Here is a 52,406-nt window from a genome sequence, read left to right as displayed (position 1 = left end):
GCGGCCTGTTCAGCGCGTACTCCGTCGCGTTCTACCGCGATATTCGGGGCGCGACGCCGAGCGTCTGAGCCGGCCGGACGGCCGTCCCGTCGCGGTGTTCTCCGCATTCGTTCGCCGTCGACGACAACCCGAAGTCAGCTTCCCCGCTCCGTCTCGACCGACCGCTCCCGCTCGGGCGCGCCGTCGCGGTCGGCACCGACGCCCTCGACTCCGCCGGCGTTCTCAAACCCGGAGTCGGACGCCGTCGATGGCTCGTCGACCGCTCCCCCCTCGTCGAGGAGCCGGTCGAGTTCGCGCTCGAACGCGGCCTCGTCGAGGTTACCGTCGACGTACCGACGCTGGAGGCGGGAGACCGCGTCGGTGTCGTGTCTGGTGAGCGGGGCGAAACGGTCCGCGAGGCGGAGGCGCTCCGCCCACCAGTGCTCGGACTCGGCCTCGACCGCGCCGAGGTAGAGTCGGTCGCCGACGGCTAAGGCCGCCCGGGAGAGGACGAGCCACACCACCGCGACACAGAGGACGACGGTCGACTGGGTGAGGAAGGCGGCCGCCACGAGCCACGGGAAGAGGTCGGTCGCGACCGCCGCGGAGGCGCCGAAGACCAGCAACGCGCCCGCGCCGACGACGCCGACCAGGAGGGAGAGCACGACCGCCAGGGCGACGACCAACAGGGAGAGGAGGTGGCGGCTGGACCAGGAGTCGGTCATGAGTACGGATGAGGCTCCGCAGGGAGTAATACCTCACGTCGGGCCGGCGGTGACCGGACCCTCGGCGTCGGGCGAGCCGACGAGCGATGGAAAGACGAAACGGCAATGGAAGGACGAGGCGGCGGCAGGAAGAGGGAACGACGGCGGAGGACGAAACGGCGGCAGGAAGAGGGAACGACGGCGGAGGACGAAACGGCGGCAGGAAGAGGGAACGACGGCGGAGGACGAAACGGCGGCAGGAAGACGAGAACGACGGCGGAACGGCGCGTCACCACGGAGTCGGCCGACGGCGCAGGGCCCGCGCGGCGGCGCGGGACCGGCCGACGACACGGTACCCGGTGGGGCCGTCGCTCGTGAATCGGGGTGCGCCGCAGAACTCCGTGCCGCTGCTCAGTCGCTCGCGACGACGATGCGACCGTTGCTCTCGACGGTGACGCGCTCTTCGGGGAGCGTGAACTCGAAGCTCCACTCCGTCTCGTCGGCCGAGCGGGACTGGAGGTCGTCCAAGGCTCCGAGGTCCACCGTCCTGCCCAGGACGGTGTCACCGGCGAGGGCGACGGGGTCGACCTCGCGGAACTCGGCGACCGCGAACGCGACCGCGGTGCTGAGCGCCTGGTCGTCGTCCGCGCGGTAGACGAGTCGGGACGGACTCGTGACCGGGTCGGCGGTGCCGTCCGGGTCGTCCGTCGTGTCTGTCGTGTGTGGTGCGGTCGCCTCGTCCTTACCGTCGATGGTGTGCCGATATTCTAGCATTCGAAGTCCCCCCTCGCTGTCGACAGCGCAGACAAACGGATGACACCTAATAAATCTTTGTCAGACGAGCTTCGTACTTAGTACTAGACGTATCGGAGTGAAACTGGTGACACAGCCCGTAGAACCGGCGAAAACGACGAGCACAACACGTTTTATCCATCGGCACGCCCTCTCTAGGGAGCGTATGACGGACGTACTCGTCGTCGGCGGCGGTCCCGCCGGCCTGAGCGCAGCACTGTTCACGGCGAAGAACGGGCTCGACACCCTCGTGCTGGACGGGGACGGAACGTGGATGCACAAGGCGCACCTGTTCAACTACCTCGGCCACCGGAGCCTCTCGGGGAGCGAGTTCATGGAGGTCGCCCGCGGGCAGGTGCGCGACCGCGGCGGCGACGTCCGGACCGACGAGCCCGCGACCGGCGTCGAGACGACCGACGACGGCTTCCGGGTGACGACCGACGAGGGGTCGTACGAGAGTCGGTACCTCGTGCTCGCGACGGGTGCCAAGCGCGACCTCGCCGAGGAGCTCGGCTGTGACTTCGACGGCGACCTCGTCGACGTGGACCTCTCGATGGAGACGAGCGTCGAGAACGCCTACGCGACCGGCGCGATGGTCCGCGCCGAGGAGTGGCAGGCCATCATCTCGGCGGGTGACGGCGGCGCCGCGGCGCTCCACATCCTGAGCAAGGAGGAGGGCGAGCACTTCCACGACTTCGACACGCCCGACGACGTGCCGGAACTGTAACGGTCGTCCGTTCCCGAGCCGTCGGTCACCGGAACAGCGTCGTTGGGCGACGGGCGACGTCCTCGACTCGTTGCTCCGTCCCGACGGCCGGGAGCCGGAGCGTCGCGACCGTCCCGGAGCCCTCGTCCGAGTCCGACGCGCGAATCTGGAACGAGCCGCCGTAGCGGGTGACCACCCAGTTCACCAGCCAGAGCCCCAACCCGTCGCCGTGTTCGAGCGGGGTCTCTCGACCCGCCTCCACGATTGCGGCCTCCATCTCCGGGAGCCCCGGACCGTCGTCGGCGACGGTGATCTCGATCGCGTCGCCGTCGTCCCGAGCCGTGACGCTCACCCGCGTGTCGGGGTCGGGGTCGTGTTCGAGCGCGTTGTCCACCAGCTCTTCGAGCGCCCGCGCCAGCTCGGCACCGGCACAGACGTCGCGGTCCGTCTCCACCACGACGTCGACGACCGCCTCTGGATGCGCCGGGAGGTGGGGTTCGAGCGCTCGGGCGAACAGCTCCGCCGGGTCCAGCCGCGTCGGGGTGCGCTCCCGTCGGGCGTACCGCTCCAGTTCGCGCGCCTTCTCGCTCAGCGCGACGAGGTCGGCGGCCGTCGACTGGACGACCCGCCCGATATCGGGCGGCTGTTGGGCCGCCGGCTCGTCGAGCAGCGCGCCGTAGCCGACGAGAACGTTCATGTCGTTACGGAGGTTGTGCCTGAGGACCCGATTGAGGAGCTGAACGAGCCGTTCCGTCCGGGTACGCTCGGTGACGTCCTCGACGAACCCGATGATGTGTGACACCGCGCCGGCGTCGTCGGTCACCGGAGACACCGACGCGCGAACCCAGAACGGCGTCTCGTCGCGCCGGTAGCCGAGCAGTTGAACGGTCTCGGGTTCGCCGGCTTTGACGGCCTCGTAGAGGGTCGTCAACGCCGACGGGTCGGTCTCTTCGCCTCGCAGGAACAGCCAGCTCTCTCCCACCACCTCCGACTCGGGGTACCCCGTCAGTCGCTGGAACGCGTCGTTCACGTCGACGATCGGATAGTCGGGCCGAGTGGCGTCCGCGATGGCGATGCCGAACTGTGCGTCCGCGAGCGCCCTGTTGCGCACTCGGAGTTCGCGGTCCTGTTGGCGCCTGGTGGTGACGTCGCGCGCCACACCCTGTGCCTCCACGACTTCCTCGTCGTCGTCGTCGTAGACGGGTCTGACGTTCGCCTCCAGAACGACGACCTCGCCGTCGCCTCCTGTGAACTCTACTTCGACCTGCTCGACCGGCTCACCGGCGAAGACACTCTGGAACGCCTCCATCGCGACCTGTGTCGACGCGGGGGTCAGGAACTCGGCGAACGACCGGCCGAGGAGTTCCTCCGGGTCGTATCCGATCAGCTGTGACGCCGCGGGGGAGACGTACGTGAACTCCGTCGCCGAGTCGATGCGGTAGATGAGGTCGAACGTCGTCTGGGTGACCCCCTCCAGCCGGCGTTTCTCCTCGAGGACCTGTTCGGTCCGGCGACGGAGCCGGTTCTCGTAGCTCCGTCGTTCGAGCGCCTGCGACGCCAGCCGAGCGACGAGTTCGACGAACAGCTCCTCGGCCTCCGAGAACGGTCGGTCGCGCTCTCTCTCCCCCAGGAAGCAGATAGTCCCGAACACCGCTCCGTCGACAACGAGCTTACAGCCGGCGTACGTCTCGAACCCGAGGTCCTCGTAGGCGGCGCGCGGAATCGACCCCGCGTCCGCCGCGCTCTCGACACAGAGTGAACCGCTCGCGTCGACAGTGTTCCGACAGTACGACCGCTCCAGCGGACAGGTGTCGCCCGCCTCGAAGCCCCGCCCACCGGCTGCCTCGAGGATACACCGGACGCCGTCCGAAACGCGGGTGAAGAGCCCGACGTCGACGTCGAATCGTTCGACACCCACTGCCAACGCCCGCTGAATAGCCGTTTCGGGGCCGACGCTCCGGTCGGCGAACGTCTCGTACACCTGCTCCCGGTGGGCGGACCGCGGGCCCTCGTCTACGTCGTCCAACATTAATCAGTATCAGAACGTACTACGTTCGAGTAGTATCACTCTCCGAGAATCTACGTGAAAAGGGTTACTATGGGGGAGACGGCCTCGTCGGTGTGGCTGACCCGGCAGGACGACCGGCCCATCGGCACCGACCGGGAGAGACGAATCGGTATCGAGGGGCCACCGGCGGCCGAACGTGGCCGACCTCCCCACGACCGACCCGAGGTGAACCCGCTCGGTGCTCCGGAGGCCGGGCGGCGGTTCGTACCCCCGCACTGACTGTCCGTCCGCGTTACACATGATAGATAGCAATGTTTTTCAGGGCACAAACGCGTGTGAACGGTACGAGGATTGATACCTGAATGTCCCCCACGACCGACGGTGAGAGCGTCATGAGCGCCATCGACGACGACGGAACGACGCGTCGGCTGATCATCGCGGACCTCGACCAGGACGACGCCTGGATCGCGATGCGACTCGACGACACGGGCGGACGCAAGCCGACGGCGCCCTGACCGGCGCGGCGGCCACGGTCCGCCACCACCCTCCACCTTCTTTCGGTTTGACGGCTCCACACCGACGTGTGGGCACACGAGTGGAGAGCGTGTGACGCGTCGCCGCGGGCCGGCTCACCGACATCCGACCGTGTCGCCGACGGACCCGACCACGACCGTGAGCGGGACCGACCGCAGCCACGAGCAGGACCGACCGCGGCCACGAGCAGGACCGACCGCGACCGTGGACGAGGTCGTCGACGGGTCAGGCGTGTCGTTCGAGGGTCGCCTCGACGTCGTCGACGAGCCGGTCGACGTCGGTCGTCGTCACCGTTAGTTCCGTGCGGGACTCGTCGGCGTCGGCTAGCTCGCTCAGCAGGCCGCCTCGGCGGTCCACCTCCGCGTAGGCTGTCAGCGCGTCGGGGCCGGGGTCGAGAACGAGCTCCACCTCGTCGAGTCGGCCGGCGAACGCGCCGCCGTCGGGGCGGTACTCGAACTCCTGGACGAACCGTCGTCCCGAGACGTAGCGGCCGTAGGGGTCGGCCTCGCAGTCGGCCGTGTGGAGCCGGAAGCCGAGTCGCTCCATCGCGTCGAACAGCGCCCGCATCCGCGGCGTCGGTCGAACGTCGAGGGAGTCCCGGTCCTCGGGGTCGACGGCACGGGCGATGTCGAGTTCCGTCTCGACCCACACGTCGACGTTCCCGAGCGTGACCGGGGTGTGAAACGGAATCTCGACGGTCGCCGGAATCGTCTTCTCGGCGCCGGCCTCGACAGTGAACCCGTCGGTCAGCGTCAGTCGCCCCACGTCGACGTCGTCGTACCCGTCCTCGGTCCGCACGCGTGTCTCGACTTCGAAGCGGACGGCGTCGACCGTCTGGTCGGCGTTCCCGCCGACCACGTGTACTTCGGCGTCGACAGTCTCCCCCGGCACGACCGAGTCGGTGGGGAGAACCGTGTCGACGGTGGCGTTACCGATACCGATGCTCGCGAGGACCTTCTTCATCGTCGTCCGCGACCACACGGCCGCGGGCCATGTAGTTTCTGTCGACCTCACGGGCGAGGGCGGCCTCGGCTCCACCGACACCCGTGCGTGACTCACTCGTCCGTGGCCAACGTTGACGTATATTTCGATGAGACGTGTCCGTAAGAAGACTTATCTACGGGGCGCATCTGTCACCGATGATGAATACTTCAGCCCTCCGCCCCCGACGACCGACTCGGGGTGGGACGACCAAAGCGGTGCTGTACTGCCCCGACTGCGGGCACGAGAGCCCGCCCGACGGCAACTGGCTGCGTCACGACGAACCGACTCGTGTGGTCTACGACTGTCCCAGTTGCGAGGCGACGCTCACGGTCCGGCCGAAGTTCTGAGGCCGTCGGTCGGGGCCGCACCGACTCCAGCCGAGCGGCGGTGTGTAGTTGAGAGGGGTCGAGTCGGGAGAAGTGCTGTTTCGGTAGTTCACGGAAACCCGCGCTCGCGGCCCCTTCTGAAGTCCCTCCCAACACCGGCTGTTCGGCCGGTTGTTGCCCGTCTCTGCTCGGTGAGTCGCTCAACTGAACACGACCAGCCGAGCGGCGACAACAGCTTAGTAGTCCCCCGTGTTACGTGGTACGTCATGTCTTCACACCCTCACGACGACGGGTCCGAGAACAGTCCCCGCTGTGGGAACTGCGGCGCCCCCTTGACCCGACGCGAGACGGGAATGCTGTCGATGTCGGTCGGTACGCGCTGTCCGGAGTGCGGCGTCTTGACCTGAAGCGGCACTTTTCGGAGTCGGCTCGCACGGGCCGGCCGACCGCGCCGCGGCCCACCCGGACCCACCCGCCGCTCAGAGCCGAGCACGAGCGCCGTGAATCAACGGCGATAGCCGGGGCGCAACCCTTTAGTAGCGAATCGGACAGGTCGGTCCATGGACTACAGCGACGCGTCCGTGGCGACGGTTCTCGCGTTCCTGGCGGTCGTCACGGTCGCCACCGGCCCGCTGCTTCCGGCCGTCGGCCTCTCGGCCGGGAGCGCCCACCCGGTCGGGAGCGGTGACGCCGCCGTCACGCTCGAGCGGCCGCCGGTCGATGGCCTCGAACTGGTGCGTGGAGACTTCGACGCCGGCACGTACCACCTCGAATCCACCCCCGGGCGTGTAGCCGTCGACGACGTGTCGGGGAACCCCGCGCTCAAGCTCACGGTGGACGTTCCCGGTATCTACTACTCGGACGTCCGGACCTACGAACTCGGGGGACGGTCGGGCGAGTCAGTCCGACTCCGATTCCCCGCAGTCGACGTGAGCCCCGAGTACGTCACCGCGAACCGCTACGACGCGACGGTCGGCGTCTGGCTCCGCACCGGCGACGAGTACGACCAGCTCTACCAGGAGACGGTGACCGTCGAGGTGCGCCGATGAGCCGGCCGCCGACCGACGAGGGGACCGAGCGGGCGGGGCGGCTCGACACGTTCGCCGCGCTCGACGACCGACTCGACGACCTCGCCCGCCGGGTCGGCCGAGCCGTGTTCGGGGACAGAGCCGGCCTCGCCCTCTTTCTGGGTGCGCTCTGCTTCTTCGCGCTGTTCTGGCGGGTCGAGACCCTCTCGAACGACAACTTCGCGAACCTCAACGCGCTGGTCGCGCTCGCGGAGGGGCAGTTCCACGTCCCCGGAATCGCCTTCGGTCCGTCGAGCGGGGAGACGCCCGGGATGCGCTACGTCGACGGCCGACGCGTCGCCGACAACTACGGCCTCGTCCTGCTCTCGCTCCCCGCGCTCCTCTTCCTGCGCGGGGCCGCGCTCGTCGTCGACCTCGGGGTCGCCTTCGCCGCGCTCTGGTCCTGTGGCCTGCTCGCGGTCGTCGTCCTCGTCGGAGGCGAGGTCGGCCGCGGCCGGGAGGCCAAGTTCGTCGGCGCGGGGGTCGCCCTCGTCGCCTTCCTCGCGAACCTCGCCGTCGCGACCCCGTTCCCGACCCGCTGGCTCCCGCTGGTCGCACTCCAGGCCACGACGGCCGTCGCCGCCGCGCTGACGGCCGTGGTCTGTTACCGACTCGGATGCGCGGTCGCCGACCGACGCGTCGGGCACTTCGCCGGGGTCGCCGCCGCCGCCGCGACGCCGGTCGGCTTCTGGGCGGTCGGTCCGAAACAGCACGCCGTCACCGCGCTGTTCGTCACGACCGCGCTGTACGCGCTCTACCGGAGCCGAGGCGCGCCGACCGTCCGCGGAGAGACCCGGTTCCGCGCGGTCGCCTACGCCTGTATCGGACTCACGGCGTGGCAACACGCCGGCGAGGCCCTCCTCCTCGCGCTCGCGCTCGTCCCGGTCGACCTCGCGACCGCGCGTCGGACCGACATCCGGGGGCTCTCCGTCGTGGCGGCCGCCCTCGCGGTCTCGGCGCTCCCGTTTCTCGCGACGAACGCCGCCGTCGCCGGCGACCCGCTCCAGCCGCTGAAGCTCCTCCCTCACTACCACGGTCAGGAACTGGCCGGGGTCGACGCCGGCGTCGGTGGCACGGGCGGAGCGGGCGAAATCGGCGGGGCGGACGGAACCGGCGGAGGGGGTGCCGACGGAGCGGGAGCGGGAGCGGGCGCGACGGACGGGTCGAACACGCCGAACGGGGATTCCGCGTCGGTGCGCTCCGCGACCGGCCCGCTCGGCGCCGCCTTCGGCGCGTTCGGGACGCTCGCCGCCGGTCTCTCGGCGGCCGTCGGTCTGGTCGACCAGGGGGTGTCGACCGTGGCGAGCCGCGGCGAGCGCTCGCTGGCGGCGATTACCGACCCCGACCAGGTCGCGGCCGTCTTCCTCCGGAGCGGCTACGTGGCGAGCCTCCGGACCGGCGAGGACGCCGCCATCAACCTCAGCGTCCTGGAGTCGATGCCGCTGTTGGCCGCGCTCGCCGCCCTCCCGGCGGCGGCGCTCCGGCGGCTCTCCCGTCGCGGCGACCGGTCGGGAGCGGCGCTCGCGAGCCGAGCGGACGGCGGCGTGGCCCGGCCGGCCGCGTCGCGAGCGGCGGTCGTCGGCGAACGGCTCCGGGCGTCGTGGCAGGGGCGCACTCGGAGACCCGCGCGTACCGCCGACGCCTTCGCGGTCGCCTACACGCTGGTCCTGTTGGCTACGACGTTCGACGGGCTCCCGATGCACCACATGCTGACGGTCCGGTACCTCCACGCGCTCTACCCGCTCGGACTGTACGGCGTGCTCCGGAGCGCCAGCGTGCGCGAGGCGGTCTCGGCCCGTCCCCGTCGGCTGACGGGGGCGTACCTCGTCGCGGTCGCCGGGGGGCTGGCGTGGTACGCGGCGGCCTTCGCGCTCCTCGGGCCGTCGCTCGGCGAGGCCGTCCAGCTACACGGGACGGTCGCGTTCGCCGTCGCCGTCGCGGCGGGCGGGTGGGCGGTGCTCGCGGGCGGCGACCGGCTCGACGCGTCGACTCGTCGGTCGGTCGGCGCGGTCGTACTCGGCGTCGCGGCCGCGTCGACGACGACCTACCTCCTCGTCGCCGGCGGGCTGTTCTCGACGACCGGGCGCTATCTGCTCCCGCTGTCGCGGCCGCTGCTCGGCACGTTGTTCTCCGTGTTCTGACCGGACCGACCGCCTTCGCTCGGTGGCGTGTCGTCGGCCGGTTCGACGGCAAAACGAGTGAAGTCGCGGCCGACCCGACGGCAGGACGAGTTCGGCTCGCGGCCGACCGGTGGGGGCCGTAGAGAGCGAGTTCGACCCCACTCGTCCCCCTCCAGTCCGCCTGGCACCGGTTCCGCGGCGACTCGCTTGTACTACTGGCTGTGCGTTCCGGAACCCCCCACACCCGGCCGGAGCCGTGGACCTTCGAACAGGTACGGCCGACGGTGTCAGGTGCGCCGCCGTTCGGCCCGCTTCGAGTCCCAGATACGTGGCCGGAGCGCGCTCTCGAACCCGTGTGCGTAGCCGAGTGCGTAGCCGGTCGCGAAGAGACCGGCCGCGGCGAGTCCCCGTCTGACTGTGTCGCTGTCCAGTGTCGTCATTGCGCACCCGGACACCTGCAGGACGGCACCTTAAGTCTCCCCCTACAAACAATATATCTTACATTTTTAGCCCGTGACTCCGACCGAGAAACGGTGGGGTCGAGTCGGACGAGTCGACCGTTCCGGGGCGCGCACGGCGACGTGTCTCCCCTATCGGGTACAATCCGCCAGGAGGGCGAAAGCGCGCGACGGAGGCGAGGGGGGGAAGGGCCTCCGGTCGCGACAGTGGACCTGTGGGCGGCAGGTCCGTTTCGTGGTAGTGTGCCGACACGTAAACGTGCTCGCGAGGTGTGCTATCACTACGCAGTGGCGGTGCCGGCGACCGTCGGCCTCACTCCCGAAGGCGTGCGACGTAGTCGGTAATCGGGCGGTCGAAGCGCCACCGACGCTCCGCTACCGCGTCCAGCGGGACCCACACCGGACGGCCCTCCCACGACCGGGTCGGCGAGGGGTCGTGACGCGGCTCGGCCGCGAAGACGACCTCGACGCCGCCGTAGGCGTTCGTCCCCTCCGCGACGCGCCGTCCCAGGTCGACGTCGACGCCGGTCTCCTCGCGCGCCTCCCGGCGGGCGGCGTCGGCGAACGTCTCCCCGTGGGCGAGGCCGCCGAGTGGGAGCATGAGGTAGTCGCCGGTGTCGACGGCGAGCACCGCCCCGTCGTGGACGACGAGCGCGCCGGCGGAGGGGCGCGGCCAAATCAGTCGACCGAACAGCGAGGCGAAGGGACGACCGCCCTTCCAGAGGTACCACGAGCGTAGACCCATCTCTCGGCCGGAGGTCCCGCCGGCGAGCGCAAGTCGGTGTCGGTTCCGGTCCCGGCCCCCGGGACCGCCGGCACGGCGGTCGCCCGCAGGCCGTCGCTCGTGTACCGACCGGCCGCGGAGCGGCCGACCCGGCGCACCGAGCCGCTTTTGTCGGGTCCCGGCGAGACTTCCCCATGCCACGACTCGGCGTCCGGGCGGTCGGCGTCGCGGTCGGCGCCGCCGTGCTCGCCGTTCACCTCCTCGCCGCGGTCCTCGTCTACCGGCTCCTCCGCGTGGTGTGGCTCGACCGCGGCGACCTGGTGACGGTGGCCGCACTCCTGTTCGGGTTCACTCTCCTCTCGGCGGTACTCGGTCACCAGTACGGGACGGGCCGTCTGCTCGACGGGCTCACGGCGGTCGAACTCCCACGGAACGCCGGGCCGGGCGTCCGCGACCGGTTCGACGACGTGGCGGCGGCGATGGGGGTCGACCCCCCGACCGTGCTCGTCGCCGCCCTCCCCGTGCCCAACGCGCTCGCGGTCGGCGGGGGAGGGGGTCGCCGCCGTGGCGGAAGCGGCGTCGTCGTCCTCGACTACCGGCTCTTCCGGCTTCTCACGGCCGCCGAACTGGAGGCCGTCTTCGCCCACGAACTGGCCCACCTCCGAGCTCGTGACGCGCTCGTCCAGACGGTCGCGTTCGGCCTCACTCGGACGCTCACCGCGGTCGGATTCGTCGTCTGTCTCCCGGCGGTGCTCCTGCTCTCCGGTCTCGCCCGCGGGTCGGCGTGGGCGGGGGGTGAGCCCGGCGAGTGGGCGCTCACCCCCTTCGGCCGGCTCCGCGTCTGGCTGGACCGGACGGTGCTCACCCTCCTGTTCGGCCTCACCCTCCTCGTGTTCGCCCACTCGCGGCGCCGGGAGTACGCCGCCGACGACCGCGCCGTCGACGCCGTCGGCGACCCGCTGGCGCTCGCTCGAGCGCTCGTGAAACTCGACCGGGCGGCGAACCCGCGACTGTCGCCGCTGTCGCCGTTGTACACACACGCCGGCGGGGAACGGGAGGGTTGGCGACGGCTCGTGGCGACCCACCCGCCGGTCGAGGCGCGGGTGGGACGGCTGGTCGAGCGCGCCGAACGGGAGGGCGTAACGCCCGCCACGACCCCGTATCGCATCCCCATCGAGTGAGCGAGCCGGAAACGGAGGTCGGCGACCGAACGGATGGACACAACGCTCGTTTCACTCAATCGAGGGTTTTTGTTCCTCCGGCGAGAACCATCGGGTGCCCGTCCCCGCCGTGCCGCCCTCCCCCCGTCGCGTCGCCCACCCACGACACCGACAGGTGTCCGCGCGACAAGCGGCGGGTCGGGCATCGACAGTGGTGTGTCAGCCGCAGGTCGGACGCCGCGACGGCCCACCCGGAACCCCGGTCAGCCGCTCGTCGGCGTCCGACCGTATCCGCGGCCGAGAACCAGCGTGAGCGTGTGAACCGCGAGAAGTTCGATGACGGTCAGGACGCCCGCCGGGAGCAGTCCGAGCAACAGCAGCGGGTACAGCGCCGGGAGGGAGACGGCCGTCCAGAACGCGACGACCCGGAGCAGCAGCAGCGTCCGACGGCCCAGACCGACGGCGGCACCGAGCGTTCGGACGCCGACCGCACCCGCCCGCGCGACGTTCGTTCGACTGGTCGTCGGCCGCATCAGCACAGCTCGTCGAGCGAGACGAGGCTGTCGCGGTCGACCGAGAGCCATCGGCCGTCGCTCCGTCCGGCGCCCTCGTGGAAGAGGACGCCGTCGGCCTCGAGTCGGACGACGATTCCGCCGTCTCTGACCCGGTCGTGGTCGTGACCCCCGCCGGAGTCGGGTTCGTACCCCCCGTCCGCACACAGCGACGACGGAGCGACCGAACCTGTCGGCGGGGTCGGGGCCGTCGGGTCGACTGCGCCGGGGAGGTCGCCTCGTCGTGGGACCTGCCCGGTGGGGTTCGCGAGACTGGCCTCCGCACTGACGCTCCGGGGGACGGTGGACTGGCCTGTGGTGGCGGTGGTGTCGTCGGACACGGGTGTTCCTCTAAAACCAAAGTTCACCTTTTCCTATTTGTAAGTAAAGTAACAGGGTCGTAATCGGTCGTCGTTACCGGCGGGTAATCGAACGGTCGGGACGGTGATGCGACCGGAGACGATGTCGCCCCTGGTAGTCGCCCGGGCGGTTAGCTCGGGCCGAGCCGGTCGAGGAGCCGGCGAGCGTGGCCCTCGGAGTAGGAGACGTCGAAGCGCCGGTCGACGTGTTCACGGACGAGCGCCGGGGTCCACGCCTCGGCGTCGAACGCCTGCTCGCTCGGCGGCGCCTGCAGGTCGCTACGGAGCTGTTCGCGCTGGCGTTCGTCCAGCTTCGGCGGGCGCCCCGGTCGGTCCTCGTCCCGGATGGCCGACTCGAGCGGTTCGGACTCGAAACGGTCGAGCCAGTAGTACACCGTCGAGCGGGGAATCCCGTAGCGCGTCGACAGCGTCGCCACCGACTCGCCGTCGAGGTACGCGAGGGCGACCATCAGCCGCTTCGCGGGCTTCGCCTCCGTCGTCGAGGCCAGCGCCTCGCGAAGGGCGTCGGGGTCGGCGTCCGCGAGCTTCGCCATCACTCCTCTCTCGGTACCGTCCGGTCAAAAAACCGCACGGTCGGGTCTCGGTCGCAGACGTCGGTCGTCGGTCGTCACCGTCGGGAGCTCGGCGGCCGACGTGTCTCGGTCCACGAACGTCCAGCCGACGCAACCAGTCGTCACACCTTTGAGCGTGCGGCTCCGAGCGGCGCTCGTGCCTACGTTCGAAGTCGAACTCTCCGACGACACGCACTTCCAGCTCCAGCGGCTCATCGACGACGAGTTCGTCACCGAGGAGCAGGCCTACGAGGAGCTCATCACCGCCGGACTGGAGGCGTACAACGTGAAGCCGATGGACGAGGGGCCCGAGGAGGGGTTCAGCGAGAGCGCCGAGGAGAACCTCTTCGACACCGACACGCGCGGCGACCCCGCGGACGAGCTCTGAGTCGCGGCGCGTCTCTTTTCTGCCCCTACAGTACGCCGCCCACCGCGAGCCCGCCGACCAGCGCTAGCGCACCCAGCGCGACACACACCGCCGGGAAGGGGAGCCGGCGTGCCGCCTTCATCAGCGCGCCGACGGTGAGGTAGCCGACGACCGCGGCGACCGCGAGCGAGACGACGGCCGCCGCCGGCGACAGCGCCGGGAGTCCGCCGGCGTCGAGGACGGCGATGGCGGCGCCGCCGAGCGCGGCAGGAACCGAGAGGAGAAAGGAGAGCCGGAAAGAGCCCTCGCCGTCGTGGCCTCGAAGGAGGAGCGCTCCCGCCGTCGTCCCCGAACGGGAGACCCCCGGGAGGATGGCGAGGCCCTGCAGGCCACCGACGAGCAGCGCGTCGAGGAGGTCCGGCCGGTCGCGGTCCCCGCCGGAGACGCCGCCGGCGACGTGCGTGAGGACGCCGGTGGCGACGAGTAGCGCGCCGATGAGCGCGACGAACGCGCCGCCAGTGAGCGCCGACACGAGCGTCTCCAGGGCGGTGTAGGCGAGGGCGCCGGTGACGCCGGAGGCGAGCGTGGCGAGGACGACGAACGAGAGCGTCGCCGACCCCGGGCCGAAGGCGTCGCCCGGACGCCACTCCTGCGCCCCTCGAAGGGTCTCGACGATGTCGTCGCGGAAGTACACCGTCGCCGAGAGACCGGTCCCGAGGTGGAGAAAGAGGGCGTACCCGACCGCCGCCTCGGGGGACTCCCCGAGGAGCGTCAGGGCGAGCGCGACGTTCCCCTCGCTGGAGATGGGTAGCCACTCGACGACGCCCTGCACCAACCCCACGACGAGCGCGACGAGCAGGTCGCGGTCCGCGACGCTTGCCATGGCTCTGCGAGGCCGGCGCCGGTACTAAACGGATTCGGAACGGCGAGCCTCGGGGAAGCCGAGAGCGCGGAGCCGCCGCTGACGGGGAACGGGGGACGGGCGGGCGTGAACCAGACGCCCACCCGCGGGGGAAAACGTGGGACCATAGAACGTGTGACGTGGCGGCCCGAGGGCCACCTGGCCCCACATTACTAGACGGCTGCAGTGAAATGAAAGTTTGGGTGGCTGTATCGCGGCCGGTGATAGCATCCCGCAGTGTCCCGCCTACGGCCGGTGAGGTCGACGATTCAACCCGTTCGGAGGCGGTCGGGTTCGACGATTCGGTCCCCTCAGAGGCGGTCGGAGGTCGACCCGCGACGGGAGGGGAGGGCCGCACGGACCGACCGAAGCAGCGGCGCCGACAGGCCGCGAATCCGAGACAGGAGGCGGGCCCGACGGGACGGACCGGAGGAGCGGGCCGACGACCGACTCGGCGTCAGCGTCCCCGAGACGAGTCCGAGGGCGCCGACCGCCCCGGCGACAGCCAGGCCGGGGCCGATGGCGGGACCGTCGACCCAGCCGAGTCGGCGGAGCATCCGATACATCGCCGGCGCGGTGACGAGCAGGTTGAACGCCAGCACGACCAGCACGTGCGACGAGACGACGGTGATGAACGCGCCGGTGAGCGCAAAGCGCACGCCGATTACGATGAGGGCGAGGTTCAACAGGTCCTGGGAGAGTCTGAGGCCGGTGCGGTAGTCGCCCGTGAACCCGGACGTCCCGCTCCGTCGAGCGAACACCGACGGGAGCGACGGGAGCGCCGCGCGGACGGAACTCAGCGAGGAGGTACCCCGTGAGTCGGCCCGGGACCGAGAGTGAGAACGAGAGCGGAGCCGTGCCATACAGCCACCTCGGTACCCATCCCCAAGAAAGGTCGTCAGACGCCCGACGGACGGTGGTTCTCGCCCGTGAATGTTCACCCGGGCGATATTATTCGTCGGGCGGGCCGCCGCCTCCGACCGAGAGGTCGTGCCCTGCTCGGCGGCCGGTGGGAGTCGAGGGGCACCGTACGCAGAGCGCGTCGGCCCCACGAACGTCACCGCGCACCGAACGCCTCGGCAGCGGCCTGCAACGAGCGTAGCTCGGCCCGGTGTGCGGCGAGCTCCGCGATTCGGTCGTCGACCCGGTCGACGGCCCGGTCGACGGCCCTCGACACCGCCGCGGCGTCCCGGTCGCCCGTCTCGAGTTCGACCCGTCGGATGTGCTTACAGCGAGTCTCCCGATACTGGAAGTCCGGACAGGTACAGGCGGGCTCGCGGCGGTCGACGCGGTAGTCGCCGCCGGAGGCGGTCCGGACGCGGTAGAGGTCCGGGGCCGCCTCGTCGAGGAACATCGTCTCGGTCAGCGCCCGGCAGTCGCGCTCGTCGAGCAGGTCGTCGAGGTACGACGGGAGCGTCGGCGTGTCGCGGGTGCGGTCGCCGTCTCGAGGTTTCCCGTTCCCCCGGTGCTGGTGAGCGTCGCGTGAGTCGTGGTCGCCGTCGGTGGAGTGCTGTGACATCGGTGTGTCGCCCTGGTGGTTTCGGTGAGGCGGTCGGATGCGGTTCGAGCGAGAGCGAGGCGGCTGTGGTTCGGGGTGCCTCGAGTCGTGTGTTACAGGGGTCGGACGTGCATAAGTGACGCGCCGGTCGAGTACGGGTCGGCCCCCACCGGGCATCGGTGGGCGCGCCGGGTGACCGACCGGCCGACGTACCCGACCCTCGGTGGTGGTTTCCGGCCCGCGTAAGCGAGTTTATGCGGCGCCCAAACTCCGCGAGAGCGGCACATCTCCGGCAGTTCGGTCCGGAAGAGCGCGAACGCGGCGAGGGTGATGACCGTCCGTCACCCGACGGTCTGAACGGTGTGAAACGGCGTCAACGGTTCTTCGGATTCATGATGGGTTGTCCAGTAGGCGGGTGCATGGTGCCAGAACGCCCCACGAGGTGGGCTCCGTGACGCCCGCCGAAGCCCGCCGCTACCTCCGCTCGTGGTGGGGCCGCGTGGACCGCGACCGACTCCGGCAGGTCGGCATCGTCTCGTACTTCGGCGCGTACGCGCTCATCCTCCTCGGTGCCAGGGATGCGGTGAACGCCGCCCTCGCCGCGCTCCCGTCGGGCCTCGACCTCGGGCCGGTGCCGCCGCTCTCGGCCGCCCTCGGACTCCCGGTCAGCGTCGCGTGGAGCCTCGCCAGCGCCGTCGTCGCCCTGATTGCCGTCGGCGCCGTGCTCGAAGCGGCGCGACCGCCGCGGAGCGTTGGCGTGGTCGACGGACCGGACGGGGTGGCGGTCGACCTCGGCTCGGCGGCCGACGCCGGCCCCCGGAGCGGTCGAGACGTGCCGGACGACGAGAGTCCGTCGGGCGACGCTTCCGAACGCGGAGCGACGAGCGACGCCACAGACGGCGCGAGTGGAGACGAGAACGATGGCGAGAGTCGGAGACGGGAGGCCGACCACGAGTCGCACGGCGAACCCGTCTCTCCTGGCGGCCGGGCCGACTGACCGGCTTCGGTTCGAGCGGCTCCGGTTCGAGCGGCTCCGGTCCGGCGCTCGCGACGACCCTCACTCCCCTCGGACGGCGAGCGCGACGAACGCCGTCCCGGCGTTCCGCGTCTCGACTCGACACGCCTCGAACCGGTCTCCGAGCGCCGCCGGGATGTCGCGGTCCGGATGCCAGTTCGTCGCCGCCCGCGACAACGGCGCGACGAGCGGGTTCAGGACGCGGAGCGGTCCCGACTGGAACGGCTGTGCGTCGAAGACGGCGAGGCGACCGCCCGGTCAGAGCACGCGCCGGAGCTCCGTGAGCGTCCCGTCGAGGTCGGGGACGGCACTCAGCGAGAGCGTCGCGTAGGCGGCGTCGACCGAGCCGTCGGGGAGCGGGAGCGTCGCCGCGTCGGCGCCGACCGGGTGGACGTTTTGCCAGCCGTCGTCGACGACCCGGTCACGGGCGCGAGAGAGCATCCCACGGCTGAGGTCGACGCCGACGACGCTCCCCTCGACGCCGACGCGCGCTCTGAGCGCCGGAAAGTTGACCCCGGGGCCACAGCCCACGTCAAGCACCGTCTCGCCTCCTCCGAGGGAGAGGGCGTCGAGGGCGGCCGTCCGGAGCCGGCGCTCCTCGCCGCCGAAGGCGAACCACGAGGCGAGCCGGAACAGCGTCTGGTGGTCGCTCCACCAGTCGTACCGACGGCGTCCGTCGTCGTACACGCGGTCGCCTTCGGTCGGCGTCGGCATCGCTCTTGTGTCCCGGAGCGGCTCACGGCGGTGCCGCGCCGCCGCGGTTGCACACGGCCCGGAGCGACGCGTCTCCTGGGCGAGTGACGACCCGGTGGTCGGAGATCAAAAACCGCGAGACGAGACGCGAACGGACCGCGGACGGTCTGGCTGCCGTCAGTGGATACCCATCGCTTCGATCTGTTCTTGATACCGGTTCCGGATGGTGACCTCCGTCACCTGTGCGACCTCGGCGACCTCGCGCTGGGTGCGCTTCTGGTTGCAGAGCAGCGAGGCGGCGTAGATGGCGGCGGCGGCGAAGCCGGTCGGGGACTTGCCCGACAGCAGGCCCTGTTCGGCCGAGACGTCGATTATCTCGTTGGCCTTTGCCTGGACCTCCTTCGACAGTTCGAGTTCGGACGCGAAGCGGGGGACGAACTGCTTGGGGTCGACGGGTTTCAGTTCGAGACCGAGTTCCTGGGAGATGTAGCGGAAGGTGCGGCCGATCTCCTTCTGGCCGACGCGGGAGACCTCGGCTACCTCGTCGAGCGAGCGAGGAATCCCCTCCTGTCGACAGGCGGCGTACAGCGCGCTGGTGGCGACGCCCTCGATGGACCGACCCCGGATGAGGTCCTCGGTGAGCGCGCGGCGGTAGATGACCGAGGCGACCTCGCGGACGCTCTTGGGGACGCCGAGCGCGGAGGCCATGCGGTCGATTTCGGAGAGCGCGAACTGGAGGTTGCGCTCGCCGGCGTCCTTCGTGCGGATGCGCTCCTGCCACTTCCGGAGGCGCTGCATCTGACTGCGCTTGTTCGAGGAGATGGAGCGCCCGTAGGCGTCCTTGTTCTTCCAGTCGATGGTGGTCGTCAGCCCGCGGTCGTGCATCGTCTCGGTGATGGGGGCCCCGACCCGGGACTTCGAGTCGCGCTCGCGCTGGTCGAAGGCGCGCCACTCCGGCCCGCGGTCGATGTTCCCCTCGTCGACGACGAGCCCGCAGTCGTCACAGATGAGCTCGCCGAGGTCGTCGCTGTTGACCAGCCGGTCGGACCCGCACTCCGGACACGTCTGCTCGCGGCCACCCTGCTCGCGTTCCCCCTCGTCGGATTCCTCCGTCTTCCCGTCGCGAGTTCGCGCCCGTTCGCGGAAGGAGTTCGTCATCGACGGTAGGACATGGATGGAGACATAACACTCTATCGGATGCTTCCGGTCGGTCGTCGTCGACAACGACCGACGGCGCCGCCTCGGCGGCCGGCGGGTGGATGCCTATCCAGGGCGGTATAACTCAGATCGGGCCGTCGACCCCCGTCACGGGCTCGCCGTCACCCGCGGCGTCACACACCGGCGTCGCGGTGTCGGCACCGGTCGGCAGTCGCGGTCGGCAGGCGACACGGTCGTGGCCGACCACGGCAATCCCTCGCTCGAGACGGCTTCCGGCACTCTCGTCCCCGGGACGGTCGCTGGCGCCCGACTCCTGTTCCCGGCCGGCGGCCGGCGAGAGCCGTCGTCGAAGTGATACACCGGATACGGGTATAGGAAATCCGACCGGTGGGCTGGTCGATGCTCGTCACGACGCACGGACCGCGGCCGGCATCGAACCCTCTGATGACGTTTCTCACCGCTCTGGACCGGTAAAACGGCTATTTAGCGTTCGGCGTCCAATAGAAGCGTATGAACGCACGGACCCTCATCCTCGGACTCGCAAGCGCCGTCACCACCTTCCTCGTAACTGGTGCCGTGACCATCGAACTGCTGAGCGGGCTGTACGGAGCGAGCCCCGGCGTCGGCATCCTCGGCGTAGGGGTGGGGGGAGCCGTCGGTCTGTTCACGGGCGTCGTCGTCGCGTTCGCGTTCTCCCGCGACCGGCTGTCGGGAGGTCCCGCGGCCGTACTCGTCGCGTACGGGGCGTTCGGAGTCGTGTTTCTGGCGATTTCCGGGCTCCGGTACGTCAACGTTCCGGGGGCCGACGAGCTGTTCACGCTCCCCGTTCATCTGCTCCTCAGCCTCGTCGTCGCCGTCACTGTCGCGACGCTGGTAGGCCGTCGGCCGAGAGCGACGAGGGCCAGTTGAACCGACGGCCGAGCCGAGGTCGCCCGACCCCGCTCGTCGAGACGAGGGTCGGTTCGAGCCGAGGGAGGCGCGTTCGGGAGGAAGAGCGGGTGGGTATCAGACCAGCAATCGGGCGTCGGCGTCGGCCGTGCACTGAAGTCCGGTGGCGGCGCCGACACAGGCGGTGACGCCGTCGTAGTCCCCTCGTGGTAGTCCATCAGCCGTGTTCGATTGTGCAGAAACTACACAAGCCTTTTTGGCTTCGGATGGGTAGTGGTGGTATGGCTGACTCGATGAGCGAACTCCTCCGTCGTGACATGGAGTGCGAGGGACTGCTGGAGTGTATGCACGGGCTCAAAGAGCTCGACAAGCGCTGTTTCGGCGCGCTGGTCGAGAGCACGGAGCCGTTGACCGTTGACGAGGTCGCGGAGCGTGTCGACCGGGAGCGTTCGACCGCCTACCGTGCCGTCCAGCGACTGATGCAGGCCGGCTTCGTCCAGAAAGAGCAGGTGAACTACGAGAACGGCGGGTACTACCACGTGTACCGCCCGACCGACCCGGACCGCATCGCCGACGACATGCAGCGGATGCTCAACGACTGGTACGCGAAGATGGGACAGCTCATCGGTGAGTTCCGCGACAAGTACGACGAGCAGCCGGCCGCCCGGGTGACCGCGGAGAACTGAACGCTCGTCGAGTCACCGACGACGGGATGCGCGGCGTGCAATCGGAATCGGCGACACCGGGGTCCGCCGACATCCCGAAAAGTGGACCGAGCAGTCCGACGAGGGGTCGACAGGGTACGACCGCGAGGAGTCGTTCGACGCGCCGAGCGAGGAGGCCCGGACGATGGGACGGTGGTTCTTCGAGGAGTCGAGTTCGCCCGGCAGGTCGATGGCGCACCTCTACCGGGGAGAGGTTCATCGGATGAAGCTGTGGCGCGGGCGCCTCGACCGCCGTTCGAACTAGGCGGTGACGCTGATGGCCGCCATCCTCACCTACGCCTCTTCCATGCGGAACGGCCCCACTACGTCGCCCTCGTCGTCGCCACGGTCGACTGTTTCTCCCTCGGCCCGCGGGAATCACCGTCCGCCCACGCGTCTGGCAGGCGACGGGCGAACTCCGGCGCAGCGGGGTCGGCGCCTGGGACGGTATCGAGTAGTCCGCCCTAGGACCTCGGTCTCGGCGACGGCAGACGGCGCTCGACTGCCGACCTGGTGTTCGGGTTCGGCCCCCTCTTCTCGGTCCCGCCCGGTCCCGACGGATGATGTTCCGTACGGTGCCATCGGATTCACCGGGCCACGGTGACGACGACCGCGTCGGACGCGCCACCGGAGCGAGTGTCCGAAACCGACCGGCGAGTCCCCTTCGAGGACGACCCCCCGGACCGAAGCTGGAGTTCTGATCCGCGTTCGAATTTACGAATCGTCGGTATTGTGCGTTGTAATGACCCATATAGAGTAAATATCTGCCTACTCTCAGAGTATCTTCCACCTACCTCCCCGAATTGACCCACTGATTCAAGTGGTTTCGTGTCGTCGTACCGGTCGTAATGAGCGTCGAGACGACCACCTCACGGCCGCAGTGGACCGACACCGAGCAGTGCCCGTTCTGCGGGGACCAGTTGACCGACGCCGGTGCGGGGTTCATCGACCACATCGACGAGGAGCCGACCTGCGAGTCCAGTTTCGAGTCCTGGCGGACGCAGGTCGCCGGCGACATGGACGGCGAGTGGTCGGGCTGACGGCTACAGGCGTGCCATAGACAGCCGTACGCACGGTTTCGGCCTGAAAGCATATGTATCGTGCGTGGGACGTTCCGGTCGTATGCGACGAGCAATCGCGACCGTGTTCGTCTGCGCCCTCCTACTGCTGGCAGGGTGTAGTGGAACGACGGACTCCGCCGGCAACGAGACCGGAAACGCCTCCGGCGCGGAGACGACGATGGACGAGACGACGATGAACGAGACGACCGAGGCGATGGACGGCGGAAACGAGACGACCACCGAGTCGAACGAGTCCGCCGAGTCGGACGCCGAGGCCAACTTCAGCTTCCGCTCGCCCGCCGAGGGGCAAGTGATGGTCGTCCACATGGGCGGCGCCTCGATTACCAACGAGACCACGAGCGAGGTCGTGGTGTCGGTCGGTGAGAACAACACGACGTGGGTCTCCGACGACGCGAACGCGAGCGCTCAGGAGTACCCCATCTCCGTCGGTAACACCATCACCGTGAACGCGTCCGCGGGTGACACGGTCGAAGTCGTCTGGGTCAGCGAGGACGGTACGACCGAGACGCTCGCGACCCACGAGGTCGAGGCGAGCAACGCGACGACCACGACGACCGCGGGTAACAACAGCTCCGCGAACTCGACGACGGGTAACGCGACCACGGCCAACACCACGACCACGACGGCCGAGAGCTAACGGACGGTCCGCGGCGATTCGACGCGAATCGAGCCGTTCGGCATTCTTCTTTGGCGTGCTACAGGGACCCACAGCCGAGAAACTTTTATCATCGATGCACATGATGTCACGACTACACAGCGTGGCATCGCGCCGCGCTCGTGAGACCACGACCATGATCCCGACTCACAACCCGACGCTCGCCTTCTATGGCAGCGCCGATTGTGGTACCCGCGAGGGAGCCGGGATGAAGGTGTCTCACGACGACACTCGGACCGTCTCCGTCGCCGCGTAACCGCTACGTACACGGCGCGGGGGCGGAAGGTTTCTCTCGACCCCCGACCGGACACGGACGGGTCCGAGTGTCCTTCTCCTGCGTCGTCACAGGCGACAGGCGAGTCCATCGACCGTCGTCCGGTGTCACCGGCGCCGCCGACGCCTCCCGAATCGCCGGCGGCGGTCGACGAGCCACGGCTCAGCCACCGACCCGGGAGAGGCATCGCTCTCCCGGACACCCCCGAGGGTTCATCCCGGTTCGAGAGGGCGCGCTCGGACCGCGGGCGTCGGACGCCCGCGGTCCACGACCGCCGACCGGGACGCCGCGTTCGACTCGCGGCGGGGGTCTCGATGTCAGTCCAGACGCAGCCCGAATGCACGGTCCGCGCCGAGATGCGCGTGTTAGTCTCGCGGAACGGCCGCGGCGACCTCCACGACGGCGTCCACCAGCGACTGCGACGCGTCGACGGCGTCCTCGAGGTCGAAGCGGTCGACGTCTCCGGCCTTCGACCCGGCCTGAACGACCTCGCGGTCGACCTGGTCGCGACGCTCCGACTCCGACCCGAGCGCCCCGACGCCGACGGCGACGCGCTCGCCGCACAGCTCCGCGACGGGTTCGGCGTCGAGCGCGCCGAGGTGTCCGTCCTCGCACGGGAGGACCGCGATGTGTGAGCGCCGCGGGGTCGGTCGAACAGTCGACACGGACGGCGGGCGCGTCGTCCTCCCGACCGAGGAGGCCGACCGGCGACGGAAACCGCCGCCAAGAGGCGGGGGGTCGGTAACGAACGCTCGATTCCGACCAAGCGTCGTCTCCGGTCCTCGCTGACCGCTCCGCCCCGTTTTCGCCTTTCGAAGGCTCGGAGCCGTCGGTTCGTCACCGTCTCCGACGCCCGCAGAAACGGGCGCCAAGTCGTTCCGTGTGGGGTCCGGCCGCCCTCGTCGAAGGCGTACCTGTCGTGTTCGGCGCGTCTCACTGCGCGACTGGCAGTCCCCTAAATCGGCGATTCACACACTCGGTTCCGAGGTCGGATAGTAAGGCATTCACCCCCCCGTCGTCTGGATTCGCGCATGAGCATCCTCGACGAGGCCGCGGCGCTCGCCGACACGGGTCCGGTGTGTGACTCGTGTCTCGGTCGCGTCTACGCCGACCGGAGCTTCGGCCTCACGAACGCAGAGCGCGGTCGGTCCCTCCGGGTCGCCCACGGACTGGAGACGGACGAGGAGCCCGAGTCCGTCGAGACGGCCGACTGCTGGGTGTGTGAGGGGGAGTGTGCCCGCTTCGACGAGTGGGCCGAGCGCTGTGCCGCGGCCGTCGAAGGCACCGAGTTCGAGACCTACCAGGTCGGCACCCGCGCCCCGCCGCTGGTCGAGGAGAACGAGGCGCTTCTCCGTGAGGAGGTCGGCCTCGACCCCGACGCCGGCGAACTGTTCAAGTCGGAGTTCAACCGCGAGGTCGGCAAGCGGGTGGGTCGCCTCACCGACACCGAGGTCGACTTCGGTCGACCGGACGTGCAGTTCCTGATCGACGTCGCCGAGGACCGCGTCGAGACCACCGTGAACTCGGCGTTCGTCTACGGGCGCTACCGGAAGCTGGAGCGAGACATCCCCCAGACGGAGTGGCCGTGCCGGGAGTGTGACGGCTCCGGCCGGCAGGGTCGAGAGCCCTGTGACCACTGCGGCGGGTCGGGCTATCTCTACGACGACAGCGTCGAGCAGTACGTCGCCCCCATCGTCATGGACCTGATGGACGGCACCGAGGCGCTGTTCCACGGTGCGGGTCGCGAGGACGTGGACGCGCTGATGCTCGGCACCGGTCGCCCGTTCGTCGTCGAGGTCAAAGAGCCCCGTCGGCGCCGCATCGACGTGGAGCGCCTGGAGGGCGACGTGAACGCCTTCGCCGACGGCGCCGTCGAGGTCGAGGGGCTCCGCCTCGCCACCTACGACATGGTCGAGCGCGTGAAGGAACTCGACGCGAGCAAGACCTACCGTGCCGAGGTCACCTTCGGCGGCGACGTGACCGCCGAGGCGCTCGCCGACGCCCTCGAAGAACTGACCGGCGCGACCATCCGGCAGTACACGCCCCAGCGCGTCGACCACCGCCGTGCCGCGCTCACCCGCGAACGCACCGTCTACGACGCGTCGGGCGAGCTCTCCGACCCCCGTCACGCCACCGTCGAGGTCCACGGCCAAGGCGGCCTCTACATCAAGGAGCTCGTCTCCGGCGACGACGGCCGGACCGAACCGAGTCTCGCGGGACTGCTCGGCGTCGACGCCGACGTGAGCGCACTCGACGTGACCGCTGTCGAGGGCGAGTCCGAGGCGTTCGAACAGTCCGAGTTCTTCCGCTGAGACCCCGGCCGGTTCACGGGTCGTCCGTTCAGCCGGTCTACGCGCACCGGTCGTCGCCACCGTCGGCCACAACGAATTTATGTCGGCGTTCGTACACCCGAACCGGGCTCGAAGTCCGATGTGTAAGGAGTTCGACGCGGAGTGGACGGCACTACGGGAGGAGCTCGACACCGAAGAACGCTCGCGGTCGACGGGGGAGGAAGCGCCGGAACCGGAGCTGGAGGCGAAGCCGGAGCCGCGGTCGGCGGCGTCCCGCGCGACCTCGAAGTAGCGGCCGACAACCCGTTTTTACGACGTCCCGTCCGTCCGAGCCGACGGACCCGCTCGACGAGTCGAAACGGCTTAGCCGCCGCTCTCCGACCCGGGAGACGAGTGACCATGACACGCGACTCCGGCGCCGACGAGGACACCGTCACGGTCGGCGTCGACGAGGCCGGGAAGGGGCCGGTGCTCGGGCCGATGGTCGCCGCCGCGGTCCGGACGGTCCCCGACCGGCTCCCCGAGGACGTCGACGACTCGAAGCGGGTCGCCCCGGCGCGCCGCGAGGAGTTGGCGGCCACCTTCGAGGCCGACTCGGAGGTCAGCGTCGGCGTCGGTGTCGTCCCGGTCTCCCGCATCGACGACCCGGCGACGGACATGAACGCCCTGACGGTCGCGGCGCAGGCGGAGGCGGCCGCGGCCGTCGCCGAGCCCGGCGACCGGCTCGTCGTCGACGCCGGCGACGTGGACGCCGACCGCTTCGGCCGCCGCGTTCGGGAGGCGGTCGCCGACGCCGGCACCGAGGTCGAAGTGACCGCCGAACACCGCGCCGACGAGTCCTACCCCGTCGTGAGCGCCGCGAGCGTCGTCGCCAAGGTCGAACGCGACGCGCGGGTGGCGACCCTCGCCGAGGCGTACGCCGAGTGGGGGCCGGTCGGGAGCGGCTATCCGAGCGACCCGACGACGCGGGCCTTTCTCCGGCGGTACGTCGCCGAGACGGGCGGACTACCGGACTGTGCGCGCCGGTCGTGGTCGACCTGCGACGACCTGCTGGCCGCGGCCGAACAGTCGTCGCTCGCGGAGTTCTGACCGGCCGAGGACGGTGGTGGGAGTCTCCCCGACGTCTACGTAATCGTCGGGAGGATGCCCATGTACACCGCCCCGAAGATGAGCCCGAAGAGGAGGGCCGCGGCGAGGACGCCGCCGAGGATGAGGTTCATCGCGCCTTCCGGACTGGAGTACCACGAGCCGTTCATACCCCCGGATTCGCTGGCGGCCGGTTTGAGCGTGACGGTCTTTTTCCGGGTTTTCTGTCGACGACGTGTCCGGAGGAGACGTGGGATTCGAAGCAGCTGCGTTCCTGCCCTCCGGAGTCCCCCGTCCGCTCGGCTCCGCTGACTCGTTGGGCGCTTCGGCTCGCTCACGCCGTTCGCTCGCCTCCGGTGCTTACTTCGTCGGTGTCGCCGAGCACCGGGAGCGCTTCGAACTCCCGAGCTCGCGGGCGCAGAGCGCCTGGACCGGCCCCTCCCGGAGCCCTACCCATCGGTGGGTGGTCGGTCGTCGACGGCGGCTATCCGGCCGAGCGGCGCGCTGGTGAGCAGAAGACTGGGAAAATCGAACCCGAGCGTCGCCTCAGCGACTCTCCGTCAGCAGGCCACGGAGGATGTCCCCGTACGCCGGCCGCGTCAGGAGGACGCCGACGATGACGCCGAGGATGGTGAAGATGGCGAACCCGCGCAGGTCGCCGAGCGAGAGGACGGCGAGCGGGCTCATCGCGATGATGGTCGTCGCGGCGGCGGCGCCGATGACCCAGAACGCCTTCCGGAAGCGCGACTGGAACACCCGGCGGGAGGAGACGTCACCCTCGCTCATCACCTCGTCGGCGATGATGATGAGGTCGTCCACCCCCGTCCCGATGACGGCGACGAACCCGGCGATGACCGCGAGGTCGATGGGGTAGCCGATGACCGACGCGAACCCGAGGAGGACGACCACCTCGGACAGCGCGGTGAGAATCATCGGCACGGCGACCTCCACCCGCCCGTATCGGAGGAAGACGACGACGCTGACCGCGAGCACGGCGATGACGCCGGTGATGAGCGAGTCGACCTTGAACGACGCACCCTGCGAGGGCGAGACGTACGAGGAGGTCCCCTCCTCTTCGAGGTCGAGCTGAGCCGGGAGCGCACCGGCGCGCAGGTCGATGGCGAGCTGCTGGGCCGCGGAGTAGTTGTCGGCCGGGAGGATGAACGTCGGGTCGTTCAGCCACTGGCCCGAGCGCATGCTCTGCGCCAGCGAGGCCTCCATCCCGGCGGCGTAGACGACTTCGCCGTCGACCTTCGTCAGCAGACACGGGTCGGTGGTGTCCGGGTTCTCCCGGTACGAACAGCTCGTCCCACCGGGCTGAGCGACGCCGGTCTCGACGACCGCTCGCTGGAACTGGGGTGCGACGTTCTCCTTGATGCTCACGCGGACGAACGGCGGCTGGTTCCCCTCTCCCTGCTGGGCCGTGCTGATGGACTGGAAGTCGCCCTGTTCGAGGACGGCCTCGCGAGTCGTGTAACCGGAGCCGTTCTCAGCTGGATGGTAGATGTCGACGCGGACGGTCCCGCGGGAGTTCACGAGGTCGATGACCGCCTGGCGCTCCTCGGGTGCCTCGATGAGGATGAAGTACTGACCCTGTGCGGTCGACACCGACTGGACCGTCCCGCCGCTGAGGCCGGCCTCGTTCACCTTCGCCTGAAGCACCTCGACGGTCTGCTGGCGGGTCGGCTCGGTGACCCCCTCGCGCACCGACTCGTACTGGTACCCAGTCGCGTCGAGCGCACTCGCGAGGTCGTCGGTCGTCACGTTCTCGGCGGTCACCTCGACGGTCGAGGCGTTCGCGCTCCGGCGGGCCGTCACGTCGGTGACGGTGATGCCGTCGAACTGGTCGGCCACGTTGCGCTCGACGGCCGTGATGTTCTCGTCGCCGAACTGGACGCCCTCGGCGGTGACGCCGACCAGCGGCGCCCTGATTCGGGTGCCGCCGGAGAGTTCGAGACCGAACCTGAGATTGGTCGGGCCGTCGCTCGCCTGTCCGGGGCCGCTCGGGCCGTCGGAGCCGGACATCGTCGGCGAGAACAGCGCGAAGGTACTGCCGAGGAGGACGAGGACGAGCAGGAACACGCGCCAGTTGTCGCGGACCGACACCATCAGCGGTTCACCCCCTCGAACTTGTACCACCGGAGGAGACTGAGGTTGAGCATGTAGGTGTTCATCAGGTCGGCGGCGAGGCCGAACACGAGGATGATGCCGATGGAGGCGAGCAGTTCGATGCCGAACAGCGTCGCCGTCACCGCCATCACCGCCATCGCCGCGAGGGAGGTGAGCGTCATGGTGACACCCGTGCGCATCGCCCGGTAGGTGGACTCGTAGAAGTCACCCGAGCGGCGCAGGATGTGGCTGTTGAGCAGGATGTCCGAGTCGACGGAGTACCCGATAATCATCAGGAGCGCGGCGACCGTCCCCAGCGACAGTTCGATGCCGAGCAGGTTCATCAGCGCCACGGGGATGACGATGTCCGAGAACGCGGAGACCACGACCGCGATGGAGGGGACGAACGTCCGGAACATGGCGAAGACGAGGAGGCTCATCCCCACGAACGCCACCGCGACGCCGGCGAGGGCGAGCCCCTGGGTCTCGCCCCCGAAGCTGGCGGAGACGGAGTCACTGGAGCGGACCTCCAGTCCGGCGTCTCTGGCCTGTTGGTCGAGCGCGGAGGTCGAGGCGGCCCCCTCTTGGAACGTCACGATGTAGGTCGCGTCCGAGGGCACCGACTGAATCGACTCGGGTTCGACGGCGAACGCCCCGCGTATCTGTTCGCGGGCCGCGTCCTCGTTCGGCGCGTCGACGGCGACGCGAAGCTCTGTGCCACCGGTGAAGTCGAGTCCGGGGTCGACTGGCGCCCCGGTGAGGGCGAACGTCGCCGCGATGACGAGGAGGGCGAGCGCGAGCACCGCCAGGGGCACCGCCGCGAGCTGCCGGTTCGAGTACCGGGTGTAGTCGACCTCGGGGAGGTCGAAGGGGAGGTTCTCCGAGGTCCCTGCCATCAGAGTCCCTCCGGTCGGTCAGCGAACTGGTCCATGTCGGCCGCTCTCGCCCCGCGCCGAATAAGCCTTCTTCTTCGGACCGAACGACGGGACCCGGGTGACGCCGGCGACGCCCACCGGCGTGAGGCCTTTGTCCCGTGACGGCCTACCGGGTGCCATGAGCGAAGCGTCCACGGCCACGTGCGTCGTCATCTCCTACCCCGAGTCGCTGGGTGACTGGAGCCGCGACCAACTCACGGGCGACCGGTTCCGGAGCTACTTCCGGCGGACGCTCGGCGACGTCGAGGTCGGCGAGGAGTTCACCGAGTTCGTCGACGTGGGCTGTTGTGGCAACTCGCCGGACATCCCGCTCAGGGTCGAGGCGGTCGAAGGCGAGGGGCCGGTCGGCGACGACACCGACATCGCGTTCACGACCCGGGAGGTCGACGTGGCGAGCGGCTGGCGGGTGCAGAGCGCGGCCGGGCCGAACCGGTGAATCCGACGAAGCGCAGGAGCAGGGGAGCCGGGGTCAGGGCACGTAGCGCACGCTGACGACGCCGTCGCCGAACCGAATCTCCACCCGGTTCACGCCCAGTCTGGCGGCCCGAGTGAGGGTCGCCTCGCGGTCCTCCGCGACCTCGCGGGCCGCGTCGGCGCCCTCGCCGTCGGGGACGGTGATGACGTGAATCTCGCCGTGGCCGGCGCGCTCGCGGCGGTCGAGTTCGCCGACGGCCTGCTCGTCGCCGACGTCGACCGAGGTCCTCGTCGGCGATTCGTCGCTCACTTCGATGGACAGCGACCAGCGGCGCTCGATTTCCACGAGCTGGTAGGTGACGTTCATCGGCGGGTCGGCGGCGACGACGCCCTCCACGGCGTCGTCGACCTCGACGCCCGGGTTCGACGACAGGGTGAGCACCTGCCCGTCGTCCACGTCCTTCAGGACGGCCGACGCCTCGTCGGCGGCGGTGACGAGAAACGTCCCCTCCTTTCGGTCGTCGCTGCCACCCTCGTCGACTGTCTCTTCGCGGGCCGCCGCGATGGCGTCGCGGACGGCCGCCTCGCGCTCGTCTGTCATGGCCGGCGGTAGGCGGTCGGACGGTTTGGGGGTTTCGTCCTCGACCGACGACGTGCCCACCGCGTCAGCGCAGGACGCGGTGGACGAGGTAGATGCCGCCGGCGGCGGCGAGCGGCGGGACGAGACCGGCGAGTGGGGGGAGGGCGTAGAGTAGTTGCACGACGCCGCCGGCATCCCCCTGCTGGAACTCCGGCGGGATGGAGACCACCAACCCCACGTACAGCGAGGCCAGGAAGGCGTACCCCGAGAGCGCGAGCGCCACGTCGTAGCCGTCGCCGTCGCTGCTCCACCCCCGTCGGTGGCGGCGGGCGACGAACAGCGTGGGGGCGAGGATGGGTCCGACCACGAGGAGTCCGACGACGATGTAGAACGCGCGACTGAGGGTGATGCTCCCGCCCGAGAAGGAGGCGGTGTTGCCCAGCAGGACGACGACGCCGGCCGCGACGAGGAGCCCGACGAGGAGGGAGGTGAGGGCACTCAGGAGGACGTAGCTACGGAAGAACCACGAGTCGCTCGCTCGGAAGGCGTAGGGGAACGCGCCGAAAAGCCCGCCGTACCCGCGATTGCTCATTACCCGCGCTTAGGCGTTGGCCGAATTAACCGTGTCGTTCCCCGAAGCGGGCGGGGTCGCCGCCGGCTCCCACTTCGGCTCCGAGGTGACGACCCGGGTCTCGCCCTCGATATCCTCGTCGGTGCCGTCCGCCACGGTCCCGTCCGCGGCGGCCCCGTCGGTCGAGGTCGCTCGCTCGTCGCCGGCGACGGGTGAGGCGTCGGGGCCCGGGACGGCGAGGCCGAGCCCCCCCGCCGCGAGGAGGACCCCGACGAGCGCCACGGTGAGGACCCCGAGACGGGTCCACCCAGTCCGATGCATACTCGGATACACTAGCTCTACTACCTTAGTTAGCCGCCGATTACCGGCCCGAAACGGTCGCGTCGAGCGGTCGCCGGACGAGGTAGTGACCCGTTATCGGCGACGTTTGGGAAAACTCGATGAGCCCCCTCGTCGCCGTCGTCTCCTTCGCCGTCACCGTCTCCCTCGTCGCCCCTGTCCTCACCATCTCCTTCGTTCCCCCTGCCCTCGCCGTCCTCCGGTCCGCGGTCGCGGTCCCGGCGGTCGTCTCCCGCGAGTCGTCGGCGGGTGGGGACTCGCTCGTACCGGCTCGATGGCCGGCGATGGCTCCCTCCGGTACCGGAACGAGAGAGACGGGCAAACCGTTTTACCGTCGCCGGTCGCGTTCCCGATATGTACGTAGACTTGGGGAACGCCCTCGGCACCCGGCCGGGCCTGGACCGCGACACCCTCGACCGCCTCGACGAACGGGTCGCGGACGCACACGGGACCATCGCCGCCGGACGCGAGGCCGAGGAGCACGGGTACGCCGCGCTGAACCTGCCGGAGACGACGGACGCCGACGCCATCCGCTCGGCCGTCTCGCGCTTCGAGAACCCTGCCGCCGTCCTCACGGTCGGCATCGGCGGGAGTGCGCTGGGCGCCGCGACGGTCGCCAACGCCCTCGACTCCGAGGTCGACGCCTACTTCCTCGACAACGTCGACCCCGAGTGGGTCACGCGAAAGCTCGACGCCCTCCCGCTCGACCGCACGGTCGTCAACGTCGTCTCGCGCTCCGGAACGACGGCCGAGACGCTCTCGAACTTCCTCGTCGTCCGCGACGCGATGGAGTCGGCGGGCGTCGACTGGACCGACCGAACGTTCGTCACAACCGGCGAGGAGGGGAACCTCCGCGAACTGGCGAACAAGCACGACCTCCCGGCGCTCGACGTTCCCGACGGGGTTCCGGGTCGGTTCTCGGCGCTCTCGACGGTCGGGCTGGCCTGCGCCGCGATTCAGGGCCACGACCTCGACGCCCTCCTCCAGGGCGGCGCCGACGCCATGGACTCCCTCTCCGGGTCGCTGTACGACTCCCCCGGCTACGCCTACGGCGCGGTCTCGTACGCGCTGGCCCGCCGCGGCGCCGGCGTCAACGCGATGATGCCCTACGCCGAGAGCCTGGAGACGTTCGCCGAGTGGTTCGCCCAGCTCTGGGCCGAGAGCCTCGGGAAGGACGGCGTCGGCCAGACGCCCGCCCGCGCCCTCGGCGCGACCGACCAGCACTCCCAGCTCCAACTCTACCGTGCCGGGCCGAACGACAAGCTCGTCACGCTCGTCCGACCCCGCGAGTACGAGGACCGGGCCATCCCCGAGACGGACCTCGACGGCCTCTCCTACCTCGGCGGGAAGAGCCTCGGCGAACTGCTCGACGCCGAGTTCGAGGCCACGGAGGCGAGCCTGAAGGCCGCCGCCGTCCCCAACGTCCGCATCGAACTGGAGCGCGTCGACGAGCGAAATCTGGGCGAGCTACTGTACGCGATGGAGGCCGCGACGGTGCTATACGGCGAGCTCGACAACGTCTCGACGTTTACCCAGCCCGCCGTGGAGTGGGGGAAGAAGGCCGCCCGCGGGCTCCTCGGCGGCGGCGACTTCGAGGAGGCCGACGCGGTGCAGGACAAGGAGACGTTGGTCGTCGAGTAAGGGTTCGTCGGCTCCACGAGTGGGGACCGACGGAGTTACGCCCGCCCCACGACTACCACCTCACCAACGAATGGCCTCGGACTCCCCGACTCGGTCCTCGACCACCGACGCGGACGGGCTCGGACGACACCTCCAGACGCTCGGCGCCGTCGTCAGCGTCGTCGCCGGCGCGTTCATCGTCGCCGCGGTGTTCGTCGCCCTCGGCGCCGGCGCCCTCCGACCGCTCGGCCTGACACAGGAGGACGCGCTCGGGCGCGTCCTCATCAGCTCGTTCCAGTTCGTCGGGTTCATCCTCACCGCCGCGGCGTACTTCTCGCTCCGAGACGACTGGGACCTGCTCGGCCTCCGCACCCCGACCGCCCGCGACCTGGGCTGGATGGCCGCCGGTCTCGTCGCGCTCGTCGGTCTCCTGTTCGCGTCGTCGTTCGTCTACGAACTCACGGCGCTCCAACCCGCGGAGAGCGCGCTGGTGCAGTTCGGCCAGGACCAACCCGCGTTCTTCCTCTACCTGGTCCCGATGACCCTCCTGCTCGTCGGGCCGGCGGAGGAACTGGTCTTCCGGGGGGTCGTCCAGGGGACGCTCCACCGGGAGTACGGCCCGTGGCCCGGACTGGTGGGGGCGAGCGCAATCTTCGCACTCATCCACTGGTCGTCGTACGTCGGCGAGGGCCGGGTCGTCACGCTGGCGACCATCTTCGTCCTCGGTGGGTTGCTCGGCTACCTCTACCTCCGGACGGAGAACATCCTCGTCCCGGCAGTCGCTCACGGGCTGTTCAACGCCGTCCAGTTCCTCTGGGAGTACGCGTCGGTGACGGGGCTGGTCTGAGGCGGCACCTGCGGGCCGTCCGCCGCGCCTCCCAATCCGGGAACCTATTACCCCCACCGCGCGAACCCGGGTACAATGCCCGTCGACTGGAGCGACATCGACCACGTGACCAAGGTCGACCCGGCCGAGGACCTGCCGGCGGACCTCTCTATCCTCGACCGCACCGACCTCGTCATCGTCGGCGGCTCCGACGGCGTGACGGAGGAGAACACCCTCGACGCGGTCGAGCGCATCCGCGAGCAGTGTCCCGGCCTCCCGCTCTTCCAAGAGCCAAACAGCGCGAGTCACGTCTCGAGGGAGACGGTCGAGGCGGTCGACAACCTCGCGGTCCCCGCGGTGTACAACGGCGACCGCGACAATTTCGTCGAGAAACACGTCGACTTCTTCACCGAGGTGGCTCGCAAGCCGGAGGAGGCGCTCGGCTCCGGACTCCCGCTCGTCGGGGACCTCATCGCCGAGCGCGGCCGCGAGGCGGTCGCCGAGGTCGCCGAGAAGGTCATCGGCGAGGGGTACGTCGTCCAGAATCTCGAGTCGAAGGCCGCCGCCGAGTCCGGCGTCGAGCGCCGCTACGACACCGACCAAGTCGCCGGCGCCGCGCTCGCGACGGAGGCGCTCTACGGCTTCGAAGTGTTCTACGTCGAGTACTCGGGCACCTACGGCGGCCCCCGAGACGTCGAAGCCGCGGCGCAGTACCTCGACGAGACGGTGCTGCTCTACGGCGGGGGCATCGAACGGCAGGAACAGACCCGAGAGATTCTCGACGCCGGCGCCGACGCCGTCGTCGTCGGGGACTGCTTCCACGACGACCCCGAGCGGTTCGTCCGGACGATTCCGGAGTAGGCGGGGGAGAACGAGCGACGGCGGCGAACCGCGGAAACGGCGAGAGGACGAGCGGCGACGTCGAGGGTCGACTACTCCTCGGTCGTCGTCGCGTCGATGTCGAGGTCCTCGCGGTAGATTTTGGCGCCGTCCTGTGCGACCTTCTCGGCGAGCACGGCGCACTTGATGCGCATCGGGCTGATGTCGACGCCGAGCATGTCGACCACGTCGTCGCGGTCCAACTCGGCGAGTTCGTCGAGCGTCAACCCCTGCAGTTTCGAGGAGAGCATGCTCGCGCTGGCCTGTGAGATAGCACAGCCGTCACCCGAGAACGCGACGTACTCGATGGTCTCGTCGTCGTCCTCCAATCTGACGTCCATCCGGATGGTGTCGCCACAGGAGGGGTTCTCCCCGACGTGCGAGAAGGTGGCATCGTCGAGTTCGCCGTAGTTGCGGGGGTTCTTGTAGTGGTCGAGTATCTGCTGTCGGTACATGTCCGAACCCATAGTCAATCGGCTCCTGCTACGGGTATGCGCCGGAAAAGGGTTCCGTCGTGGGGTTCAGTACCGCTGCACACGGCCCGAAGTCCGGCCATCCTCTCCACCGCCGGCGGCCCCTGTGAATGCGACACAGACTCGTTACAGAGTTATTACAATTGCGCCGTGATACCACGGCCGATGACGAGGGACCCGTTCGGTCGCGCCGTCCGCGACCACCACCTCGGCGAGCGCGAGGAGCCACTCGTCGACCGCGACGGCGACGAGACGCGCGAGCACGCTATCGAGCGGTGGTACTTCGGCGACCACGAACCCGACGAGTGGTTCGAGTCGTGGCTCGACGGCCCGCTGCTGGACATGGGCGCCGGTGCCGGTCGCGACAGCCTGTACTTCCAGGAGCGCTTCGAAACGGTCGCCGTCGAGGTGAGCGACCACCTCGTGCGGACGATGCGCGAGCGCGGCGTCGAGGACGCCCGCCGCGCGGACATGTTCTCGCTCCGCGACCACTTCGAACGGGACCGGTTCCGGTCGGCCGTCGCGGTCGGCACCCAACTCGGCCTGGCGGGGTCGATGGCGGGCGTGCGAGCGTTCCTCGACGACCTCGCGTACGTGACGACGTCGGACGCGACCGCGATTCTCGACAACTACGGCCCCCAGCGGTCGGTGGCACAGGGCGTGTTCGCCGTCCGCGACGACCCCGCACCCGGGCTCGCCCACCGCGTCTTTCACTGCGAGTACGAGGGGGAAGTGGGTCGGACGCTCTACTTTCGGCTGTTCGACCGGCGACGCTTGGCGGAGGCACTCGTCGGCACCCCGTGGGAGATTGCCGAGTTCAGCTACGGCCACCCGGAGTCGGACGAGGAGAGCAATCAGTGGGTCGTCGTGCTGGAGAAGACCGACCGCGCCTAGACGGCGCCAGTAGCGAATGGCCGCGTCAGGTGAACAGCACTGAGCCGGTAGCGAGCGACCGGCTCAGGCGAATAACTCCCGCGCCTCGTCGACACCTTCCACCAGCGCGTCGACCTCCTCGCGGGTGTTGTACAGGTAGAACGACGCGCGCGTCGACGCCGGAATCCCCAGCTTGTCGTGGAGCGGCTGGGTACAGTGGTCGCCGGCGCGGATGGCGATTCCCTGGTCGGAGAGGATGCTGGAGAGGTCGTGCGAGTGGACGCCGTCCAGGTTGAACGAGACGAGTCCCCCGCGCTGGTCGCCCGGCGGACCGTAGATTTCGATGTCGTCGAACTCGGAGAGGCGGTCGTAGGCGTACTCCGTGAGGAGTTCCTCGTGGCGCTGGATGCGGTCCATTCCGATGTCCTCGAGGTAGTCGACCGCCTCGGCGAGCGCGATGCCGCCGGAGATGTTGGGCGTGCCGGCTTCGAACTTCCACGGGAGGTCCTCCCACGTCGCGTCCTCGTAGGTGACCTTCCGGACGTGCCCGCCACCGTAGTTGAACGGCTCCAACTCCTCCAGGATGGCACGCTTCCCGTACAACGCACCGATACCGGTCGGTCCGCACATCTTGTGCCCGGAGAACGCGAGGAAGTCGGCGTCCATCGCCTCCACGTCGACCGACCGGTTGGGGACGGACTGTGCGGCGTCGACGAAGATGTAGGCGTCCTGCTCGTGGGCCAAGTCCGCGAGTTCGGCGACCGGGTTGACCGTGCCGAGTGTGTTCGAGACGTGGACGACGCTCACCATCTCGGTCGTCTCGTCGATGAGGTCGGCCGCGTGGTCCATGTCGAGGGTGCCGTCCTCTTCGGTGCGGATGTAGCGCACCTCCGCGCCGGTCTTCTTGCCGACCTGCTGCCACGTCACCAGCGAGGCGTGGTGTTCCATCTCGGTGAGCACGATGGAGTCCTCGGGGCCGAGTTCGTTCAGTCCCCACGAGCGGGCGACGAGGTTCTCCGCCTCGGTCGTGTTGTTGGTGAACACGACCTCCTCGCGCCCGCCGGAGGCGCCGACGAAGTCCGCGACCCGGTCGTGGGCCTCCTCGTAGGCCACGGAGGCCTCCTGACTCAGGTGGTGGATGCCCCGGTGGACGTTCGCGTTGTACTCGTAGTAGTAGTCGACGATGGCCTCGACGACCCGCTTCGGCGTCTGGCTCGTCGCGGCGTTGTCGAGGTAGACGAGCGGCACGTCGTCACCGTCGCCCTCGCCGGCGACGGTCGGGTCGCCGCCGACCTTGCGCTCGAGGACGGGGAAGTCGGCCCGGATCGACTCGACGTCGAGTGGGTACGATTCCTGTGTCTCCATTGGACCCCGCTATGGGCCGGAGGGATAACACGGCTTCGGAACTGTAGCGGTCCGGGCGTCGCCGGCACGACCATCGGAGGTGCCCCGGACCCGGTACCCCTCGGGTACCGGTGCCTCGGAGTCGGTCGCCTGCCGATCGGTGACACCCAGCGGCGACGGCCCATTATCGGAGAGACTCCGCGGCCACGTCGCGTTACCCGGCAGTCAGTCCGAGCGCTTACTTGACAGATAGCGAGATATTATGTCTAAACAGAGTTTTTGAGACGTATGAAGAGGAAGCAGGGAACGGGTGGGCGCGTCGTGGCGGGCGGACCGACCGGCGGTGACCGCCGGTGAGCGAGGAGCGGTTCTCCGTAGGGCGGCGGACGTTCCTGTCGCTGACGGGGTTGGGTGCGGCCGGGGCGACGGGTGCGGCGGGGGGGACGGGACCGACGGATGGGACCGCGGAGACGCGAGCGCTCTCGACCCCTCGACGGGGTCACACGACCGAGTCGACGTACTACGTCGGGACGGAGGCGCCCACGGACGCCTCGCGCAACGAGTTCTTCTACGACACCGGGACGGGCGAGGTGTTCTACCACGACGGGTTCGGCTGGCACCCCTTCGCCGGGGGCGAGACGGTTATCGACGTGGCCGCCATCCAGCGCGCCGAGGGCGTGACGGACGACGACGAGGCGTTCGAGATAGCCTACAACCGCGCCCGGGACGGCGACACGATTCTGTTCCGCGGGGAGAGTGGGAGCGAGCCGCGGGAGTACGAACTCGCCGAGACCCACACCATCTCAAAGTCGCTGACGCTCCGCTCGGCGAACGCGGAGCTCGTGCGCACGTCGTCGGTGCCGAGTCCGGCCGTCTTCTTCCGCGGCGGCGGCCTCCGAGGGTCGCCGGTCGCGGTCACCCGGACGGTGGCGCCCGGGGAGTCACGGGTCTCGGTCGCCGACACCGGCCCGTTCGCCGTCGGCGACACGGTCCACCTCCGGAACCGGGAGAACCACACGTACGCCGGACAGTACGCCCTGCAGTTCGCGGCGGTCGTCGCGGTCGACGGCGACGAACTGGTGCTCGACTGCAACGCCGTCTTCGAGTTCCCGACGGGCGAGGCGTACGTCCAGCCGGTCGACCTCCTCGACGGGCCGACCGTCGAGAACCTCACCATGCGGGGTCCGTCGGACGACGGCGTCTACGACATGTTCAAGATGCAGTGGGTCCGCGGCGGGACGTTCCGCGGCACCCGCGTCGACCGCTACACCCGACTGGGCTTTTACTTCCTCGACTGCTGGGACTGCACGTGGGACGGCGTGGAGGCGACGAACGCGGTCCGGTTCGGCGGCGGCGAGGGCGAACCGGTGAAGGCGGTCCAGTCGTTCGGCGTCACCGCCCGCGACGTGACCGTCAGGAACTGCCGCCGGGGCATCGACATCGGTCACGGGACGAGCAAGGTCCACGTCGAGAACCCCCGTATCGAGCGGGCGCGCGTCGTCGGCGTCGGCCACCACGAGAACGGGAGCGGCGCCCCGACCCGGAAGCTTCACGGCGCCGAGACCACCGTCGTCGGCGGCTCGATTCACGCCGAGGGGACCTGTATCCTCCACCAGGACGGGGAGATGACCGTCACCGGGACGGACCTCCTCGCGGGCAACAAGGGTCTCGGCGTCGAACACGGGGAGTTCACCGCTCGGGACGTGACGATTCGGAGTCTCGCCGGTCAGGGCGGCGGGCGGGCGGTGACGCTGATGACCTACGCCGGCGCCGAAACGGACTTCGAGAACGTCCACGTCTCGGGGACGGTCCGGGACCCGACCGACGAGTTCGTCGACGACGGCACCGTCCTCGTCGCCGCCGTCGACGGCGGCCCCGACATGCGGAACCTGCATCTCGACCTCGACATCGACCAGTCCGCCGGACGGTTCTACAAGCTGGAGGTCAACGGCAACCTCCTCGACGGGCTCACCGTCGCCGGGCGCTGTCGCTCCCGGAAGTCGAACACCGCCGTCGCCTTCTGGCTCCCGAGCCAGGCCGGCGAGATTCGGAACATGACCTGGACCGCGGACCTGCTCGACCACGGCGGCAACGGGCTCTCCTTCTACGGCCCCTCGCTCGTCGAGAACCTGCGCGTGGCCGGCGCCCGCATCGACGCCGGAACGACGTGGGCGGTGCTATTCGGCGGCGGCTTGGGGACCCTCCGCAACGTGTGGATTACGGACTGCCACGTCACCAGCGAGGCCGACACGCCGGTGGAAGTCCACTGCGGCGACGGCCCGCTGTGGCTCGTCGACAACAATCTCGCCGGCTACGTCCTCGACGGCGTCCCGCCCGAGAACCGCGAGGTCCGCGGGAACATCTCGACGCCCGAAACGGTCTGAGGCCGCCTCGACCGGACCCGACCGCGTGGCTCGTGTCTCCCTCGCGGGTGCGAGCACTGCTCACGTCCGTATTGATGCGTTCAGCCGACGTACGGAGTGGGAGATGAACCTCGTCACTACGTTCCTCCAGGTCGGCGTCCCCGGCGCCATCGAGCTACTGGTCGTCCTGTTCGTGTTCGGTCTCGTCGGCGTCCTCGCCGGCGTCTGGGTGTACCGCGACGCCGGTCGACGCGGCATGAACGCCGCGCTGTGGGGCGTCGCCGTCGGCGGGCTGTTCCTCGTCGGCTTCCTGCCGGGCCTGCTCGCCCTCGTGGTCTACCTCTGGGCCCGCGGCCGCGAGCGCTCGACCGCCCGAGAGGCGCCCCTCGCCTGAGCGAGCGCGCCGCCGGCACGCGGCCACGGCCGTTTTTACCACCCCGAGCGAACCGCCGAGCGAACGCGCCCGATGACCGCACCAGACGACACCATCTCAGACGACGAGGCCGAGTCCGCGTCCGACACCGAAGCCGACTTCGACCCCGACCTCGCATCCTCCGACGAGTACCGCGTCGGGAGCCGCTTTCGCGTCGCGGACGCGCTCCCCGGCGTCGGCCCGGACGGCGAGCGCGAACCCGCCGCCGACGAGGCCGCCGTCGGCGCCGAGTGGCGGGTCGTCGCCACCGACGACGACGAGCGCCTCGTCCGCTTCGACGAGGGCGAGTGGTACCGCCTCGACGAGGTGGAACGACTCGTCGGCGAGGGGTCGCTCGAACCGCTCGGCGCCGGCGACGACGCCCCGCCGACCGTCGCCAGCGCCGGCCGCACCTACTGGCTCGAACCCGGGCTGAAGTTCGTCGCCGACCCCGACTTCGCGCGGTCGCACCTCTCGGGAACGAGCGAGGGGCCGGTCGAGTTCGTCGTCGTCGACGTCGAAGACAGTGACGTACGCGTCGCCGAGCGCACCGAGGAGGGGTACGTCGCGACGAACCGTGCGATGTCGCGCTCGACGCTCGAACGCGGCACCGAACTGGCGGACCTCGACTGCGTCGGACCGGCGTCGGTCGAGGAGCGCGACGCCGCTGTCGACGCCGCGAGCTAACGCGCCGACGACCTACTCGACGAACGCCTGGTTGGGGTGGACCGTCGGTCGCCGTCGGGGCCCCAGTCGTGCGTACGGTCGGCTGACAGGAGTTCCGGTGAGCTTCGGAGGGGGCTCGGGCGACGCACCGAGCCGGGACGAGACGACGACGCAAGCACCGTAACCGAGCGAGCGGAGCGAGGGAGGTGAGGAGCGCAGCGAGTCGCGCGAGTCGACGGCGCGGGGGCTTCCGTGAGCCGTCGAAACAGTACCGCTGTCGCGTACCACGACGCGACTACCGACTACACAGGGAGCGAGAACGAGGGCGAACTACCGCAACCAGAGCAACTGCGCGTGCCGAGTACCGTCCAGTTCGAGGACGGTCTCCTCGTCGACGAGGCCCGCTTCGACGGCGACCCCGACGGCCTCCTCGCCGACGATGTTGGCCACGTTCGCGCGCGTGAGGCTCTGCACGACCGCCTCGGCGTCGGCCTCGCGGGCCTCCTCGCCGCCGTAGAACCCCTCCTCGACGGTGAGGGACACCTCGCCCGCCTCGTAGGTCTCGCCGAGGCAGTCGGCATCGCACACCGACACCAGCAGCCCCTTGCCGGTGTCGCGCTCGCGGAGCAGCATCTACAGCCCCTGGCCGTCGCCGAGGCTCCCCCCGGGACCGCCGTCGCCGCCACCGAGGCCGCCACTGCCGCCGCCGAGACCGCCCATTCCGCCGGCGCCACCCGCACCCGAACCGCCGCCACCGCCGCCCTCGCGCTGCTGGACCATCTCCTGCTCCTGCTGTTCGCGAATCTCGTCGGCGCGCTCCTGGGCCTGTTCGGCCTCCTCCTCGCGGCCGAGTTCCTCCAGCGCGCGGGCCTTCTCCTCCAGCACCTCGGCGGAGCGCATCCCCAGCCGGATGGCGTTGTCGAAGGCGTTGACGGCGTCCTCGTGGAGCCCGCGCTCGGTGAGGAAGAAGCCGCGGTTGTACCACGCCTGCGGGAAGCGCGGGTCGAGTTCGACCGCGCGTTCGGCGTGTTCGAGCGCCTCCTCGACCTCGCCGAACTCCCAGAGGGCGTAGGCGAGGTTGGTCTGGGCGCTCGCGGCGTGTTCGGAGTCCTCGTCGATGCGCAGCGCCTCGCGGTACGCGCCGATGGCCTCGTCGTACTCCTGCAGTTCGGCGTGGGCGACGCCCTTGTTCACCCACGCCTCCTGCTGGACGAGCGAGTCCTCCTCGGCGTAGTTGGCGGCGCGCTCGAACGTCTCGGTCGCCTCCTCGAAGCGGTTGATGCCCATGTACGACAGCCCCACGTCGAGCAGGGTCTCCACGTCTACGTCCTCACGGTCGATGTTCCGACGGTCGAGGATGTCGGCGAGGACGTGCGAGTCGACGGGGTCGACCTTCGTCGGGTCGACCTTCAGCTCGGGCGGGTCGAGCGTGAACTCGTCGTAGTCCTCGTCGAGGCCCTGGCCCTCGGAGAAGCGGTGAGGTCGGTCCTCGTCAGTCATAGCGGCGACTTGGCGGTCAGGCCGGTTAAGCCCTGCGTGTGCGGGCCGTCGAGTGAGTACGGGAGAACCTCGGCGAGTTCCGGTCTGCCACCCCCTTTTTGCCGAGCCGCGCCGAACACGAGACCATGCGCCTGTTCGTCAGCATCGACCTCCCCCGTTCGCTCGCCGACAGCGTCGCCGACGTCCAGGAGCGGTTCGGCGACGCCGCCGGGCTCCGGTTCGTCGACCCCGAGCAGGCGCACGTCACCCTGAAGTTTCTCGGAGAGACCGCCGAGAAGCGCGTGCCGACGGTCGAGGAGGCGCTGGAGAACGCCGTCGACGCCGCCCGCGTCGAGCCGTTCGAGGCGACCGTCGCCGGGCTGGGCACCTTCCCGAGCCTCGACTACATCAGCGTGCTCTGGGCCGGCGTCTCGGCCGGCGGCACGGAGATGACGCGGCTCCACGAGGCCGTCGAGCGCGAGACGACCGGCATCGGCTTCGAGGCCGAGGACCACGCGTTCACCCCGCACGTCACCCTCGCCCGGATGGACGACGCCCGCGGGAAGGACCTCGTCCAGCGGCTCGTCCGCGAGTCGTCGGCGACGGAGCCCGAAATCGGCTCCTTCCGCGTCGACCAGATTCGCCTCAAACGGAGCACGCTCACGGACGCCGGCCCCGAGTACGAGACGGTGACGCGCTTCGGGCTCTGAGACCCCTGGTGTCGGGGCGTCGCGGTGTCGAAGCGTCGTGACGTCTGAACGACCCGGCGACCGCGGCATCGAATCGGAGAGCCCTCAGACGCCGTCGTTCGCCCCCACCTCGTCGGACGAGCGGAGGCGCACCGTCTCGTCGTCGACGCCGGCGACGTGTTCGCGCTTCAGCTCCCCCTCGTCGTCCTCGGCGTCCCAGCCGAGGAACTCCTTGATGGCGCTCGTCATGTCGGAGGAGGCGGACATCTGTGCTCGCCCCTCGTCGATGAGGTCGACGGTGCCGACCTCGTTCCCGGAGGCGTCCTCGACCGTCTTGTCGCGGTCCTCGCCGGTGAAGTCGCGTTGCATGGGAGAACGTGACGTACGCCCGTCGCTTGTCGCTGGTGGCCGCGGGAGGCAGGTGACCCCCGGTCCCGGTGTGAGGTGTGACTGTCCCACCAAGCTAAGTACCCGTCGCGGGTACCGGACCGGCGATGAGCGTTATCGCCGAGTTCACCGTCCCCGCGGACGCCTTCCTGTTGAGCGACGCGCTCTCGGCCGCGCCGGAGGCGACCGTCGAAATCCAGCGCGTCGTCGCCAACGCGCCCGACGAACTCATGCCGGTGTTCTGGGTCGCCGGCGACGTGGCGGGGTTCGACGAGGCGGTCCGCGAGGACGACAGCGTCACCGACGTGACGCGACTCGACGACCTCGACCGTGGCACCTCCTACCGGGCGACGTGGACGCGGAACGCCGAGTCCATCGCTTACGCCTATCTGGAGACGGGCGCGGCCATCCTCGAGGCGAACGCCCGTGACGACACGTGGCGACTCCGGATGCGCTTCGACGACGACGAGTCGCTCGGGCGCTTCGACGACTACTGTCGCGAGCACGGGCTCCCCTTCGAGCTGGAGCGGCTGTACCGGCCCGAGGAGCCGATGGCGGGCGGGCGATTCGGACTGACGCCGAAGCAGCGCCGCAGTCTCGTCGGCGCGCTCGAACGGGGGTACTACGCCGTCCCGCGGGAGCTGACGATGAGCGACCTGGCCGCCGAACTGGGGGTCACCCAGCAGGCGCTCTCCCAGCGGCTCCGACGCGCTCACGGGACGCTCGTCGAGAACACGCTGGTCATCAGTTCGCCGGCGGAGGCCGAGGGCGGTGACGACGGGAGCGGTCGTGAGCCCGAACGGGCGCGGTCCGAGCCGCCGTCCGTCGAGGACTGAGCGTAACGAGTCGGACGCCGACCCAGACACGTCTGCTTCCCGGGGTCGGCGGCGAGCGCCGGTCGGCCGTCACGGATAAACGGTGGATACGAACAAGGCGCGGGTATAGGCGGTTGGAACCGCTAGGACGTAACGACGACGTCCGGGTCGCCCCGGGGTGACCCGACGGTCCGGACCGCGTCGTCTACTGACACGGCCCCGACGCGGTCCACCGAGGGGAGACGACTCGGTGCCGTGTCACCCGCCGGAATGCACACGTGAGCGGCGGATCGTCCGCCCTCCCCTCGTTCTCGACTCCGTCCGTCGGCTCGACTCCGTCCGTCGGTCCGACTCCCGAGTCCGTTCCGAGAGACGCCGTGGTCGACTCCCGAGGCGCCGCCGTACCCGCCTCCGACGCCAGCACGGGCACCGGGGCAAAGCAACACGATTTTATGGCGCGCAACGGAACTCCCTCCACTATGGGAAAGAAATCGAAGGCCAAGAAGAAGCGCCTGGCCAAGCTCGAGCGACAGAACAGTCGCGTCCCCGCGTGGGTCATGCTGAAGACCGACATGGACGTCCAGCGCAACCCGAAGCGCCGCAACTGGCGCCGGAGTGACACGGACGAATGAGCGCCGGAGACTTCGAGGAGCGCGTGGTCACCGTCCCGCTCCGCGACGCGAAGCAGGCACCGACCCAGGAGCGCGCCGACCGCGCGATGCGGCTCGTCCGCGAACACCTCGCGAAGCACTTCAAGGTCGACGAGGACAACGTGCGCGTCGACCCCTCGCTCAACGAGGCGCTGTGGGACGGCGGCCGGCAGAACCCGCCGAGCAAGCTGCGCGTCCGCGCGGCCCGCTTCGACGAGGACGGCGAGGTCACCGTCGAGGCCGAGCCCGCCGAGTAAGCTGTGCTACGCGCTTCCTTCGCCGGTTCGTCGTACGTCGGCGTTTTCGCCCGAGCGACGGACGACCTGCTGCTCGTGCGGCCCGACGCCGAGGACGAACTCGTCGACGACATGGCCGAGGAGTTCGACGTGACCGCCGTGACGACGACCGTCGGCGGCTCCGGCACGGTCGGCGCGCTGGCGACTGGTAACGAGAACGGCGTGCTCGTCTCGGGTCGGGCGACCGACCTGGAAATCGAGCGCATCGAGGAGGCCGTCTCCCTCCCGGTCGTCAGACTCCCCGGGCGCATCAACGCCGCCGGCAACGTCGTCCTCGCGAACGACTACGGCGCGTGGGCCCACCCCGACATGGGGGACGAGGGCGTGGCCGCGGTGAAGGAAGCACTCGACGTTCCCGTCGAGCGCGGCGACCTCGGCGGCGTCCGCACCGTCGGCACCGCCGCCGTCGCCAACAACCGGGGGGTCCTCTGTCACCCGAAGTCCCGCGAGGAGGAGCTGGAGGCGCTCGAGGAGCACCTCGACGTCCACGCGGACATCGGGACCATCAACTACGGCGGCCCGCTCGTCGGCTCGGGGCTCGTCGCCAACGACGAAGGGTACGTCGTCGGCGAGGACACCACCGGGCCGGAGCTGGGACGCATCGAGGACGCCCTCGGCTACATCGACTGACTCTCGCCCGACTCGAGACCGTCGCCCGACCCGAGGGCGGTCCGCCTGTCGTCGCCCGCGTCACCGTCCGGCTCGAAGACGACGACGAACCGGGCACCCGTTCCTTCTCCCGCGTCTTCGACCGACACCGACCAGCTGTGGGCTTCGGCGACCGAGCGGACGACCGCGAGGCCGATGCCGGTGCCCGTCTCGGAGCTGGTCGTCCCGAACTCGAACAGCGACTCGGGGTCGTCGGCGTCGACTCCCGGTCCGTCGTCTTCGACGAAGAAGCCACGTACGCCGCCCGTTCCAGCGGCTGACCGGAGCGTTCCGACCCGAACCGACGGTGAGCGGGTCGAGCCGTGCTCGACCGCGTTCCGAAACAGGTTCTCGAACAGCTGGAGCAGGGTCGTCCGGTCGGCCTCGACGGTGGCGTCGTCGACGACGGTGAGCGAGCCGGACGCGGTGTCGACGTGGCCCCACGCCGCAGTCGCGACAGCCCGGAGCGACACCGGCTCGGTGTCGCCGAGGTCGCGGCCGGCCCGCGCGAGCGCCAGCACGTCGGTGACGATCTCCTCCATGCGGTCGTGGGCGCCGGCGACCCGGTCGAAGTGCTCCGGGTCGCCCGAGTCGCGTGCGAGCTCCAGAAAGCCCGAGGCGACGTTCAGCGGGTTCCGGAGGTCGTGCGAGACGACGCTCGCGAAGGCGTCGAGCTGTTCGTTCTGTCGGCGCAGCCGGCGTTCGCGAGCCTTGCGCTCGGTCACGTCGTGGGCGTTCACCACGACGCCATCGACGACCGGGTCGGCGAGGAGGTTCGTCGCGTGGACGTCGAACGTCCGGTACGAGCCGTCCGCGTGACGGACTCGACACTCCTCCCGGCGCGTCCCGTCGGGCTCCCCGACCAGCTCCGTGAACGACTCGCGTACTCGGTCGCGGTCGGCCGGGTCGACCAGCGAGCGAACGTCGCGACCGACCACGTCGACGACGTCGTACCCGAGCGTGGACTCGACGGACTGGCCGGCGTAGCGGACGCGGCCGTCCTCGCCGACGACGAGTATCACGTCAGAGGCGTTCTCGGTGAGCGTCCGGAGCCAGCGCTCCCGGTTCCGCCGTTCGCTCACGTCGTGGAGCAGGCAGAGTCGTCCCCTGGGGTCGTCGCGTCCGTCCCGGACGGTGACGCTGTCGACCTCGAAGTAGCGTCGCTCGGTTCCGACGTCGAAGACGAACTCCGCACCGTCGGCGAGCGGGCGGTCGACCTGTGCCTGCCGAGACGGGTCCTCACCGGGATCGGGTCCGGTGTCGAGCACCGACGCCACGGGCGCCCCGAGGTCCCGGTCGTCGAAGCCGAATCGGCCCGCTGCGGCGGGGTTGAAGTCGACGAGCCGGTCGTCGACGTCGAGGACGACGACGGCGTCGGACATGTGTTCGACCGCCAAGTCGCGAGCGAGCGGGACGACGTCGAGCACGCGGTATCGGACCAGCCCCCACGCGAAGAGGGCACCGACCGGCACGAACGATATCGGCGTGAGTCGCACCGGCGTCGGGGCGTAGACGATGTCCACTACGGCGACGGCGAGAACCGAGGCGACCCCCGCCAGCATCACCAGCGCCTGCTTGCGGTAGAGGCCGGTTCTGGCGACCGCCTGCCGGACGAACAGCCCGGCGGACACCAGCGCGACGGTGAAGCCGTACGCGGTCTCCGCCCAGTACCACGGACCGAACGTTCCGTAGTCGACGGCACCCCTCCCGACCGCCACGAGCCGGGGGTCGCTGAAGAGGAGTCCGTGCCAGCCGGAGGTGAGCGCGAGGAGGACGGTCAGCGCCGGCCAGGCCAACAGCAGGGGGAGGGTCCGGCGGGTGACCCACCGCTCGTGTCCGGTGAGTTCGAGCGTGAACAGGAGGAGACCGACGAGCACGAGTTCGTAGGGGAGCCACGCCATCCGGTTCCAGAACAGCGACGCTTCGAGCGTGGGGACCGTAAGTTCGAGTGCGTGGGCCAGCGACCACCCCGCCGCCGCACCGGCCATCAGTACGAACCAGTCGGTGCCGGCGTCGGAGCGAACCCGCAGTCCGAACACGGCGAGCGCCGCGGCGACGGCCGCGGCGAGGACGAACAGCGGCGTGTACGGGATGAGCTGAGCGACCACGGAGAGTCAGCCTCACGTGTCAGTTAATAGTATTGAAGCTTTTGACCCGGAGCGGCTACTCGGCACGGAGGACTTTTCACCGACCGGCCGAACCCCTCGATGATGCCGTCGGACGGGCCACGTCGCGAGGGTCGGCGAGAGGAGGGAAGCCGGCGCCGTCGAGCGAGGCGGGGCGCCCACCGGCCGGAAGCGGGGAGCGACCGGGACGGGTGGCTCACGCAGGTCGTCCACTACGGGTTCTCACAGGTAGTCGTGCTCTCGACCCCGCTCGTCTGGGTCGTCTACCGGACGACGGCCGACGCGGGCACCGTGCGGACGGCGGCGGTGGTCGGCTGTCTCGTCGCGGCCGTGGTCGTCGGGACGCTACGCGACGGACGGGTCGACGCCGGGCCACCTTGGCCGACCGTCACGGCACGCCGGCTCGGCGTCGGCGACGGGTACCGGGAGCTGGTCGGACGGGTCGCGTCGTTCTCGGCCGCGGTGGGGTTGGCGGTGTTCTGTGGACTCGTCGTCGCCGACGGCGGCGGGTCGGCGGTCGCCGTGGCGCTCGTCGCCGCGGTCGTCGCCGCCCTCGTCGTCGGGAGCCTCCCCGTCCTCGCCGGGCACGGTCGTCGGGGGACGGCGGTCCGAGGGGCGCTCCACACCGGCGGACTCTGGGCGGTCGCCGACTGGGCCGGCCTGTTCGCGCCCGCCGGTGTCGACGCGACGGTCGTCGGGTGTCTGCTGGTCGTCGCCGTCTGTGCGTTGGTCGACCTGCGGCCGGCGGTCCGTCGCGAGGCAGGAACCTGAACCCCGACCAGCCGACTCGACCCGGTGAGTGCCCCACGAGAGCGTCCCGACACGGAAGATACTTCCCGCTGCCCCGTCCACCTGCACCCATGAGTCAATTTACGGTCAGCGGTCGCTTCCAGTCCCGTGACGGCTGGGAGGACTTCGAGAAGTCGATCGACGCCGAGAACGAGAACGTCGCCCGCGAGCACATCCTCGCGCAGTTCGGGAGTCAGCACAACCTCAAGCGCACGCAGGTCGAAATCGAGGAGGTGGCAGCATGATGGGCGGTGGCCAGCAGCAGCTGCAGCAGCTCTCCCAGGAGCTGCAGGCGCTCGACGAGGAGATCGAGGAGGTCGAGGGCGAAATCGACGAGCTGGAGACCGAGAAGGGCGAAGTCGACGAGGCCATCGAGGCCATCGAGACCCTCGAGACGGGCTCGACGGTGCAGGTGCCCCTCGGCGGCGGCGCGTACCTCCGCGCCGAGGTCCAGGACATCGACGAGGTCATCGTCTCGCTCGGCGGCGGCTACGCGGCCGAGCAGGAGCAGGGCGACGCCATCGAGGCGCTCCAGCGACGGCAGGACCTGCTCGACGAGCAGATCGCCGAGCTCCGCGGCGAGGTCGAGGGGCTCGAAGAGGAGAGCCAGGAGCTCGAACAGCAGGCCCAGCAGATGCAACAGCAGATGCAGCAGCAGCAGATGCAGCAGATGCAGGACCAGTTCTCCGGCGAGGGTGACGAGGGCGAGGACGAGTAACCGCCCATGTTCGACGGACTGAAGAAGAAACTCGGCAAGTTCCGGAAGGACGTCGAGGAGACGGCCGAGGAGAAGGCCGAGGAGGCGGCGGAAGGCGAGCAGGTCGAGGAGCCGGTCGACGACGCCGACCGGGGTACGACCGGCGCAGCCGACGCCACCTCCGCGGACGCCGCCTCCACCGACGCCGCCGCGACGGAGCCGGCGGCCACCTCGACGACCGACCCGGACACGGCCGAGGTCGAGGACGGCGCGGGCGCCGGGAGCGACGCCGCCGCCTCGACGGAGACACTCGTCGACGAGGACGACCCCGAGAAGCCCGAGACGGCGGCCGAACCCGCGGAAGCGGCGTCGCCGTCGACCGAGTCCTCGACCGACGAGCCCGAGACGGCGGACGAAGCCGCCGTCTCGAACGGTGCGAGCGGCGCCGAGCCTGTAGCGGCCGAGAGCGAGAGTGCAGACACGGAGGCCGAGGTGGCCGACGACGAAGCCGACGCCGACGCGGACGACACCGAGAGCGAGATTCCGGAGTTCGCTCGGCGCCGCTCCTCCGCTTCCGCCGACGGCGAGAGCGAGGCGGCGGAGTCCTCGACGAGCCGGTGGCAGCAGATGAAGTCGATGGCCACCGGGCGCATCATCATCGAGGAGGAGGACTTAGAACAGCCCCTCTGGGAGCTCGAGATGGCGCTGCTCGAGAGCGACGTGGAGATGAACGTCGCCGAGCGGATGCTCGACACCATCCGCGAGAAGATGGTCGGCGAGTCCCGCAAGCAGGTCGACACGACGGCCCAGCTCGTCCAGGAGGCGCTCCACGACGCGCTGCTCGAGGTCATCAGCGTCGGGCAGTTCGACTTCGAGGAGCGCGTCCGGAACGCGGAGAAGCCGGTCACCATCATCTTCACCGGCGTCAACGGCGTCGGGAAGACGACGAGCATCGCGAAGATGTCGGAGTACCTGGAGAAGCAGGGGCTCTCGACGGTGCTCGCGAACGGCGACACCTACCGCGCCGGCGCCAACGAGCAGATTCGCAAGCACGCGGAGAATCTCGACCGAAAGCTCATCAGCCACGAGCAGGGCGGCGACCCCGCCGCCGTGCTGTACGACGGCGTGGAGTACGCCGAGGCCCACGACGTGGACGTCGTGCTCGGCGACACGGCCGGTCGGCTCCACACCTCGAACGACCTGATGTCCCAGCTGGAGAAGATCGACCGCGTCGTCGACCCCGACATGACGCTGTTCGTCGACGAGGCGGTCGCGGGTCAGGACGCCGTCCAGCGCGCCAAGAAGTTCAACGAGGCCGCCGAAATCGACGGCGCCATCCTGACGAAGGCCGACGCCGACTCGCAGGGCGGCGCGGCCATCTCCATCGCCTACGTCACCGGGAAGCCGATTCTCTTCCTCGGGACGGGCCAGGGGTACGACGACCTCCAGAAGTTCGAGCCGGAGGAGCTCGTCGCGAGCCTGCTCGGCGAGGACTGAGCGCCACGGCGAGCGCGCGTTCAGGCGCGTTCCTCTCGCTGACGCGGTGGTCTGAGAGGACCGAGCGCCACGACGGCCGCCGTCTTTTCCGCGGCCGACTCACTTCTCGAACACACCGGGCCCCAGCGTGCGGTGGGTGTCGTGCCACGCCGTCACCGCACGTTGGACGCCCTCGAAGGAGCCGTCCCCGTCCCAGGCACAGCTGTCGGCGTAGCTGGTGAGCGGGACGATGCGCCCGACCCCGGCGTCCCGGTAGGCCTCCTCGACGGTGAGGTCGAGTCGACTGCCACGGGTGAGCGTGGGGACCACCGTGATGCTCCGACGGAGCCAGCAGGTGTCGTCCCCGTCGGCGAACTTGAGGAATCCGGCGAAGACGTGCGCGTCGCCGTCGGTACCGACCGAACGCGGTGGGACGACTCGCTCGGCCGGGCCGTCCAGGAGGCGTTCCGTGGGGCGGGTCGACGGGGTCACGTTGGTCGTTTCCATGATAACGCAACACACGGTGTGCGCGCGAAAAAGGGTTCTGACCGGTCCGTCGAATCGTTCGACGAAGACGAACGATGCGGCGGAGTCGGCCGAGACGGCAACAGCGTTCTTTCCGCTCCGGGTCGAAACGGGGGTATGAGCACCGTCATCGGCATCGAGTGTACCGGCGGCGTCGTGTTGGCCGGCGACCGAACCCTGACCCGCGGTGGGTCGGTGGCGAGCAAGTCGAAGAAGCGCGTGTTCGACTTCGGCTCGGTCGGCGCCGCGGTCGTCGGCGACGCGGGCGGCATCGACGAGTTCGAGCGTCGACTCGAGAAGGAGCGCCGGGAGTACGAACTCGACGGGGACGAACTGGGAATCGACCCGCTCGAGCGGGTCGCGAGCGACCTCGCCGCCGAGTTGGGCGTCGAGGTACTTCTCGCCGGGAGGGACGACAGCGGCGACGCCCGATTACGCGCCGTCGGCGGCGACGGCGCCGCGTTGGACGACCCGACCGCCGCCCTCGGCTCCGGGGCAGAGGTCGCCTACGGTGGGCTGGAAGGCGTCGACGTCGACGCGTCGCTCGACGAGGCCGAGGCCGAGGCGCGCGAGATTATGGCGGCCGTCGCCGAGCGCGACAGCGAGACGGGGGAGGACGTCGACGTGTTCCGCCTGGCGAGCGAGGAGTGAATCCGGGGGACGGGGGCCGGCAGCCCTCTCACTCCGACCAGACGAGTTCCAGTGCGAGCTCCGCGGTACAGCCCACGTCGTCGTCGGCTCCGGCGCAGTGACCCGACTCCATCACCTTCATCAGCGTCGTCGGCGTGCCACAGGCGGGACACTCGACCAAGTAGCTTCCGTCCTCCTCGCGAATCTCCTCCGGGGTGAGCTCCATGCGCGCGGCACCGTCGTGGTCTACCATAGTCGACCGTACGCACGGCCAGGGCATAGATTCCGTGGCCAGCGTACGACGGCGCGTCGGCCCCGTTCACCTCCCACCGAGCGCCACCGAGGCGCCGAGCGCGACGAACGTGGCCCCGGCGCCCCAGCGGAGGACGCCGCCGGCGCGGTCGCCACCGACGAGTCGACGCGCCCGGTGTGACGCGAGTGCGACGGCCGAGAGGTAGACCGCCGTCAACAGGGAGTAGAGTCCACCGAGCAGAATCATCCGGGCGGTCGCGTCCGGTCCCGACCCGGCGAACTGCGGGAGGAAAGCGAGGAAGAACAGCGCCACCTTCGGGTTGAGGACGTTGACGGCGACACCGCGGAGGTAGGAGCGGTCGGGGACGTCACCGCCGTCGGGAGCGGGAGCCGCGGCGTCGCTCCCGGCTACGTCGTCTCCGACGGCAACGCCGTCGCCCGTGGCGGCGTCGCCCGCGGCCGGGGTCCCCTCGTCGACGGCCGCGCCCTCCCCTCGGAGCGTCTGCACCCCGAGGTAGACGAGGTAGGCCGCGCCGAGGTACGTGACGAGGGAGTAGGCGACCGGCGCCGCTCGGAGGAGTGCGGCGAGCCCGAGCGCCGCCGCGAGGGTGTGGAGCAACACGCCGGTGGCGACGCCGAGCGCCGACCGAACCCCTCGTGAGCGACTCTGTGCGCCCCGCGCGAGGACGTACAGCGTGTCGGGACCGGGTGCGAGGATGAGCGCGACCGCGGCCCCGAGGTAGACGGCGAGGGTCGCGAGGTCGGGGAGGATTGACACGGGGGGAGGTGGTTCGGCATCGGTGATAAACGTCCGGACGGTGCGGGGCGAGGCGGAACGGTGTGGTGCGGAGCGGAGCGGAGCGGTACGGAGCGGTATCACTCCGTCT

Annotated in this window: 66 protein-coding genes (1 of these 66 running past the window's edge); 36 read left to right on the top strand and 30 right to left on the bottom strand. The window is 69.8% G+C overall.

Translation table 11 applies throughout. From position 1 onward, the window contains the following. On the top strand, window positions 1-68 hold the 3' end of the coding sequence (locus N5095_RS06515; RefSeq protein ID WP_267621941.1) for a DUF7847 domain-containing protein. Its footprint begins 757 nt before the window's first position; only the last 68 of its 825 coding nucleotides appear in the window; the start codon falls outside the window, past its left edge; the stop codon is at window positions 66-68. 66 nt (window positions 69-134) lie between these two features. Here the strand turns inward: N5095_RS06515 and N5095_RS06510 are convergent, their stop codons facing one another. Further along, the gene (locus N5095_RS06510) at window positions 135-704 is read right to left on the bottom strand and encodes a hypothetical protein (RefSeq protein ID WP_267621940.1); all 570 of its coding nucleotides are present in this window, start codon (window positions 702-704) and stop codon (window positions 135-137) included. Between the two features lie 390 nt (window positions 705-1,094). Further along, window positions 1,095-1,457, bottom strand: coding sequence for a HalOD1 output domain-containing protein (locus tag N5095_RS06505; protein WP_267621939.1), 363 nt, complete (start codon window positions 1,455-1,457; stop codon window positions 1,095-1,097). Window positions 1,458-1,641: 184 nt separating this feature from the next. Between N5095_RS06505 and N5095_RS06500 the strand changes: the two genes are divergently transcribed. Then, window positions 1,642-2,202: an FAD-dependent oxidoreductase gene (locus N5095_RS06500; RefSeq protein WP_267621938.1), complete on the top strand. Its 561-nt coding sequence runs from the start codon at window positions 1,642-1,644 to the stop codon at window positions 2,200-2,202. Between the two features lie 25 nt (window positions 2,203-2,227). Here N5095_RS06500 and N5095_RS06495 read toward each other — a convergent pair whose 3' ends face one another. Continuing rightward, window positions 2,228-4,210, bottom strand: a complete 1,983-nt coding sequence (locus N5095_RS06495) for a PAS domain S-box protein (protein WP_267621936.1) — start codon at window positions 4,208-4,210, stop codon at window positions 2,228-2,230. Between the two features lie 341 nt (window positions 4,211-4,551). Between N5095_RS06495 and N5095_RS06490 the strand changes: the two genes are divergently transcribed. Beyond that, complete coding sequence (locus N5095_RS06490) at window positions 4,552-4,704, top strand: DUF7556 family protein (RefSeq protein ID WP_267621935.1); 153 nt, start codon at window positions 4,552-4,554, stop codon at window positions 4,702-4,704. Window positions 4,705-4,948: 244 nt separating this feature from the next. Here N5095_RS06490 and N5095_RS06485 read toward each other — a convergent pair whose 3' ends face one another. Continuing rightward, window positions 4,949-5,686, bottom strand: coding sequence for a sporulation protein (locus N5095_RS06485; protein WP_267621934.1), 738 nt, complete (start codon window positions 5,684-5,686; stop codon window positions 4,949-4,951). A 179-nt stretch (window positions 5,687-5,865) separates the two neighbouring features. On the opposite strand from N5095_RS06485, the gene N5095_RS06480 reads away from it, so the two are divergent. The 3 genes from N5095_RS06480 (at window position 5,866) to N5095_RS06470 (ending at window position 9,241) form a co-directional block, all read left to right on the top strand. Continuing rightward, on the top strand, window positions 5,866-6,054 hold the full coding sequence (locus N5095_RS06480) for a DUF8106 domain-containing protein (protein ID WP_267621933.1): 189 nt from the start codon (window positions 5,866-5,868) through the stop codon (window positions 6,052-6,054). A 539-nt stretch (window positions 6,055-6,593) separates the two neighbouring features. Then, a complete protein-coding gene (locus tag N5095_RS06475) occupies window positions 6,594-7,082 on the top strand; it encodes a hypothetical protein (protein ID WP_267621932.1) in 489 nt (162 codons plus the stop codon). Further along, a complete protein-coding gene (locus N5095_RS06470) occupies window positions 7,079-9,241 on the top strand; it encodes a hypothetical protein (RefSeq protein ID WP_267621931.1) in 2,163 nt (720 codons plus the stop codon). Before N5095_RS06475 ends, N5095_RS06470 begins: the two co-directional genes overlap by 4 nt. A gap of 266 nt (window positions 9,242-9,507) precedes the next feature. Here the strand turns inward: N5095_RS06470 and N5095_RS06465 are convergent, their stop codons facing one another. Together N5095_RS06465 and N5095_RS06460 are read right to left on the bottom strand one after the other, a co-directional pair. Further along, a complete protein-coding gene (locus tag N5095_RS06465) occupies window positions 9,508-9,660 on the bottom strand; it encodes a hypothetical protein (protein WP_267621930.1) in 153 nt (50 codons plus the stop codon). A 331-nt stretch (window positions 9,661-9,991) separates the two neighbouring features. Next, window positions 9,992-10,423: an NUDIX domain-containing protein gene (locus tag N5095_RS06460; protein WP_267621929.1), complete on the bottom strand. Its 432-nt coding sequence runs from the start codon at window positions 10,421-10,423 to the stop codon at window positions 9,992-9,994. A gap of 173 nt (window positions 10,424-10,596) precedes the next feature. On the opposite strand from N5095_RS06460, the gene N5095_RS06455 reads away from it, so the two are divergent. Further along, on the top strand, window positions 10,597-11,583 hold the full coding sequence (locus N5095_RS06455) for a M48 family metallopeptidase (protein WP_267621928.1): 987 nt from the start codon (window positions 10,597-10,599) through the stop codon (window positions 11,581-11,583). A gap of 242 nt (window positions 11,584-11,825) precedes the next feature. Here the strand turns inward: N5095_RS06455 and N5095_RS06450 are convergent, their stop codons facing one another. From N5095_RS06450 to N5095_RS06440, 3 genes are all read right to left on the bottom strand, one after another. Next, window positions 11,826-12,095, bottom strand: coding sequence for a DUF8028 family protein (locus N5095_RS06450; RefSeq protein ID WP_267621927.1), 270 nt, complete (start codon window positions 12,093-12,095; stop codon window positions 11,826-11,828). After that, window positions 12,095-12,454, bottom strand: coding sequence for a hypothetical protein (locus tag N5095_RS06445; RefSeq protein ID WP_267621926.1), 360 nt, complete (start codon window positions 12,452-12,454; stop codon window positions 12,095-12,097). Before N5095_RS06445 ends, N5095_RS06450 begins: the two co-directional genes overlap by 1 nt. A gap of 149 nt (window positions 12,455-12,603) precedes the next feature. After that, window positions 12,604-13,026, bottom strand: a complete 423-nt coding sequence (locus N5095_RS06440; RefSeq protein ID WP_267621925.1) for a helix-turn-helix domain-containing protein — start codon at window positions 13,024-13,026, stop codon at window positions 12,604-12,606. A gap of 175 nt (window positions 13,027-13,201) precedes the next feature. On the opposite strand from N5095_RS06440, the gene N5095_RS06435 reads away from it, so the two are divergent. After that, window positions 13,202-13,432 (top strand): DUF7120 family protein, encoded by a 231-nt coding sequence (locus N5095_RS06435; protein WP_267621924.1) that lies wholly within the window; start codon window positions 13,202-13,204, stop codon window positions 13,430-13,432. A gap of 25 nt (window positions 13,433-13,457) precedes the next feature. Here the strand turns inward: N5095_RS06435 and N5095_RS06430 are convergent, their stop codons facing one another. From N5095_RS06430 to N5095_RS06420, 3 genes are all read right to left on the bottom strand, one after another. Next, a complete protein-coding gene (locus N5095_RS06430) occupies window positions 13,458-14,294 on the bottom strand; it encodes an undecaprenyl-diphosphate phosphatase (RefSeq protein ID WP_267621923.1) in 837 nt (278 codons plus the stop codon). A 329-nt stretch (window positions 14,295-14,623) separates the two neighbouring features. Beyond that, window positions 14,624-15,175, bottom strand: a complete 552-nt coding sequence (locus tag N5095_RS06425) for a hypothetical protein (RefSeq protein WP_267621922.1) — start codon at window positions 15,173-15,175, stop codon at window positions 14,624-14,626. Window positions 15,176-15,369: 194 nt separating this feature from the next. After that, window positions 15,370-15,831 (bottom strand): SWIM zinc finger family protein, encoded by a 462-nt coding sequence (locus N5095_RS06420; protein WP_267621921.1) that lies wholly within the window; start codon window positions 15,829-15,831, stop codon window positions 15,370-15,372. A gap of 430 nt (window positions 15,832-16,261) precedes the next feature. Between N5095_RS06420 and N5095_RS06415 the strand changes: the two genes are divergently transcribed. Continuing rightward, window positions 16,262-16,807: a hypothetical protein gene (locus N5095_RS06415; RefSeq protein WP_267621919.1), complete on the top strand. Its 546-nt coding sequence runs from the start codon at window positions 16,262-16,264 to the stop codon at window positions 16,805-16,807. Between the two features lie 276 nt (window positions 16,808-17,083). On the opposite strand, the gene N5095_RS06410 is transcribed toward N5095_RS06415, so the two are convergent. From N5095_RS06410 to N5095_RS06400, 3 genes are all read right to left on the bottom strand, one after another. Next, window positions 17,084-17,539 carry a class I SAM-dependent methyltransferase gene (locus N5095_RS06410; protein ID WP_267621918.1) on the bottom strand — a complete coding sequence of 152 codons (456 nt, stop codon included), beginning with the start codon at window positions 17,537-17,539 and terminating at the stop codon, window positions 17,084-17,086. A gap of 156 nt (window positions 17,540-17,695) precedes the next feature. Beyond that, window positions 17,696-18,676: a transcription initiation factor IIB gene (locus tag N5095_RS06405; RefSeq protein WP_267621917.1), complete on the bottom strand. Its 981-nt coding sequence runs from the start codon at window positions 18,674-18,676 to the stop codon at window positions 17,696-17,698. 124 nt (window positions 18,677-18,800) lie between these two features. Further along, window positions 18,801-18,923, bottom strand: a complete 123-nt coding sequence (locus N5095_RS06400; protein WP_267621916.1) for a hypothetical protein — start codon at window positions 18,921-18,923, stop codon at window positions 18,801-18,803. A 263-nt stretch (window positions 18,924-19,186) separates the two neighbouring features. Between N5095_RS06400 and N5095_RS06395 the strand changes: the two genes are divergently transcribed. The 9 genes from N5095_RS06395 to rnhB all read left to right on the top strand — a co-directional run bounded on the left by N5095_RS06395 (window position 19,187) and on the right by rnhB (window position 25,659). Next, window positions 19,187-19,585 carry a DUF8147 domain-containing protein gene (locus tag N5095_RS06395; RefSeq protein ID WP_267621915.1) on the top strand — a complete coding sequence of 133 codons (399 nt, stop codon included), beginning with the start codon at window positions 19,187-19,189 and terminating at the stop codon, window positions 19,583-19,585. A 260-nt stretch (window positions 19,586-19,845) separates the two neighbouring features. Beyond that, complete coding sequence (locus tag N5095_RS06390) at window positions 19,846-20,250, top strand: helix-turn-helix domain-containing protein (RefSeq protein WP_267621914.1); 405 nt, start codon at window positions 19,846-19,848, stop codon at window positions 20,248-20,250. Between the two features lie 163 nt (window positions 20,251-20,413). Further along, window positions 20,414-20,533, top strand: a complete 120-nt coding sequence (locus N5095_RS22520) for a DUF2270 domain-containing protein (protein WP_390202733.1) — start codon at window positions 20,414-20,416, stop codon at window positions 20,531-20,533. Window positions 20,534-21,116: 583 nt separating this feature from the next. Continuing rightward, window positions 21,117-21,308 carry a DUF7501 family protein gene (locus N5095_RS06380; RefSeq protein WP_267621913.1) on the top strand — a complete coding sequence of 64 codons (192 nt, stop codon included), beginning with the start codon at window positions 21,117-21,119 and terminating at the stop codon, window positions 21,306-21,308. Between the two features lie 82 nt (window positions 21,309-21,390). Further along, on the top strand, window positions 21,391-21,987 hold the full coding sequence (locus N5095_RS06375) for a hypothetical protein (protein WP_267621912.1): 597 nt from the start codon (window positions 21,391-21,393) through the stop codon (window positions 21,985-21,987). Window positions 21,988-22,593: 606 nt separating this feature from the next. After that, on the top strand, window positions 22,594-22,914 hold the full coding sequence (locus N5095_RS06370; RefSeq protein WP_267621911.1) for a hypothetical protein: 321 nt from the start codon (window positions 22,594-22,596) through the stop codon (window positions 22,912-22,914). A 396-nt stretch (window positions 22,915-23,310) separates the two neighbouring features. Further along, on the top strand, window positions 23,311-24,591 hold the full coding sequence (locus tag N5095_RS06365; RefSeq protein ID WP_267621910.1) for a tRNA pseudouridine(54/55) synthase Pus10: 1,281 nt from the start codon (window positions 23,311-23,313) through the stop codon (window positions 24,589-24,591). Window positions 24,592-24,709: 118 nt separating this feature from the next. Next, entirely contained in the window at window positions 24,710-24,862 is a 153-nt protein-coding gene (locus N5095_RS06360; RefSeq protein ID WP_267621909.1) for a hypothetical protein, read from the top strand. A 107-nt stretch (window positions 24,863-24,969) separates the two neighbouring features. Further along, on the top strand, window positions 24,970-25,659 hold the full coding sequence (gene rnhB / locus N5095_RS06355) for a ribonuclease HII (RefSeq protein ID WP_267621908.1): 690 nt from the start codon (window positions 24,970-24,972) through the stop codon (window positions 25,657-25,659). Window positions 25,660-25,694: 35 nt separating this feature from the next. Here rnhB and N5095_RS06350 read toward each other — a convergent pair whose 3' ends face one another. From N5095_RS06350 to secF, 3 genes are all read right to left on the bottom strand, one after another. Next, entirely contained in the window at window positions 25,695-25,826 is a 132-nt protein-coding gene (locus tag N5095_RS06350; RefSeq protein ID WP_267621907.1) for a hypothetical protein, read from the bottom strand. Between the two features lie 376 nt (window positions 25,827-26,202). Continuing rightward, window positions 26,203-27,765, bottom strand: a complete 1,563-nt coding sequence (locus tag N5095_RS06345) for a preprotein translocase subunit SecD (RefSeq protein ID WP_267621906.1) — start codon at window positions 27,763-27,765, stop codon at window positions 26,203-26,205. Continuing rightward, on the bottom strand, window positions 27,765-28,661 hold the full coding sequence (gene secF, locus N5095_RS06340; RefSeq protein WP_267621905.1) for a protein translocase subunit SecF: 897 nt from the start codon (window positions 28,659-28,661) through the stop codon (window positions 27,765-27,767). The genes N5095_RS06345 and secF overlap by 1 nt, the downstream gene beginning before the upstream one ends. Before the next feature lie 157 nt (window positions 28,662-28,818). Between secF and N5095_RS06335 the strand changes: the two genes are divergently transcribed. Further along, window positions 28,819-29,136: a DUF7968 family protein gene (locus tag N5095_RS06335; protein ID WP_267621904.1), complete on the top strand. Its 318-nt coding sequence runs from the start codon at window positions 28,819-28,821 to the stop codon at window positions 29,134-29,136. Window positions 29,137-29,169: 33 nt separating this feature from the next. Here the strand turns inward: N5095_RS06335 and N5095_RS06330 are convergent, their stop codons facing one another. The 3 genes from N5095_RS06330 to N5095_RS06320 form a co-directional block, all read right to left on the bottom strand. After that, on the bottom strand, window positions 29,170-29,715 hold the full coding sequence (locus N5095_RS06330; RefSeq protein ID WP_267621903.1) for a DUF5812 family protein: 546 nt from the start codon (window positions 29,713-29,715) through the stop codon (window positions 29,170-29,172). Window positions 29,716-29,779: 64 nt separating this feature from the next. Beyond that, a complete protein-coding gene (locus N5095_RS06325; protein ID WP_267621902.1) occupies window positions 29,780-30,286 on the bottom strand; it encodes a DUF8056 family protein in 507 nt (168 codons plus the stop codon). 9 nt (window positions 30,287-30,295) lie between these two features. Further along, window positions 30,296-30,586, bottom strand: coding sequence for a hypothetical protein (locus N5095_RS06320; RefSeq protein ID WP_267621901.1), 291 nt, complete (start codon window positions 30,584-30,586; stop codon window positions 30,296-30,298). A gap of 372 nt (window positions 30,587-30,958) precedes the next feature. Between N5095_RS06320 and N5095_RS06315 the strand changes: the two genes are divergently transcribed. From N5095_RS06315 to N5095_RS06305, 3 genes are all read left to right on the top strand, one after another. After that, on the top strand, window positions 30,959-32,245 hold the full coding sequence (locus tag N5095_RS06315) for a glucose-6-phosphate isomerase (RefSeq protein ID WP_267621900.1): 1,287 nt from the start codon (window positions 30,959-30,961) through the stop codon (window positions 32,243-32,245). A gap of 70 nt (window positions 32,246-32,315) precedes the next feature. Continuing rightward, window positions 32,316-33,071 carry a CPBP family intramembrane glutamic endopeptidase gene (locus N5095_RS06310; RefSeq protein ID WP_267621899.1) on the top strand — a complete coding sequence of 252 codons (756 nt, stop codon included), beginning with the start codon at window positions 32,316-32,318 and terminating at the stop codon, window positions 33,069-33,071. A gap of 75 nt (window positions 33,072-33,146) precedes the next feature. Then, a complete protein-coding gene (locus tag N5095_RS06305) occupies window positions 33,147-33,911 on the top strand; it encodes a geranylgeranylglyceryl/heptaprenylglyceryl phosphate synthase (RefSeq protein WP_267621898.1) in 765 nt (254 codons plus the stop codon). Window positions 33,912-33,982: 71 nt separating this feature from the next. On the opposite strand, the gene N5095_RS06300 is transcribed toward N5095_RS06305, so the two are convergent. Continuing rightward, complete coding sequence (locus N5095_RS06300) at window positions 33,983-34,402, bottom strand: iron-sulfur cluster assembly scaffold protein (RefSeq protein WP_267621897.1); 420 nt, start codon at window positions 34,400-34,402, stop codon at window positions 33,983-33,985. 165 nt (window positions 34,403-34,567) lie between these two features. Between N5095_RS06300 and N5095_RS06295 the strand changes: the two genes are divergently transcribed. Next, complete coding sequence (locus N5095_RS06295; protein WP_267621896.1) at window positions 34,568-35,296, top strand: class I SAM-dependent methyltransferase; 729 nt, start codon at window positions 34,568-34,570, stop codon at window positions 35,294-35,296. A gap of 63 nt (window positions 35,297-35,359) precedes the next feature. On the opposite strand, the gene N5095_RS06290 is transcribed toward N5095_RS06295, so the two are convergent. Further along, window positions 35,360-36,640, bottom strand: coding sequence for an aminotransferase class V-fold PLP-dependent enzyme (locus N5095_RS06290; protein WP_267621895.1), 1,281 nt, complete (start codon window positions 36,638-36,640; stop codon window positions 35,360-35,362). 332 nt (window positions 36,641-36,972) lie between these two features. On the opposite strand from N5095_RS06290, the gene N5095_RS06285 reads away from it, so the two are divergent. The 3 genes from N5095_RS06285 (at window position 36,973) to N5095_RS06275 (ending at window position 40,081) form a co-directional block, all read left to right on the top strand. After that, on the top strand, window positions 36,973-39,003 hold the full coding sequence (locus N5095_RS06285; protein ID WP_267621894.1) for a hypothetical protein: 2,031 nt from the start codon (window positions 36,973-36,975) through the stop codon (window positions 39,001-39,003). A gap of 103 nt (window positions 39,004-39,106) precedes the next feature. Then, window positions 39,107-39,376 carry a hypothetical protein gene (locus N5095_RS06280; RefSeq protein WP_267621893.1) on the top strand — a complete coding sequence of 90 codons (270 nt, stop codon included), beginning with the start codon at window positions 39,107-39,109 and terminating at the stop codon, window positions 39,374-39,376. Between the two features lie 72 nt (window positions 39,377-39,448). Further along, a complete protein-coding gene (locus N5095_RS06275) occupies window positions 39,449-40,081 on the top strand; it encodes a hypothetical protein (RefSeq protein WP_267621892.1) in 633 nt (210 codons plus the stop codon). Window positions 40,082-40,390: 309 nt separating this feature from the next. On the opposite strand, the gene N5095_RS06270 is transcribed toward N5095_RS06275, so the two are convergent. Together N5095_RS06270 and N5095_RS06265 are read right to left on the bottom strand one after the other, a co-directional pair. Further along, complete coding sequence (locus N5095_RS06270) at window positions 40,391-40,693, bottom strand: DUF424 domain-containing protein (RefSeq protein WP_267621891.1); 303 nt, start codon at window positions 40,691-40,693, stop codon at window positions 40,391-40,393. Next, window positions 40,694-41,560, bottom strand: coding sequence for a tetratricopeptide repeat protein (locus tag N5095_RS06265; protein WP_267621890.1), 867 nt, complete (start codon window positions 41,558-41,560; stop codon window positions 40,694-40,696). Between the two features lie 125 nt (window positions 41,561-41,685). Here N5095_RS06265 and thpR point away from each other — a divergent pair, with 125 nt between their 5' ends. Continuing rightward, a complete protein-coding gene (gene thpR / locus N5095_RS06260) occupies window positions 41,686-42,249 on the top strand; it encodes an RNA 2',3'-cyclic phosphodiesterase (protein WP_267621889.1) in 564 nt (187 codons plus the stop codon). 84 nt (window positions 42,250-42,333) lie between these two features. On the opposite strand, the gene N5095_RS06255 is transcribed toward thpR, so the two are convergent. Continuing rightward, window positions 42,334-42,597 carry a hypothetical protein gene (locus N5095_RS06255; protein ID WP_267621888.1) on the bottom strand — a complete coding sequence of 88 codons (264 nt, stop codon included), beginning with the start codon at window positions 42,595-42,597 and terminating at the stop codon, window positions 42,334-42,336. Window positions 42,598-42,722: 125 nt separating this feature from the next. Between N5095_RS06255 and N5095_RS06250 the strand changes: the two genes are divergently transcribed. The 4 genes from N5095_RS06250 (at window position 42,723) to N5095_RS06235 (ending at window position 45,006) form a co-directional block, all read left to right on the top strand. After that, entirely contained in the window at window positions 42,723-43,451 is a 729-nt protein-coding gene (locus N5095_RS06250; RefSeq protein WP_267621887.1) for a helix-turn-helix domain-containing protein, read from the top strand. Window positions 43,452-43,909: 458 nt separating this feature from the next. Beyond that, window positions 43,910-44,062, top strand: a complete 153-nt coding sequence (locus tag N5095_RS06245) for a 50S ribosomal protein L39e (RefSeq protein ID WP_267621886.1) — start codon at window positions 43,910-43,912, stop codon at window positions 44,060-44,062. Beyond that, a complete protein-coding gene (locus N5095_RS06240; protein WP_267621885.1) occupies window positions 44,059-44,337 on the top strand; it encodes a 50S ribosomal protein L31e in 279 nt (92 codons plus the stop codon). Before N5095_RS06245 ends, N5095_RS06240 begins: the two co-directional genes overlap by 4 nt. Before the next feature lie 3 nt (window positions 44,338-44,340). After that, window positions 44,341-45,006 carry a translation initiation factor IF-6 gene (locus N5095_RS06235; protein ID WP_267621884.1) on the top strand — a complete coding sequence of 222 codons (666 nt, stop codon included), beginning with the start codon at window positions 44,341-44,343 and terminating at the stop codon, window positions 45,004-45,006. Here the strand turns inward: N5095_RS06235 and N5095_RS06230 are convergent. After that, on the bottom strand, window positions 44,994-47,132 hold the full coding sequence (locus tag N5095_RS06230) for a histidine kinase N-terminal 7TM domain-containing protein (RefSeq protein WP_267621883.1): 2,139 nt from the start codon (window positions 47,130-47,132) through the stop codon (window positions 44,994-44,996). The two genes, N5095_RS06235 and N5095_RS06230, sit on opposite strands and share 13 nt — an antisense overlap. 102 nt (window positions 47,133-47,234) lie before the next feature. On the opposite strand from N5095_RS06230, the gene N5095_RS06225 reads away from it, so the two are divergent. From N5095_RS06225 to ftsY, 4 genes are all read left to right on the top strand, one after another. Then, window positions 47,235-47,921 carry a DUF8215 family protein gene (locus N5095_RS06225; protein ID WP_267621882.1) on the top strand — a complete coding sequence of 229 codons (687 nt, stop codon included), beginning with the start codon at window positions 47,235-47,237 and terminating at the stop codon, window positions 47,919-47,921. Between the two features lie 89 nt (window positions 47,922-48,010). After that, a complete protein-coding gene (gene rpl18a, locus N5095_RS06220; protein ID WP_267621881.1) occupies window positions 48,011-48,184 on the top strand; it encodes a 50S ribosomal protein L18Ae in 174 nt (57 codons plus the stop codon). Beyond that, entirely contained in the window at window positions 48,184-48,657 is a 474-nt protein-coding gene (gene pfdA, locus N5095_RS06215; protein ID WP_267623009.1) for a prefoldin subunit alpha, read from the top strand. The genes rpl18a and pfdA overlap by 1 nt, the downstream gene beginning before the upstream one ends. A gap of 6 nt (window positions 48,658-48,663) precedes the next feature. Then, the gene (gene ftsY, locus N5095_RS06210; protein WP_267621880.1) at window positions 48,664-50,133 is read left to right on the top strand and encodes a signal recognition particle-docking protein FtsY; all 1,470 of its coding nucleotides are present in this window, start codon (window positions 48,664-48,666) and stop codon (window positions 50,131-50,133) included. A 99-nt stretch (window positions 50,134-50,232) separates the two neighbouring features. On the opposite strand, the gene N5095_RS06205 is transcribed toward ftsY, so the two are convergent. Beyond that, a complete protein-coding gene (locus N5095_RS06205; RefSeq protein WP_267621879.1) occupies window positions 50,233-50,619 on the bottom strand; it encodes a hypothetical protein in 387 nt (128 codons plus the stop codon). Between the two features lie 135 nt (window positions 50,620-50,754). Here N5095_RS06205 and N5095_RS06200 point away from each other — a divergent pair, with 135 nt between their 5' ends. Next, on the top strand, window positions 50,755-51,288 hold the full coding sequence (locus tag N5095_RS06200) for a hypothetical protein (protein ID WP_267621878.1): 534 nt from the start codon (window positions 50,755-50,757) through the stop codon (window positions 51,286-51,288). A gap of 28 nt (window positions 51,289-51,316) precedes the next feature. Here N5095_RS06200 and N5095_RS06195 read toward each other — a convergent pair whose 3' ends face one another. Both N5095_RS06195 and N5095_RS06190 read right to left on the bottom strand, forming a co-directional pair. Continuing rightward, window positions 51,317-51,520: a hypothetical protein gene (locus tag N5095_RS06195; protein ID WP_267621877.1), complete on the bottom strand. Its 204-nt coding sequence runs from the start codon at window positions 51,518-51,520 to the stop codon at window positions 51,317-51,319. A gap of 66 nt (window positions 51,521-51,586) precedes the next feature. Beyond that, window positions 51,587-52,297 carry a LysE family translocator gene (locus tag N5095_RS06190; RefSeq protein WP_267621876.1) on the bottom strand — a complete coding sequence of 237 codons (711 nt, stop codon included), beginning with the start codon at window positions 52,295-52,297 and terminating at the stop codon, window positions 51,587-51,589. Window positions 52,298-52,406: the final 109 nt, after the last annotated feature.

Origin of the sequence: Halobium salinum (assembly GCF_026586625.1) — an archaeon.
Lineage (GTDB): Archaea > Halobacteriota > Halobacteria > Halobacteriales > Haloferacaceae > Halobium > Halobium salinum.
The sequence above is the reverse complement of the archived record's forward strand: the minus strand, read 5'-3'. Positions and strand labels throughout refer to the sequence as shown.

What these genes read in the sequence shown, in the direction of transcription:
- N5095_RS06510 (WP_267621940.1), bottom strand. Translation starts at nt 704, where the DNA reads ATGACCGACTCCTGGTCCAGCCGCCACCTCCTCTCCCTGTTGGTCGTC.
- N5095_RS06505 (WP_267621939.1), bottom strand. Translation starts at nt 1,457, where the DNA reads ATGCTAGAATATCGGCACACCATCGACGGTAAGGACGAGGCGACCGCA.
- N5095_RS06500 (WP_267621938.1), top strand. Translation starts at nt 1,642, where the DNA reads ATGACGGACGTACTCGTCGTCGGCGGCGGTCCCGCCGGCCTGAGCGCA.
- N5095_RS06495 (WP_267621936.1), bottom strand. Translation starts at nt 4,210, where the DNA reads ATGTTGGACGACGTAGACGAGGGCCCGCGGTCCGCCCACCGGGAGCAG.
- N5095_RS06490 (WP_267621935.1), top strand. Translation starts at nt 4,552, where the DNA reads ATGTCCCCCACGACCGACGGTGAGAGCGTCATGAGCGCCATCGACGAC.
- N5095_RS06485 (WP_267621934.1), bottom strand. Translation starts at nt 5,686, where the DNA reads ATGAAGAAGGTCCTCGCGAGCATCGGTATCGGTAACGCCACCGTCGAC.
- N5095_RS06480 (WP_267621933.1), top strand. Translation starts at nt 5,866, where the DNA reads ATGAATACTTCAGCCCTCCGCCCCCGACGACCGACTCGGGGTGGGACG.
- N5095_RS06475 (WP_267621932.1), top strand. Translation starts at nt 6,594, where the DNA reads ATGGACTACAGCGACGCGTCCGTGGCGACGGTTCTCGCGTTCCTGGCG.
- N5095_RS06470 (WP_267621931.1), top strand. Translation starts at nt 7,079, where the DNA reads ATGAGCCGGCCGCCGACCGACGAGGGGACCGAGCGGGCGGGGCGGCTC.
- N5095_RS06465 (WP_267621930.1), bottom strand. Translation starts at nt 9,660, where the DNA reads ATGACGACACTGGACAGCGACACAGTCAGACGGGGACTCGCCGCGGCC.
- N5095_RS06460 (WP_267621929.1), bottom strand. Translation starts at nt 10,423, where the DNA reads ATGGGTCTACGCTCGTGGTACCTCTGGAAGGGCGGTCGTCCCTTCGCC.
- N5095_RS06455 (WP_267621928.1), top strand. Translation starts at nt 10,597, where the DNA reads ATGCCACGACTCGGCGTCCGGGCGGTCGGCGTCGCGGTCGGCGCCGCC.
- N5095_RS06450 (WP_267621927.1), bottom strand. Translation starts at nt 12,095, where the DNA reads ATGCGGCCGACGACCAGTCGAACGAACGTCGCGCGGGCGGGTGCGGTC.
- N5095_RS06440 (WP_267621925.1), bottom strand. Translation starts at nt 13,026, where the DNA reads ATGGCGAAGCTCGCGGACGCCGACCCCGACGCCCTTCGCGAGGCGCTG.
- N5095_RS06430 (WP_267621923.1), bottom strand. Translation starts at nt 14,294, where the DNA reads ATGGCAAGCGTCGCGGACCGCGACCTGCTCGTCGCGCTCGTCGTGGGG.
- N5095_RS06425 (WP_267621922.1), bottom strand. Translation starts at nt 15,175, where the DNA reads ATGGCACGGCTCCGCTCTCGTTCTCACTCTCGGTCCCGGGCCGACTCA.
- N5095_RS06420 (WP_267621921.1), bottom strand. Translation starts at nt 15,831, where the DNA reads ATGTCACAGCACTCCACCGACGGCGACCACGACTCACGCGACGCTCAC.
- N5095_RS06410 (WP_267621918.1), bottom strand. Translation starts at nt 17,539, where the DNA reads ATGCCGACGCCGACCGAAGGCGACCGCGTGTACGACGACGGACGCCGT.
- N5095_RS06405 (WP_267621917.1), bottom strand. Translation starts at nt 18,676, where the DNA reads ATGACGAACTCCTTCCGCGAACGGGCGCGAACTCGCGACGGGAAGACG.
- N5095_RS06395 (WP_267621915.1), top strand. Translation starts at nt 19,187, where the DNA reads ATGAACGCACGGACCCTCATCCTCGGACTCGCAAGCGCCGTCACCACC.
- N5095_RS06390 (WP_267621914.1), top strand. Translation starts at nt 19,846, where the DNA reads ATGGCTGACTCGATGAGCGAACTCCTCCGTCGTGACATGGAGTGCGAG.
- N5095_RS22520 (WP_390202733.1), top strand. Translation starts at nt 20,414, where the DNA reads ATGGGACGGTGGTTCTTCGAGGAGTCGAGTTCGCCCGGCAGGTCGATG.
- N5095_RS06380 (WP_267621913.1), top strand. Translation starts at nt 21,117, where the DNA reads ATGAGCGTCGAGACGACCACCTCACGGCCGCAGTGGACCGACACCGAG.
- N5095_RS06375 (WP_267621912.1), top strand. Translation starts at nt 21,391, where the DNA reads ATGCGACGAGCAATCGCGACCGTGTTCGTCTGCGCCCTCCTACTGCTG.
- N5095_RS06370 (WP_267621911.1), top strand. Translation starts at nt 22,594, where the DNA reads ATGTCAGTCCAGACGCAGCCCGAATGCACGGTCCGCGCCGAGATGCGC.
- N5095_RS06365 (WP_267621910.1), top strand. Translation starts at nt 23,311, where the DNA reads ATGAGCATCCTCGACGAGGCCGCGGCGCTCGCCGACACGGGTCCGGTG.
- N5095_RS06360 (WP_267621909.1), top strand. Translation starts at nt 24,710, where the DNA reads ATGTGTAAGGAGTTCGACGCGGAGTGGACGGCACTACGGGAGGAGCTC.
- rnhB (WP_267621908.1), top strand. Translation starts at nt 24,970, where the DNA reads ATGACACGCGACTCCGGCGCCGACGAGGACACCGTCACGGTCGGCGTC.
- N5095_RS06350 (WP_267621907.1), bottom strand. Translation starts at nt 25,826, where the DNA reads ATGAACGGCTCGTGGTACTCCAGTCCGGAAGGCGCGATGAACCTCATC.
- N5095_RS06345 (WP_267621906.1), bottom strand. Translation starts at nt 27,765, where the DNA reads ATGGTGTCGGTCCGCGACAACTGGCGCGTGTTCCTGCTCGTCCTCGTC.
- secF (WP_267621905.1), bottom strand. Translation starts at nt 28,661, where the DNA reads ATGGCAGGGACCTCGGAGAACCTCCCCTTCGACCTCCCCGAGGTCGAC.
- N5095_RS06335 (WP_267621904.1), top strand. Translation starts at nt 28,819, where the DNA reads ATGAGCGAAGCGTCCACGGCCACGTGCGTCGTCATCTCCTACCCCGAG.
- N5095_RS06330 (WP_267621903.1), bottom strand. Translation starts at nt 29,715, where the DNA reads ATGACAGACGAGCGCGAGGCGGCCGTCCGCGACGCCATCGCGGCGGCC.
- N5095_RS06325 (WP_267621902.1), bottom strand. Translation starts at nt 30,286, where the DNA reads ATGAGCAATCGCGGGTACGGCGGGCTTTTCGGCGCGTTCCCCTACGCC.
- N5095_RS06320 (WP_267621901.1), bottom strand. Translation starts at nt 30,586, where the DNA reads ATGCATCGGACTGGGTGGACCCGTCTCGGGGTCCTCACCGTGGCGCTC.
- N5095_RS06315 (WP_267621900.1), top strand. Translation starts at nt 30,959, where the DNA reads ATGTACGTAGACTTGGGGAACGCCCTCGGCACCCGGCCGGGCCTGGAC.
- N5095_RS06310 (WP_267621899.1), top strand. Translation starts at nt 32,316, where the DNA reads ATGGCCTCGGACTCCCCGACTCGGTCCTCGACCACCGACGCGGACGGG.
- N5095_RS06305 (WP_267621898.1), top strand. Translation starts at nt 33,147, where the DNA reads ATGCCCGTCGACTGGAGCGACATCGACCACGTGACCAAGGTCGACCCG.
- N5095_RS06295 (WP_267621896.1), top strand. Translation starts at nt 34,568, where the DNA reads ATGACGAGGGACCCGTTCGGTCGCGCCGTCCGCGACCACCACCTCGGC.
- N5095_RS06290 (WP_267621895.1), bottom strand. Translation starts at nt 36,640, where the DNA reads ATGGAGACACAGGAATCGTACCCACTCGACGTCGAGTCGATCCGGGCC.
- N5095_RS06280 (WP_267621893.1), top strand. Translation starts at nt 39,107, where the DNA reads ATGAACCTCGTCACTACGTTCCTCCAGGTCGGCGTCCCCGGCGCCATC.
- N5095_RS06275 (WP_267621892.1), top strand. Translation starts at nt 39,449, where the DNA reads ATGACCGCACCAGACGACACCATCTCAGACGACGAGGCCGAGTCCGCG.
- N5095_RS06270 (WP_267621891.1), bottom strand. Translation starts at nt 40,693, where the DNA reads ATGCTGCTCCGCGAGCGCGACACCGGCAAGGGGCTGCTGGTGTCGGTG.
- N5095_RS06265 (WP_267621890.1), bottom strand. Translation starts at nt 41,560, where the DNA reads ATGACTGACGAGGACCGACCTCACCGCTTCTCCGAGGGCCAGGGCCTC.
- thpR (WP_267621889.1), top strand. Translation starts at nt 41,686, where the DNA reads ATGCGCCTGTTCGTCAGCATCGACCTCCCCCGTTCGCTCGCCGACAGC.
- N5095_RS06255 (WP_267621888.1), bottom strand. Translation starts at nt 42,597, where the DNA reads ATGCAACGCGACTTCACCGGCGAGGACCGCGACAAGACGGTCGAGGAC.
- N5095_RS06250 (WP_267621887.1), top strand. Translation starts at nt 42,723, where the DNA reads ATGAGCGTTATCGCCGAGTTCACCGTCCCCGCGGACGCCTTCCTGTTG.
- N5095_RS06245 (WP_267621886.1), top strand. Translation starts at nt 43,910, where the DNA reads ATGGGAAAGAAATCGAAGGCCAAGAAGAAGCGCCTGGCCAAGCTCGAG.
- N5095_RS06240 (WP_267621885.1), top strand. Translation starts at nt 44,059, where the DNA reads ATGAGCGCCGGAGACTTCGAGGAGCGCGTGGTCACCGTCCCGCTCCGC.
- N5095_RS06225 (WP_267621882.1), top strand. Translation starts at nt 47,235, where the DNA reads ATGCCGTCGGACGGGCCACGTCGCGAGGGTCGGCGAGAGGAGGGAAGC.
- rpl18a (WP_267621881.1), top strand. Translation starts at nt 48,011, where the DNA reads ATGAGTCAATTTACGGTCAGCGGTCGCTTCCAGTCCCGTGACGGCTGG.
- pfdA (WP_267623009.1), top strand. Translation starts at nt 48,184, where the DNA reads ATGGGCGGTGGCCAGCAGCAGCTGCAGCAGCTCTCCCAGGAGCTGCAG.
- ftsY (WP_267621880.1), top strand. Translation starts at nt 48,664, where the DNA reads ATGTTCGACGGACTGAAGAAGAAACTCGGCAAGTTCCGGAAGGACGTC.
- N5095_RS06205 (WP_267621879.1), bottom strand. Translation starts at nt 50,619, where the DNA reads ATGGAAACGACCAACGTGACCCCGTCGACCCGCCCCACGGAACGCCTC.
- N5095_RS06200 (WP_267621878.1), top strand. Translation starts at nt 50,755, where the DNA reads ATGAGCACCGTCATCGGCATCGAGTGTACCGGCGGCGTCGTGTTGGCC.
- N5095_RS06195 (WP_267621877.1), bottom strand. Translation starts at nt 51,520, where the DNA reads ATGGTAGACCACGACGGTGCCGCGCGCATGGAGCTCACCCCGGAGGAG.